The 56,853-nt window shown below is 58.1% G+C and carries 53 protein-coding genes, 2 tRNA genes and 1 pseudogene (2 of these 56 only partly in view); 32 read left to right on the top strand and 24 right to left on the bottom strand.

The features are described 5' to 3' along the window. Positions 1-151, top strand: partial view of a glutamate--ammonia ligase gene (glnA, locus tag ACI77I_RS05605; RefSeq protein ID WP_017138628.1) — the end only. Its footprint begins 1,256 nt before the window's first position; 151 of the gene's 1,407 nt are visible here — the last part of the coding sequence; its start codon lies beyond the left edge, outside the window; the stop codon is at positions 149-151. 71 nt (positions 152-222) lie between these two features. Here the strand turns inward: glnA and ACI77I_RS05600 are convergent, their stop codons facing one another. Beyond that, complete coding sequence (locus ACI77I_RS05600; protein WP_083355706.1) at positions 223-462, bottom strand: DUF6124 family protein; 240 nt, start codon at positions 460-462, stop codon at positions 223-225. Positions 463-847: 385 nt separating this feature from the next. Here ACI77I_RS05600 and ACI77I_RS05595 point away from each other — a divergent pair, with 385 nt between their 5' ends. The 3 genes from ACI77I_RS05595 to ntrC all read left to right on the top strand — a co-directional run bounded on the left by ACI77I_RS05595 (position 848) and on the right by ntrC (position 4,336). Beyond that, positions 848-1,444 (top strand): chorismate mutase, encoded by a 597-nt coding sequence (locus ACI77I_RS05595; RefSeq protein WP_406997112.1) that lies wholly within the window; start codon positions 848-850, stop codon positions 1,442-1,444. Between the two features lie 373 nt (positions 1,445-1,817). Beyond that, a complete protein-coding gene (gene glnL / locus ACI77I_RS05590; RefSeq protein WP_078046461.1) occupies positions 1,818-2,903 on the top strand; it encodes a nitrogen regulation protein NR(II) in 1,086 nt (361 codons plus the stop codon). Next, positions 2,900-4,336 carry a nitrogen regulation protein NR(I) gene (gene ntrC / locus ACI77I_RS05585; protein WP_094952186.1) on the top strand — a complete coding sequence of 479 codons (1,437 nt, stop codon included), beginning with the start codon at positions 2,900-2,902 and terminating at the stop codon, positions 4,334-4,336. Before glnL ends, ntrC begins: the two co-directional genes overlap by 4 nt. A 469-nt stretch (positions 4,337-4,805) precedes the next feature. Here the strand turns inward: ntrC and ACI77I_RS05580 are convergent, their stop codons facing one another. Then, complete coding sequence (locus tag ACI77I_RS05580; RefSeq protein WP_094952185.1) at positions 4,806-5,246, bottom strand: hypothetical protein; 441 nt, start codon at positions 5,244-5,246, stop codon at positions 4,806-4,808. On the opposite strand from ACI77I_RS05580, the gene ACI77I_RS05575 reads away from it, so the two are divergent. Beyond that, positions 5,245-5,700 (top strand): tRNA (cytidine(34)-2'-O)-methyltransferase, encoded by a 456-nt coding sequence (locus ACI77I_RS05575; RefSeq protein ID WP_003171120.1) that lies wholly within the window; start codon positions 5,245-5,247, stop codon positions 5,698-5,700. The two genes, ACI77I_RS05580 and ACI77I_RS05575, sit on opposite strands and share 2 nt — an antisense overlap. 150 nt (positions 5,701-5,850) lie before the next feature. Here ACI77I_RS05575 and secB read toward each other — a convergent pair whose 3' ends face one another. The 3 genes from secB to ACI77I_RS05560 are packed head-to-tail and all read right to left on the bottom strand — an operon-like array spanning position 5,851 to position 7,042. Continuing rightward, complete coding sequence (secB, locus tag ACI77I_RS05570; protein ID WP_083355711.1) at positions 5,851-6,330, bottom strand: protein-export chaperone SecB; 480 nt, start codon at positions 6,328-6,330, stop codon at positions 5,851-5,853. A 42-nt stretch (positions 6,331-6,372) separates the two neighbouring features. Further along, positions 6,373-6,627: a glutaredoxin 3 gene (grxC, locus tag ACI77I_RS05565; protein ID WP_094952184.1), complete on the bottom strand. Its 255-nt coding sequence runs from the start codon at positions 6,625-6,627 to the stop codon at positions 6,373-6,375. A 1-nt stretch (position 6,628) separates the two neighbouring features. Beyond that, positions 6,629-7,042, bottom strand: coding sequence for a rhodanese-like domain-containing protein (locus ACI77I_RS05560; RefSeq protein WP_094952183.1), 414 nt, complete (start codon positions 7,040-7,042; stop codon positions 6,629-6,631). A 151-nt stretch (positions 7,043-7,193) separates the two neighbouring features. Between ACI77I_RS05560 and gpmI the strand changes: the two genes are divergently transcribed. From gpmI to ACI77I_RS05535, 5 genes are all read left to right on the top strand, one after another. Next, entirely contained in the window at positions 7,194-8,720 is a 1,527-nt protein-coding gene (gpmI, locus tag ACI77I_RS05555) for a 2,3-bisphosphoglycerate-independent phosphoglycerate mutase (RefSeq protein ID WP_242153946.1), read from the top strand. Positions 8,721-8,976: 256 nt separating this feature from the next. Next, positions 8,977-10,272, top strand: coding sequence for a murein hydrolase activator EnvC family protein (locus ACI77I_RS05550; protein WP_406997106.1), 1,296 nt, complete (start codon positions 8,977-8,979; stop codon positions 10,270-10,272). 30 nt (positions 10,273-10,302) lie between these two features. Beyond that, on the top strand, positions 10,303-11,631 hold the full coding sequence (locus ACI77I_RS05545) for a S41 family peptidase (protein WP_094952180.1): 1,329 nt from the start codon (positions 10,303-10,305) through the stop codon (positions 11,629-11,631). A gap of 1 nt (position 11,632) precedes the next feature. Further along, the gene (locus ACI77I_RS05540; RefSeq protein WP_094952179.1) at positions 11,633-12,418 is read left to right on the top strand and encodes a divergent polysaccharide deacetylase family protein; all 786 of its coding nucleotides are present in this window, start codon (positions 11,633-11,635) and stop codon (positions 12,416-12,418) included. A gap of 63 nt (positions 12,419-12,481) precedes the next feature. Beyond that, positions 12,482-13,771: a Vps62-related protein gene (locus tag ACI77I_RS05535; protein ID WP_406997105.1), complete on the top strand. Its 1,290-nt coding sequence runs from the start codon at positions 12,482-12,484 to the stop codon at positions 13,769-13,771. On the opposite strand, the gene ACI77I_RS05530 is transcribed toward ACI77I_RS05535, so the two are convergent. The 7 genes from ACI77I_RS05530 to ACI77I_RS05500 form a co-directional block, all read right to left on the bottom strand. Continuing rightward, entirely contained in the window at positions 13,724-14,479 is a 756-nt protein-coding gene (locus tag ACI77I_RS05530) for an ABC transporter substrate-binding protein (protein WP_094952177.1), read from the bottom strand. The genes ACI77I_RS05535 and ACI77I_RS05530 overlap by 48 nt on opposite strands. A 66-nt stretch (positions 14,480-14,545) precedes the next feature. Next, the gene (gene hisF / locus ACI77I_RS05525) at positions 14,546-15,316 is read right to left on the bottom strand and encodes an imidazole glycerol phosphate synthase subunit HisF (RefSeq protein ID WP_003171107.1); all 771 of its coding nucleotides are present in this window, start codon (positions 15,314-15,316) and stop codon (positions 14,546-14,548) included. A 9-nt stretch (positions 15,317-15,325) separates the two neighbouring features. Then, positions 15,326-16,063: a 1-(5-phosphoribosyl)-5-[(5-phosphoribosylamino)methylideneamino]imidazole-4-carboxamide isomerase gene (hisA, locus tag ACI77I_RS05520; RefSeq protein ID WP_003187784.1), complete on the bottom strand. Its 738-nt coding sequence runs from the start codon at positions 16,061-16,063 to the stop codon at positions 15,326-15,328. Between the two features lie 39 nt (positions 16,064-16,102). Beyond that, entirely contained in the window at positions 16,103-16,360 is a 258-nt protein-coding gene (locus ACI77I_RS05515) for a DUF2164 domain-containing protein (RefSeq protein ID WP_094952176.1), read from the bottom strand. Then, positions 16,361-16,999, bottom strand: a complete 639-nt coding sequence (hisH, locus tag ACI77I_RS05510) for an imidazole glycerol phosphate synthase subunit HisH (protein WP_094952175.1) — start codon at positions 16,997-16,999, stop codon at positions 16,361-16,363. Beyond that, on the bottom strand, positions 16,999-17,592 hold the full coding sequence (gene hisB / locus ACI77I_RS05505) for an imidazoleglycerol-phosphate dehydratase HisB (protein WP_003218037.1): 594 nt from the start codon (positions 17,590-17,592) through the stop codon (positions 16,999-17,001). Before hisB ends, hisH begins: the two co-directional genes overlap by 1 nt. A 258-nt stretch (positions 17,593-17,850) precedes the next feature. Continuing rightward, complete coding sequence (locus tag ACI77I_RS05500; protein ID WP_094952174.1) at positions 17,851-19,512, bottom strand: OFA family MFS transporter; 1,662 nt, start codon at positions 19,510-19,512, stop codon at positions 17,851-17,853. A gap of 326 nt (positions 19,513-19,838) precedes the next feature. Here ACI77I_RS05500 and ACI77I_RS05495 point away from each other — a divergent pair, with 326 nt between their 5' ends. From ACI77I_RS05495 to ACI77I_RS05475, 5 genes are all read left to right on the top strand, one after another. Beyond that, positions 19,839-22,055, top strand: a complete 2,217-nt coding sequence (locus tag ACI77I_RS05495; RefSeq protein ID WP_406997104.1) for an AsmA family protein — start codon at positions 19,839-19,841, stop codon at positions 22,053-22,055. Next, complete coding sequence (gene mutY, locus ACI77I_RS05490; RefSeq protein WP_242153942.1) at positions 22,052-23,119, top strand: A/G-specific adenine glycosylase; 1,068 nt, start codon at positions 22,052-22,054, stop codon at positions 23,117-23,119. Before ACI77I_RS05495 ends, mutY begins: the two co-directional genes overlap by 4 nt. Beyond that, the gene (locus ACI77I_RS05485) at positions 23,116-23,388 is read left to right on the top strand and encodes an oxidative damage protection protein (RefSeq protein ID WP_406997103.1); all 273 of its coding nucleotides are present in this window, start codon (positions 23,116-23,118) and stop codon (positions 23,386-23,388) included. The genes mutY and ACI77I_RS05485 overlap by 4 nt, the downstream gene beginning before the upstream one ends. 103 nt (positions 23,389-23,491) lie before the next feature. Continuing rightward, positions 23,492-23,567, top strand: a tRNA-Phe gene (locus tag ACI77I_RS05480). Between the two features lie 136 nt (positions 23,568-23,703). After that, positions 23,704-24,378 (top strand): hypothetical protein, encoded by a 675-nt coding sequence (locus ACI77I_RS05475; protein ID WP_083355727.1) that lies wholly within the window; start codon positions 23,704-23,706, stop codon positions 24,376-24,378. A 30-nt stretch (positions 24,379-24,408) separates the two neighbouring features. Here ACI77I_RS05475 and ACI77I_RS05470 read toward each other — a convergent pair whose 3' ends face one another. Then, a complete protein-coding gene (locus tag ACI77I_RS05470; RefSeq protein ID WP_094953832.1) occupies positions 24,409-26,016 on the bottom strand; it encodes a glycosyltransferase family 39 protein in 1,608 nt (535 codons plus the stop codon). Positions 26,017-26,104: 88 nt separating this feature from the next. Beyond that, positions 26,105-27,070, bottom strand: a complete 966-nt coding sequence (locus tag ACI77I_RS05465; RefSeq protein WP_406997102.1) for an arsenic resistance protein — start codon at positions 27,068-27,070, stop codon at positions 26,105-26,107. 170 nt (positions 27,071-27,240) lie between these two features. Between ACI77I_RS05465 and ACI77I_RS05460 the strand changes: the two genes are divergently transcribed. Both ACI77I_RS05460 and ACI77I_RS05455 read left to right on the top strand, forming a co-directional pair. Then, on the top strand, positions 27,241-28,149 hold the full coding sequence (locus tag ACI77I_RS05460; RefSeq protein WP_406997101.1) for an alpha/beta fold hydrolase: 909 nt from the start codon (positions 27,241-27,243) through the stop codon (positions 28,147-28,149). Positions 28,150-28,219: 70 nt separating this feature from the next. Beyond that, on the top strand, positions 28,220-28,633 hold the full coding sequence (locus ACI77I_RS05455; RefSeq protein ID WP_094953835.1) for a hypothetical protein: 414 nt from the start codon (positions 28,220-28,222) through the stop codon (positions 28,631-28,633). 124 nt (positions 28,634-28,757) lie between these two features. Here the strand turns inward: ACI77I_RS05455 and gabP are convergent, their stop codons facing one another. Then, entirely contained in the window at positions 28,758-30,149 is a 1,392-nt protein-coding gene (gene gabP / locus ACI77I_RS05450) for a GABA permease (RefSeq protein ID WP_094952842.1), read from the bottom strand. Between the two features lie 555 nt (positions 30,150-30,704). Here gabP and ACI77I_RS05445 point away from each other — a divergent pair. The 5 genes from ACI77I_RS05445 (at position 30,705) to ACI77I_RS05425 (ending at position 34,910) form a co-directional block, all read left to right on the top strand. Beyond that, the gene (locus ACI77I_RS05445) at positions 30,705-31,478 is read left to right on the top strand and encodes an ABC transporter ATP-binding protein (protein ID WP_094952841.1); all 774 of its coding nucleotides are present in this window, start codon (positions 30,705-30,707) and stop codon (positions 31,476-31,478) included. Positions 31,479-31,491: 13 nt separating this feature from the next. Then, a complete protein-coding gene (locus tag ACI77I_RS05440) occupies positions 31,492-32,244 on the top strand; it encodes an ABC transporter substrate-binding protein (RefSeq protein WP_064450233.1) in 753 nt (250 codons plus the stop codon). Positions 32,245-32,318: 74 nt separating this feature from the next. Then, positions 32,319-33,014: an ABC transporter permease gene (locus ACI77I_RS05435; protein WP_094952839.1), complete on the top strand. Its 696-nt coding sequence runs from the start codon at positions 32,319-32,321 to the stop codon at positions 33,012-33,014. Positions 33,015-33,052: 38 nt separating this feature from the next. Next, complete coding sequence (locus ACI77I_RS05430) at positions 33,053-33,742, top strand: ABC transporter permease (protein WP_026013808.1); 690 nt, start codon at positions 33,053-33,055, stop codon at positions 33,740-33,742. After that, positions 33,723-34,910: a methyltransferase gene (locus ACI77I_RS05425; RefSeq protein ID WP_406997100.1), complete on the top strand. Its 1,188-nt coding sequence runs from the start codon at positions 33,723-33,725 to the stop codon at positions 34,908-34,910. The genes ACI77I_RS05430 and ACI77I_RS05425 overlap by 20 nt, the downstream gene beginning before the upstream one ends. Before the next feature lie 240 nt (positions 34,911-35,150). On the opposite strand, the gene bcsQ (ACI77I_RS05420) is transcribed toward ACI77I_RS05425, so the two are convergent. Both bcsQ (ACI77I_RS05420) and bcsQ (ACI77I_RS05415) read right to left on the bottom strand, forming a co-directional pair. Continuing rightward, the gene (gene bcsQ / locus ACI77I_RS05420; protein ID WP_406997099.1) at positions 35,151-36,056 is read right to left on the bottom strand and encodes a cellulose biosynthesis protein BcsQ; all 906 of its coding nucleotides are present in this window, start codon (positions 36,054-36,056) and stop codon (positions 35,151-35,153) included. A 168-nt stretch (positions 36,057-36,224) separates the two neighbouring features. Next, the gene (bcsQ, locus tag ACI77I_RS05415) at positions 36,225-37,139 is read right to left on the bottom strand and encodes a cellulose biosynthesis protein BcsQ (protein ID WP_406997098.1); all 915 of its coding nucleotides are present in this window, start codon (positions 37,137-37,139) and stop codon (positions 36,225-36,227) included. Positions 37,140-37,370: 231 nt separating this feature from the next. Between bcsQ (ACI77I_RS05415) and ACI77I_RS05410 the strand changes: the two genes are divergently transcribed. The 5 genes and pseudogenes from ACI77I_RS05410 (at position 37,371) to ACI77I_RS05390 (ending at position 41,399) form a co-directional block, all read left to right on the top strand. Further along, positions 37,371-37,427: a hypothetical protein gene (locus ACI77I_RS05410; RefSeq protein ID WP_083360327.1), complete on the top strand. Its 57-nt coding sequence runs from the start codon at positions 37,371-37,373 to the stop codon at positions 37,425-37,427. Between the two features lie 162 nt (positions 37,428-37,589). Then, positions 37,590-37,665: transfer RNA gene (locus tag ACI77I_RS05405), tRNA-Thr, on the top strand. 172 nt (positions 37,666-37,837) lie between these two features. After that, positions 37,838-39,160, top strand: coding sequence for an integrase arm-type DNA-binding domain-containing protein (locus ACI77I_RS05400; RefSeq protein WP_201021725.1), 1,323 nt, complete (start codon positions 37,838-37,840; stop codon positions 39,158-39,160). A 911-nt stretch (positions 39,161-40,071) separates the two neighbouring features. Continuing rightward, positions 40,072-41,052: pseudogene (locus tag ACI77I_RS05395) on the top strand (integrase domain-containing protein). Beyond that, complete coding sequence (locus tag ACI77I_RS05390; protein ID WP_406997097.1) at positions 41,049-41,399, top strand: hypothetical protein; 351 nt, start codon at positions 41,049-41,051, stop codon at positions 41,397-41,399. The pseudogene ACI77I_RS05395 and the gene ACI77I_RS05390 overlap by 4 nt, the downstream one beginning before the upstream one ends. 159 nt (positions 41,400-41,558) lie before the next feature. Here ACI77I_RS05390 and ACI77I_RS05385 read toward each other — a convergent pair whose 3' ends face one another. Beyond that, a complete protein-coding gene (locus ACI77I_RS05385) occupies positions 41,559-43,751 on the bottom strand; it encodes an ATP-binding cassette domain-containing protein (RefSeq protein ID WP_406997096.1) in 2,193 nt (730 codons plus the stop codon). A gap of 92 nt (positions 43,752-43,843) precedes the next feature. Between ACI77I_RS05385 and ACI77I_RS05380 the strand changes: the two genes are divergently transcribed. From ACI77I_RS05380 to ACI77I_RS05365, 4 genes are all read left to right on the top strand, one after another. Beyond that, on the top strand, positions 43,844-44,047 hold the full coding sequence (locus ACI77I_RS05380; RefSeq protein WP_223530747.1) for a hypothetical protein: 204 nt from the start codon (positions 43,844-43,846) through the stop codon (positions 44,045-44,047). Positions 44,048-44,099: 52 nt separating this feature from the next. Beyond that, complete coding sequence (locus tag ACI77I_RS05375) at positions 44,100-45,212, top strand: ThiF family adenylyltransferase (RefSeq protein ID WP_406997095.1); 1,113 nt, start codon at positions 44,100-44,102, stop codon at positions 45,210-45,212. Further along, positions 45,196-46,290, top strand: a complete 1,095-nt coding sequence (locus tag ACI77I_RS05370) for a ThiF family adenylyltransferase (RefSeq protein WP_406997094.1) — start codon at positions 45,196-45,198, stop codon at positions 46,288-46,290. The genes ACI77I_RS05375 and ACI77I_RS05370 overlap by 17 nt, the downstream gene beginning before the upstream one ends. 1,016 nt (positions 46,291-47,306) lie before the next feature. After that, the gene (locus ACI77I_RS05365; RefSeq protein WP_083355748.1) at positions 47,307-47,591 is read left to right on the top strand and encodes a DUF3077 domain-containing protein; all 285 of its coding nucleotides are present in this window, start codon (positions 47,307-47,309) and stop codon (positions 47,589-47,591) included. A gap of 115 nt (positions 47,592-47,706) precedes the next feature. Here ACI77I_RS05365 and ACI77I_RS05360 read toward each other — a convergent pair whose 3' ends face one another. The 3 genes from ACI77I_RS05360 to ACI77I_RS05350 all read right to left on the bottom strand — a co-directional run bounded on the left by ACI77I_RS05360 (position 47,707) and on the right by ACI77I_RS05350 (position 50,148). Continuing rightward, positions 47,707-48,408 (bottom strand): SDR family NAD(P)-dependent oxidoreductase, encoded by a 702-nt coding sequence (locus tag ACI77I_RS05360; protein ID WP_406997093.1) that lies wholly within the window; start codon positions 48,406-48,408, stop codon positions 47,707-47,709. Positions 48,409-48,422: 14 nt separating this feature from the next. Further along, complete coding sequence (locus tag ACI77I_RS05355; RefSeq protein WP_094950903.1) at positions 48,423-48,626, bottom strand: 4-oxalocrotonate tautomerase family protein; 204 nt, start codon at positions 48,624-48,626, stop codon at positions 48,423-48,425. Positions 48,627-48,831: 205 nt separating this feature from the next. Next, complete coding sequence (locus ACI77I_RS05350; protein ID WP_094950902.1) at positions 48,832-50,148, bottom strand: OprD family porin; 1,317 nt, start codon at positions 50,146-50,148, stop codon at positions 48,832-48,834. Between the two features lie 409 nt (positions 50,149-50,557). On the opposite strand from ACI77I_RS05350, the gene ACI77I_RS05345 reads away from it, so the two are divergent. Beyond that, positions 50,558-52,645 (top strand): TonB-dependent siderophore receptor, encoded by a 2,088-nt coding sequence (locus ACI77I_RS05345; protein ID WP_094950901.1) that lies wholly within the window; start codon positions 50,558-50,560, stop codon positions 52,643-52,645. A 176-nt stretch (positions 52,646-52,821) separates the two neighbouring features. Here ACI77I_RS05345 and ACI77I_RS05340 read toward each other — a convergent pair whose 3' ends face one another. The 3 genes from ACI77I_RS05340 to ACI77I_RS05330 form a co-directional block, all read right to left on the bottom strand. Beyond that, the gene (locus tag ACI77I_RS05340) at positions 52,822-53,037 is read right to left on the bottom strand and encodes a hypothetical protein (RefSeq protein ID WP_094950900.1); all 216 of its coding nucleotides are present in this window, start codon (positions 53,035-53,037) and stop codon (positions 52,822-52,824) included. Between the two features lie 234 nt (positions 53,038-53,271). After that, entirely contained in the window at positions 53,272-54,378 is a 1,107-nt protein-coding gene (aguA, locus tag ACI77I_RS05335) for an agmatine deiminase (protein ID WP_406997092.1), read from the bottom strand. 121 nt (positions 54,379-54,499) lie between these two features. Next, a protein-coding gene (locus ACI77I_RS05330) for an aminotransferase (protein WP_406997091.1) crosses the window boundary here: on the bottom strand, positions 54,500-56,853 show its 3' portion. The gene runs 550 nt beyond the window's last position; 2,354 of the gene's 2,904 nt are visible here — the last part of the coding sequence; its start codon lies off the right edge, out of view — the gene reads right to left on this strand; its stop codon occupies positions 54,500-54,502.

Raw genomic sequence — 56,853 nt, 5'->3', positions numbered from 1 at the left:
AGAGCTGGACAAGGGCCGTGCGTTCCTGACCAAAGGCGGCGTATTCAGCGACGACTTCATCGATGCCTACATCGAGCTGAAAAGCGAAGAAGAAATCAAAGTACGCACCTTCGTACACCCACTGGAATACGAGCTGTACTACAGCTGCTGATCCGGTAGCGCTGCTTAACGTGGCGTGATGAAAAAAGACCTCCTTCGGGAGGTCTTTTTTTTGCCTGGGGTTCAGCGGGCCGGGGCGTGGCGGTCGAGCATCTTGGCAATCATCAAGGTGCCCAAGGCACTGAGCTGGTGAATCGCCAGAACCGTATCGCGGTGTTTGCCTTCCAGCGCCTCGGACAAATCAAGCAACAAGGTGCTGACCGAGGAGAAGGCTTCGAAGCTGTTGACCAGCAGGGACTCGTCGTCGCTACCGGGATCGATGGTGAAGACGGATGGAGGTGGATTTGGGGTTGGTTTGAACATTTTCTACATTCCTCAATGAGGCCGCCTTCGCTTCGCTACTAAACGAAAGGGTGGCGGCTGTGCGCAGGTTAGTAGACCGGTGAATGTAGAAGCCCGGCGCATCCGAGGATGCCCTGCGCACAGCCACCATCAAGCACAGATTTGGGAAATCTGATTGATGGAGAATGCACGACCTACAATTCGAATCCAGGCTACTAAACCTGATCGCTGATGAGCAGCGACCGAGCAACCTTAAAGACGACAAGCCAGCCGTACAAGCCGGCGGATTCTGGCTCACCTGTAGGCAAGCACGCAAGTTAAGGTAGCCTCTGACTGACACCGCCCCCAACCTGTAAACCCAATCAACATGTGGGCGCTGGCTTGCCTGCGATAGCATCAGCTGGGTATACCTGCTGTACCGAGTTGCCCGCATCGCAGGCAAGCCAGCTCCCACAGGAGATCTGCTTTGAAACATCGACTTGTGTTCGCTTTGTTATTTATCAGCGCCAGTGCGAGCGCCGCGCCGCCCACCCTGGAGCCTCTGCTCAACAGCATCGCCGAACGCCTGGAGATCGCCGACCAGGTTGCCCTGAGCAAATGGGACAGCCACAAGCCCGTAGAGGACAAGAAGCGCGAACAGGAAGTGATCGCCAGCGTCGTCGCCCAGGCGCCTACTTACAAACTGGACCCCGCCGCCGCCGAGCAATTTTTCTCGGCGCAGATCGAAGCCAATAAGTTGGTGCAATACACCCATCTATCCGACTGGCAGTTCCAAGGCAAAGCGCCCGACAACCCGCGCCCGGACCTGGTGAAGCAGATTCGTCCGCAGCTGGATCATCTGCAAAAACGCCTGCTCCAGCAGCTTGCGGACTTCACCCCACAGCGCACCGACCCACAGTGCCCGCAATGGGTGACGCAAGCCGTCCATGAGCCACAGAACGAACCAATGCGCCAGCTGGCGATGATCCGCGCCACCGCTGAGCTGTGCATCTACAAAGGTTAAAGACTGCAAACCCAATCAGAACTGTGGGAGCTGGCTTGCCTGCGATAGCGTCGGCACATTCAATATTGCTATCGCAGGCAAGCCAGCTCCCACATTGACCTAGATACTCATGCCAATTCATCGCCAGCCCTCACTTCCTGAACAGGTTTCACAAAAACGCACTATATTGGTGCGATAGCCTGCACGCTTCCCATCTGCCCAGCCCATTTTGGTTCGATTCTTCCCGAACAAGCTGGCAGAACGCCACAGTTTCGCGCCTTAAACCCCTATTTCAGGGGTTTAACGCTTCTTTTCGGAGCCTTGGTTTGGTTTTTGCATTTTCCTTGTATCAGCGTGTGCCTCAAGCCCGCGCCTTGCTCCAAAAGAGGTCCTGATGACCATCAGCGATGCACTGCACCGTTTGTTACTCGACAACCTGACCACCGCGACCATTCTGCTCAATGACGACCTGCGTCTTGAGTACATGAACCCGGCGGCGGAGATGCTCCTGGCCATCAGCGGCCAGCGCAGCCATGGGCAGTTCATCAGCGAATTGTTCACCGAGTCGGCCGAAGCCTTGAGTTCTTTGCGCCAGGCGGTGGAGCAGGCACACCCGTTCACCAAGCGCGAAGCGATGCTCACCGCCCTCACCGGCCAGACGCTGACGGTCGACTACGCCGTGACCCCGATCCTGAGCAACGGCACCACCCTGCTGCTGCTCGAAGTGCACCCACGTGACCGCCTGCTGCGCATCACCAAGGAAGAAGCGCAGCTGTCCAAGCAGGAAACCAGCAAGATGCTGGTGCGCGGCCTGGCCCACGAGATCAAGAACCCGTTGGGCGGGATTCGCGGCGCCGCGCAACTGCTGGCCCGCGAACTGCCGGAGGAGCACCTCAAGGACTACACCAACGTCATCATCGAGGAGGCCGACCGCTTGCGTAACCTGGTGGACCGCATGCTCGGCTCCAACAAGTTGCCATCGCTGGCGATGACCAACGTGCACGAGGTGCTGGAGCGCGTCTGCCAACTGGTCGAGGCCGAAAGCCAAGGCTGCATCACCCTGGTGCGCGACTACGACCCAAGCATTCCCGACGTGTTGATCGACCGCGAACAGATGATCCAGGCGGTGCTCAATATCGTGCGCAACGCCATGCAGGCCATCAGCAGCCAGAACGAGCTGCGCCTGGGCCGCATCAGCCTGCGCACCCGCGCCCTGCGCCAGTTCACCATCGGCCATGTGCGCCATCGCCTGGTGACCAAAGTCGAGATCATCGACAACGGCCCGGGCATTCCTGCGGAACTGCAGGAAACCATTTTCTTTCCCATGGTCAGCGGCCGCCCGGACGGTACCGGGCTGGGCCTGGCCATTACTCAGAACATCATCAGCCAGCACCAGGGCTTGATCGAATGTGAAAGCCATCCCGGCCACACCACGTTCTCGATCTTTCTGCCTCTGGAACAAGGAGCCCCATCGACATGAGCCGTAGTGAAACTGTCTGGATCGTCGATGACGACCGTTCTATCCGCTGGGTCCTCGAGAAAGCCTTGCAACAGGAAGGCATGACCACTCAGAGCTTCGACAGCGCCGACGGCGTGATGAGCCGCCTGGCGCGCCAGCAGCCGGACGTGATCATCTCCGACATCCGCATGCCCGGCGCCAGCGGCCTGGACTTGCTCGCGCGCATCCGTGAGCAGCACCCGCGCCTGCCGGTGATCATCATGACCGCGCACTCGGACCTGGACAGCGCTGTCGCGTCCTATCAAGGCGGCGCCTTTGAATACCTGCCCAAGCCGTTCGACGTGGATGAGGCGGTGGCGCTGGTCAAACGCGCCAACCAGCACGCCCAGGAACAACAGAACCAGCAAGCCCCACCGGCCCTGACCCGCACCCCGGAAATCATCGGCGAAGCGCCGGCGATGCAGGAAGTGTTTCGCGCCATCGGGCGCTTGAGCCACTCCAACATCACCGTGCTGATCAACGGCGAGTCGGGCACCGGTAAAGAGCTGGTGGCGCATGCACTGCACCGCCACAGCCCACGGGCGGCCTCGCCGTTTATCGCGCTGAACATGGCGGCAATTCCCAAGGATTTGATGGAGTCCGAGCTGTTCGGCCATGAGAAAGGCGCCTTCACCGGTGCCGCCAACCTGCGTCGCGGCCGCTTTGAACAGGCCGACGGCGGTACGCTGTTCCTGGATGAGATCGGCGACATGCCGGCCGACACCCAGACCCGCTTGCTGCGCGTATTGGCCGACGGTGAGTTCTATCGCGTTGGCGGGCACACGCCGGTCAAGGTCGACGTGCGCATCATCGCGGCGACCCACCAGAACCTCGAAACCTTGGTGCACGCGGGCAAATTCCGTGAAGACTTGTTCCACCGTCTGAACGTGATCCGTATCCATATCCCACGCATGTCGGACCGTCGCGAAGACATCCCGACCCTGGCCCGCCACTTCCTCAGCCGCGCCGCGCAGGAGCTGGCCGTCGAGCCGAAGCTGCTGAAAAGCGAGACTGAGGAATACCTCAAGAACCTGCCGTGGCCAGGCAACGTGCGCCAGCTGGAGAACACCTGCCGCTGGATCACCGTGATGGCTTCGGGTCGCGAAGTGCATATCAGCGACCTGCCGCCGGAGCTGCTCAGCCTGCCGCAGGACTCAGCCCCTGTGACCAACTGGGAACAGGCGCTGCGCCAATGGGCAGATCAGGCCTTGGCGCGTGGCCAGTCGAACCTGCTCGACAGCGCCGTGCCGGCGTTCGAGCGAATCATGATCGAAACCGCCTTGAAGCACACCGCCGGCCGCCGCCGCGACGCCGCCGTGCTGCTGGGCTGGGGCCGTAATACCCTGACGCGCAAGATCAAGGAGCTGGGGATGAAGGTGGATGGCGGGGATGAAGATGAGGGTGATGAGGGCTGACTGATCGTTCCCACGCTCTGCGTGGGAATGCCTCCCCGGACGCTCCGCGTCCAGGCCTCACTGCAACTTGAGGTCTGTGCACTGGTGACGCGGAGCGTCACACGATGCATTCCCACGCGGAGCGTGGGAACGATCAGATCAGATGCAGTGCACCGCTTCAATGCACCATGAACCGGCATCGGGCATGGATCCAACGCTTGAAACATCAGCCACGCTGAAAAAACCTTGAACAGCAAAAACACCAAAGCCCCGTATTCCGGGGCTTTTCGCTTTATGGCGTGATTTTTTGGCACAAATTACAAACTCTGGCACGCGCCCTGCAATAACCCTTGTACTACCCAGTTTCGGGGACCTTGGTACAGGCAGGCCGAGAATCCCCTCTTTACACCTGGGGTGCTTGATGCGGATCGCGTCGCGCCCCACACCCGTTTCGGGAACCTCGGTACAGGCAGGCCGGGGATTCCCTCTTTTATTGCTCTTGGAGATGGATCTCAAGCCGCCAGCGGCCATCGGCCTTCTCTCCCTTCCATTCCCCGCGCAACGGCCGAGCCGCCACCAGGTTGAGCAGCAAGCCGCTATCGGTCTTGCGGATGCGCCAGTTCACGTCCTTGTCATTGACCTTGAGTTGCCCATTGGCCACCTTGCCCTGCGCGTCGAACAGCAGCGCCACGGTGCCATCCACCTGCTCGCCGTGCAGCTTGGGCTCGCTGTTGAACCACACCACCACGCCGTCCTTTGCCAGCTCTACCTGTTGCAATTCGACCGGCTCCGGGGTGGTCAGGCGGCCAATCATCAGGCCGATCATCAAACCGACAATCACCATTGAGCCCAAGACCCTGGGCAATAGCTTCGGCCTTGGGTCGTCTTCAGGGGTAGAATGCAGCGCATCTTTGCCTTCGGAGCCGTGCATGTTTCACGTCATCCTTTTTCAACCAGAAATTCCGCCGAATACCGGCAACGTTATCAGGCTGTGCGCCAACAGTGGCTGCCACCTGCATTTGATTGAGCCGCTGGGCTTCGACATGGACGACAAGCGCCTGCGCCGGGCCGGGCTGGACTACCACGAGTACGCCACGCTCAAGCGCCACGCCGATCTGGCCAGTTGCCTGGAAAGCCTGGGCCACCCACGGCTGTTCGCGTTTACCACCAAGGGCTCGCGGCCGTTTCATGATGCCAGCTTTGCCGAAGGCGACGCCTTCCTGTTCGGCCCGGAAAGCCGTGGCCTGCCGGCCGAGGTGCTCGACGCCCTGCCCGACGGCCATCGCTTGCGCTTGCCGATGCGCGAGGGTTGCCGCAGCTTGAACCTGTCCAACACCGTGGCCGTCGCGGTCTACGAAGGCTGGCGCCAACTGGGCTTCAAGTAACACATAAAAACAAATGTGGGAGCGGGCTTGTGTGGGAGCCGGGCTTGCCCGCGATGCAGGCACCTCGGTGTGTCAGTCACACCGGGGTGATGCTACCGCAGGCAAGCCAGCTCCCACACAAGCCCGCTCCCACATTTTTACCGCGTCGACTTACTGAACGGTCGACGAACCTTCCTGTTGCATGCGCTGCAGCTCTTGCGCGTACAAGGCATCGAAGTTCACCGGAGCCAGCATCAGCGCAGGGAACGAGCCACGGGTGACCAGGCTGTCCAGGGTCTCACGGGCATACGGGAACAGGATGTTCGGGCAGAACGCGCCCAGGGTGTGGCTCATGGACGCTTCGTCCAGGCCCTGGATCAGGAAGATACCGGCCTGTTGCACTTCAGCGATGAAGGCGACTTCTTCGCCATTCTTGACGGTGACCGACAGGGTCAGCACGACTTCGTGGAAGTCACCTTCCAGTGCCTTTTGACGGGTGTTCAGGTCCAGCGCAACGCTTGGAGTCCATTCCTGACGGAAGATGGCCGGGCTTTTCGGCGCCTCGAACGACAGGTCACGCACGTAGATCCGCTGCAGCGAGAATTGTGGGCCTTGGGTTTCTGCTGCTTCAGTATTCTGTTGGTCAGTCATCACAGATCCTTCTTGATCTTGGGGTCTTTTAGGGTTTAGGAGTCAGACGAGCAGCAGCGCATCGAGTTTACCGGCGCGCTCCAGGGCGAACAGGTCATCGCAACCACCGACATGCTTGTCGCCGATCCAGATCTGCGGCACGGACGTGCGCCCCGCCTTCTGGGTCATTTCGGCGCGCACCTGGGGTTTGCCGTCGACCTTGATCTCTTCGAAGGCAACGCCCTTTTTCTCAAGCAGGGCCTTGGCCCGCATGCAGTAAGGGCACCAATCGCTGGAGTAAACGACAACCTGACTCATGTCACTTCACCAACGGCAGGTTATCGGCCTTCCAACTGCCGATACCGCCGGACAGTTTGGCGGCGGTGAAACCAGCCTTGAGCATCTCGCGGGCGTGGGTCCCGGCGTGCTGGCCTTGGGCGTCGACTAGAATAATGGTCTTGCCTTTGTATTTTTCCAGCTCGACCAGGCGTGCGATGAGCTTGTCCTGTGGAATGTTCAGGGCGCCGACGATATGGCCGGCGGCAAAATCCTTGACCGGGCGAATATCCACGACAACGGCCTCATCCTTGTTGACCAGCGCGGTCAGCTCCGACGTGCTCAGGCTGCGGCCACCGCGGCTCATTTCATGAGCGATCAGCAGCGCCAGCAGGATGACGAAGGCACCCGCGAGCAGGTAGTGGGCAGTGGCAAATGCAATCAGGTGATCAACCATCAAGGAGGTTCCAGGGCGTTAAAATGGCGGTAAGTATACACAGCCGTCAGGGGGGGCCAACCCCCGTAAAGCGGTGACGTGGTCGGAACTTCGCTTTAGACTGCTACTCCCTTTTAGATTGCCTTCCTTTATTACCGCCGCGAGAGGATCTATGACTACTACGCCTAAACCTTTGGTCCTGATAATTCTCGATGGCTTCGGACACAGTGAAAGCCACCACGACAACGCCGTGTACTCGGCCAAGAAGCCGGTACTCGACCGCCTCACCGCCACCGTACCCAACGGTTTGATCTCAGGTTCGGGCATGGATGTAGGCCTGCCGGACGGCCAGATGGGCAACTCGGAAGTCGGCCACATGAACCTCGGCGCCGGACGAGTGGTATACCAAGACTTCACACGCGTGACCAAATCGATCCGCGACGGCGAGTTCTTCGAGAACCCGACCATTTGCGCGGCGGTGGATAAAGCAGTCGCAGCCGGCAAGGCCGTGCACTTCATGGGCCTGTTGTCCGACGGCGGCGTGCACAGCCACCAGGACCACCTGGTCGCCATGGCCGAGCTGGCGTTCAAGCGCGGCGCCGACAAGATCTACCTGCACGCCTTCCTCGACGGCCGCGACACCCCGCCAAAAAGCGCGCAGTCGTCCATCGAGCTGCTCGACGCCACCTTCGCCGCCCTCGGCAAGGGCCGCATCGCCAGCCTGGTCGGCCGTTACTTCGCCATGGACCGTGACAACCGCTGGGACCGCGTGGCCCAGGCCTACAACCTGATCGTCGACGGCCAGGCCGAATTCAACGCCGCCACCGCACAGGAAGGCCTGGAAGCCGCCTATGCGCGTGGCGAGAGCGATGAATTCGTCAAAGCCACTACCCTCGGCGAGCCGGTGAAAGTCGAAGACGGCGACGCCGTGGTGTTCATGAACTTCCGCGCCGACCGTGCCCGTGAGCTGAGCCACGTGTTCGTCGATACCGGTTTCAAAGATTTTGAGCGCGCACGCCAACCGAAAGTCGAGTTCGTGATGCTCACCCAATACGCCGCCAACATTCCGGCTCCCTCGGCGTTTGCCCCGGGCAGCCTGGAAAACGTGTTGGGCGACTACCTGGCGAAAAACGGCAAGACCCAGTTGCGCATCGCCGAAACCGAAAAATACGCCCACGTGACCTTCTTCTTCTCCGGCGGGCGTGAAGAACCGTTCCCGGGCGAAGAACGCATCCTGATCCCGTCGCCAAAAGTCGCCACCTACGACCTGCAGCCGGAAATGAGCGCACCCGAAGTCACCGACAAGATCGTCGATGCCATCGACAATCAGCGTTACGACGTGATCGTGGTCAACTACGCCAACGGCGACATGGTGGGCCACAGCGGTAACCTGGAAGCGGCCGTAAAAGCCGTGGAATGCCTGGACCTGTGCGTCGGCCGCATCGTCGACGCCCTGGAGAAAGTCGGCGGCGAAGCGCTGATCACCGCCGACCACGGCAACTGCGAGCAGATGTCCGACGAATCCACCGGGCAAGCCCACACCGCCCACACCACCGAGCCGGTGCCGTTCATCTATGTCGGCAAGCGCGACCTGAAAGTGCGTGAAGGCGGCGTGCTGGCGGATGTGGCGCCGACCATGCTGAAGCTGATGGGGTTGGAGAAGCCGAAAGAGATGACCGGGACTTCGATTCTGGTTTGACCCTGAGAAGCACCGCAAGCCCCTGTGGGAGCTGGCTTGCCTGCGATAGCATCAACTCGGTATCTCTGAAGCACCGAGGTGTCCGCATCGCAGGCAAGCCAGCACCCACAGGGTTGGAAGGTGCTTTTGAGGATATCTTTTTGCCACACCAACGCCACTCGGCACCTATCTTGCCCGCAAGCCCCAATTGGGCGTTTTTTTTGCGGCGCTTGGCGGGCATACTAGGCTGTCCCTTTCCCTGGTGTCGCCCGCCTCTATGCTTCGCGCCTTGATTACCCTCGCTCTTGTCTGCCTGCTCCAACCGGCGTTTGCCGATGAGCGCGCACAAACCCAACAACAGTTGGACGCTACGCGTCAGGACATTACTGAGCTGAAAAAACTGCTCGGCAAGCTCCAGGAAGAAAAATCCGGGGTGCAGAAAGACCTGCGCGGCACGGAAACCGAGATGGGCAAGCTCGAGAAGCAGGTCCAGGAGCTGCAAAAAGAATTAAAGAAGAGCGAGTCGGAACTGGAGCGACTCGACGCTGAGAAAAAAAAACTCCAGAGCGCACGCGTTGAACAGCAACGCCTGATCGCGATCCAGGCCCGCGCCGCCTACCAGAGCGGCCGCCAGGAATACCTCAAGCTGCTGCTTAACCAGCAGAACCCAGAAAAATTCGCGCGCACCCTCACCTATTACGACTACCTGAGCAAGGCACGCCTGGCGCAACTTAAGGGTTTTAACGAAACCCTGCGCCAACTGGCCAATGTCGAACAGGAAATTGCCGACCAGCAATCCCAGCTGCTCGACCAGAAAAGCGCCCTCGACACCCAGCGCGACCAACTGGACAAGGTACGTAAGGAGCGCCAGCTGGCACTGGCCAAGCTCAATAACGATGTAAAAGCCCGCGACGCCAAGCTCCAAGCACGCGAGCAGGACCAGGCCGACCTCGGCAAAGTGCTCAAAACCATCGAAGAAACCCTGGCCCGCCAGGCACGTGAGGCTGAAGAAGCGCGCCAGAAAGCGCTGATCGCCCAGCAGGAAGCGGAAAAAAAGCGCCAGCGTGAGGCCGAACTGGCAGCGACCACCGACGCACCGGCGCCCCGTAAACCGCCGCGCGCAGCCCCTGGGCCAGTGGTTTCCAGCGCCGGCGAGAACTTCGGCGGCCCTTTTGCATCAGCGCGCGGCAAACTTCCATGGCCCGTTGATGGTCGACTACTGGCACGCTTCGGTGAAACCCGTGGCGATGACACCCGCGCCAAGTGGGATGGCGTCATGATCAGCGCCGGCGCCGGCAGCCAGGTGCATGCCGTGCATGGTGGCCGTGTGGTGTTTGCCGATTGGCTGCGGGGCGCGGGTTTGTTGGTGATTCTTGACCACGGCAATGGCTATTTGAGCCTTTACGGCCACAATCAGACTTTACTCAAGTCGGCAGGTGATGTTGTAAAAGCCGGTGAATCCATCTCCACTGTCGGTAACAGTGGTGGGCAGGACACGCCAGCGCTGTACTTCGCTATTCGTCAGCAGGGCCGCCCGAGCGACCCTGCACAATGGTGCCGTTCCCAAGGATAGGGCCGCATCTACATTAGGAGTTCGTTCGACATGCTGCATTTGTCCCGCCTCACTTCGCTGGCCCTGACGATCGCCCTGGTGATCGGCGCGCCTCTGGCTTTTGCCGACCAGGCCGCTGGAGCTGCACCCGCCGCTACGACCGCGACCACGGCAGCGACCACCAAGGCCCCGCTGCCGCTGGACGAGCTGCGTACCTTTGCCGAGGTCATGGACCGGATCAAGGCAGCCTATGTCGAACCCGTAGACGATAAAACCCTGCTGGAAAATGCCATCAAGGGCATGCTCAGCAACCTCGACCCGCACTCTGCCTACCTGGGCCCGGAAGATTTCGCTGAGCTGCAGGAAAGCACCAGCGGCGAATTCGGCGGCCTGGGCATCGAAGTCGGCTCCGAAGACGGCCAGATCAAAGTAGTCTCGCCGATCGACGACACCCCAGCATCCAAGGCCGGTATCCAGGCCGGCGACTTGATCGTGAAGATCAACGGCCAGCCGACCCGTGGCCAGTCCATGACCGAAGCCGTCGACAAGATGCGCGGCAAGCTCGGCCAAAAAATCACCCTGACCTTGGTGCGCGACGGCGGCAACCCGTTTGACGTAACCCTGGCCCGCGCGACCATCACGGTCAAGAGCGTGAAGAGCCAGCTGCTGGAGTCGGGCTACGGTTACATCCGTATCACCCAGTTCCAGGTCAAGACCGGCGACGAAGTGGCCAAGGCCCTGGCCAAGCTGCGCAAAGACAACGGCAAGAAACTCAACGGCATCGTGCTCGACCTGCGTAACAACCCGGGCGGCGTGTTGCAGTCGGCGGTGGAAGTGGTCGACCACTTCATCACCAAAGGCCTGATCGTCTACACCAAGGGCCGTATCGCTAACTCCGAACTGCGCTTCTCAGCGACCGGCAATGACCTCAGTGAAAACGTGCCATTGGCTGTGCTGATCAACGGCGGCAGCGCCTCGGCCTCCGAAATCGTCGCCGGCGCCTTGCAAGACCAGAAACGCGGCGTACTGATGGGCACCACCAGTTTCGGCAAAGGCTCGGTGCAAACCGTGTTGCCGCTCAACAACGAGCGCGCGCTGAAGATCACCACGGCGCTGTACTACACGCCGAACGGTCGCTCGATCCAGGCCCAAGGCATCGTGCCGGACATCGAAGTACGTAAAGCCAAGATCACCAACGAGATCGACAGCGAGTACTACAAAGAGGCCGACCTGCAAGGCCACCTGGGCAATGGCAACGGCGGCGCCGACCAGCCGACCGGCAGCGCCACCAAAGCCAAGCCGATGCCGCAGGACGATGATTATCAACTGGCCCAGGCGCTGAGCCTGCTTAAAGGCCTGAGCATTACGCGCAGCCGTTGATATGCGTTTTGCCCTGATCATCGCTGTGCTGTGCAGCCTGGCAGGCGTCGCCCACGCGACGCCTGCGGGCGAGCCGCATAAAGCCTACCTGACCCTTATCATCGACGACCTGGGGCAAAACCTGCCCCGGGATCGTCGCGTGCTGGCCCTGCCTGGGCCGGTGACCATGGCGATCATGCCGGACACGCCCCACGCCGCCGAATTCGCCCGCGAAGCGCACAAGGCCGGCAAGATCGTGATCCTGCACATGCCCATGGACCCGGCTACCGGCCCGTTCGCCTGGCACCCCGACTTGCCTATCGAAGAACTCGGCAAACGCCTGGAGGCCGCCTTCAAGGCCGTGCCCTACACCGCCGGCATCAATAACCACATGGGCAGCCGCATGACCGCCCAACCGGCCGCCATGGCGTGGCTGATGGCCGAGCTGCAACGACGCAACAAGTTCTTTGTCGACAGCCGCACCAGTGCACAGACCGTCGCCGCCGCCGAGGCGCAGAAGATTGGCTTGGCGCATGTCTCGCGGGATGTATTCCTCGATGACGAGCGCACCGAAGCGGCGATCACCACGCAGCTGCAAACCGCAATCAAACTGGCGCACAAACAAGGTTCAGCCGTAATGATCGGCCACCCTTACCCGCAAACCCTGGCGGTATTGGAGCGCGAGTTGCCCAAGCTCAAGGCCCAGGGCATCGACTGGATTGATATCAAGTTGATGATCAGCGTACGTGGCAATCAGGCCATGGCCGGGCATGGGAAAAACGGCATTTATCTTCCGTTGCGTAGATAAATACAGCTCGGCAATGCGCTCGCTCTTCGATAGTTGATACTCCTATCAACTGGAGAGCCTCCAATGAAGCCTCTGCAATTCAACGACCTGCTCATCAACTTTACCAGCGAGTTTCTTCCGCTCTGGAGCGATAAGGGATCAGGCGCGCATAAAGACGTCGGCCTTTGGCGGCCCAGCACAACATCCGATGAACTAAGCCCGTTTTTCTCCTTGGGCGATGTTGCGGTTGGTCACCATGACAATATCAACCGGAGCAAGATCGTCCCGGTCGTCAGCGACGTGAATAAGGTCAACGGCACGGCCCTGCGCGCGCCGCTCGATTACCAATTGGTGTGGCACGATAAAGGAACCGGGGCCTTAGGCAATTTATCCATCTGGCGCCCACTGCCACCGCAAGGCTATGTCGCGATGGGGCTGGTGTGCGGTGTGGCCTATGACAAACCTTCGACCAGTGCCATGCGCTGCGTACGCGAAGATCTGGTGCAAACAGCCCAAGTGGGCGATCTGATCTGGGACGACAAAGGCAGTGGTGCTACCCAAAACCTGAACACTTGGTCGATTACTCCGCCCGATGCATCAGCCGGCGAAATTTACTTGGCCCCTGGCACCTTTATCGGCAGTGAAAGCGCTACCAAGCCAAGCCTCCTGGCCTATTCGCTGCGCCTGGCGCTCACCGCGCAATCCAGCGAAGCACCGCCACTCCCCGTTCTCAGCGGGTATGAGAACCCGATGCTGGAGGAGACCACCCCCATAATTAAGGTGTGCGAACTGCCGTGGTTCTGCGTAAAAGATCCGGAATTAACCGCTATTGAGCAGCTGCAGACCTCACCCACTTATCGGTTGGAACGTACTGATCGTCACGTTTTCGTCGGCTTTGAGCACAACACCGAAGCGACCAGTCGCCCCTCTACGTGGAAAGCCACGAAGGGCGAAATCGGAGAAAATACCAGGGTGCTGGCAACTGGCACCGGCGTCGAACTAAGCAAGCAATGGCCCGCAAACACTCGCGCATTCGCGCTGAGTTTCTCGGCGCAGCTGGACCGTGAATTCACGCATACGCAGCACTCGGCGAAAGGTTGGAGCAACGCCTCAGCGCTGGAAATCATCACTTATGCGCCGCCGAAGATAGCCGTTGCGGGCTCCATCCTGAACAGTGAATACCGCCTGCTACGCCTGGATGGCAGCCAGGTATCAGACACTGTGAGCTACAACAGCGGCGAGCACGTGTACATGAGCCAGTACCCTAGCGTGGAGCCACTGCCTGAGAAAGCGCCTGGAGTAGAACCCCTTGAAGCACAGCCCACACTAGAGATAGCGGGCTATGATCTGTTCGAGGACACCCTCGCCCCGTAACTGATCGAGTGCCGCTTGGAGTTTGGTCACCACGTCATCCGGCACGTCTTTGTTCAGCGCGAGGTAGAGCTGGGCGCTGTTGAAGCGCAACACGGTCTTGAGCCCCGTTACGCCGACCTGGCGCGCCAGGTAACGCCCGGCAGGATCGCCGGTGGCCCACAGGTCGATCTGGCCATCCATGAGCTTTTGCGCGTTGTCTTGGTCGCGCAGCACCACCAACGGGTTGAGGCCCTGTTTTTCCAGGGTCTGGGCAATGGCGTCGCCCTTGTAGGCACCAATCTTGTAACGACGGGCATGCTCAAGGTCCGACAGCTCTATCTTGCTGTCGGCCTTGGCCAACAACACCCAATCATCAGGGCCGATAGGGCCGACCCATTTGAACAAAGCTTCGCGATCCGGCAGGCGCGCCATCACGAATACGCCGTAACCAGGTTTTTCCAGGGCGAGTTTGTAGATTCGCTCCCAAGGAAACCGCAGGGTCAGGTTGTAGGAAATGCCGGCACGCTTGAAAGTCTCGCGCACGATGTCCACGGCGATGCCTTCGATGTTCTCGTCCTTGGCGAAATTTTTGCCGTTTTTCGCCATGTTGTAAGGCGGAAAGTTTTCCGTCAGCAACACCAGGGCGGCGTCAGACGGTTCTTCGGCGTGGGCAGCACCGGCCATAAGCACGGAGGTACTGGCGAGGGCGAGCAACAAGGTCTTGAACATGAAGGCTACCGGAATCCATGGCAAGCGCAAAGAGTGCCGCGCGCCTGCCATGGTGTCCAGTAGCGTTTAGCGAACGACGATACCGCGCGCCGCCATGTAGGCCTTGGCCTCGGGAACGGTGTATTCGCCAAAGTGGAAAATACTCGCCGCCAGCACGGCGCTGGCGTGGCCTTCGATCACGCCGTCGGCCAGGTGCTGCAGGTTGCCGACGCCGCCGGAGGCAATCACCGGAATGCCCAGCGCATCGCTGATGGCGCGGGTGACGCCGAGGTCGAAGCCGTTTTTCATGCCGTCCTGGTCCATGCTGGTCAGCAGGATTTCACCGGCGCCCAGGCCTTCCATCTTCATCGCCCACTCCACCGCGTCCAGCCCGGTGGGCTTGCGGCCGCCGTGAGTGAAGATCTCCCAGCGCGGTGTTTCACCCGGGCCGGAGACTTTTTTGGCGTCGATGGCGACCACGATGCATTGCGAGCCGAAGTGCTGCGCGGCTTCGCCGACAAACTCCGGGTTGAATACCGCCGCGGTATTGATCGAGACCTTGTCCGCGCCGGCATTGAGCAGGTTGCGGATGTCTTGCACGGTACGCACGCCGCCGCCTACGGTCAGCGGGATAAACACCTGGCTGGCCATGCGTTCCACGGTATGCAGCGTGGTGTCGCGGCCGTCGACGCTGGCGGTGATGTCGAGAAAGGTAATCTCGTCGGCACCTTGCTCATCGTAGCGACGCGCGATTTCCACCGGGTCGCCGGCGTCACGGATGTTCTCGAACTTGACGCCCTTGACCACGCGACCGTTGTCGACGTCCAGGCAAGGGATGATGCGTTTGGCCAGCGCCATGGTCAGTCCTCAGCCGTTGTAGGCGTCGCAGTAAGCCTGGGCTTCGGCGACGTCCAAGGTACCTTCGTAGATCGCGCGGCCAGTGATGGCGCCGATGATGCCAGGCGCCTTGGCGTCCAGCAGCGACTTGATGTCGCCCAGGTTGTGGATACCACCGGAAGCGATCACCGGGATCTTGGTAGCCGCAGCCAAAGCCGCGGTGAACGGTACGTTGCAGCCCTGCATCATGCCGTCTTTGGCGATGTCGGTATAAACGATGGCGGACACACCGTCAGCTTCGAACTGCTTGGCCAGGTCGATCACCTGCACGGTGCTGATTTCAGCCCAGCCGTCGGTGGCGACAAAACCGTCTTTGGCGTCCAGGCCCACGATCACCTTGCCCGGGAACGCGCGGCAGGCTTCAGCAACGAAGGCTGGGTCTTTAACGGCTTTAGTGCCGATGATTACGTAGCTCACGCCGGCTTTGACGTAGTGCTCGATGGTTTCCAAGGAGCGAATACCGCCGCCGATCTGGATCGGCAGGTTCGGGTAGCGCTTGGCGATGGCGGTAACCACCTCACCATTCACCGGCTGGCCTTCGAAGGCGCCGTTCAAGTCCACCAGATGCAGACGACGGCAGCCACCTTCTACCCATTTGGCAGCCATGCTCACCGGGTCGTCGGAGAACACGGTGGAATCTTCCATGCGGCCTTGGCGCAGGCGTACACAAGCGCCGTCCTTGAGATCGATAGCGGGGATAATCAGCATCTGGCAAACCTTATTCGATATTCAGCAATGCTTGGGAAATCAGGGTTTCTCAAGCGACCACAAGTCGCTTTCGATGCTTTCGAACCTTTCTTTAAGGAGCGTCTGCGTGTCGAAAATCGCCCTGTTGTAATAATGCGGCGCCACTTCGGTGGTGAACAACTCAAGAAGCTCGGCGACCTCGAACGAGCCCAGCTTGAGCTCGAAGCGGTCTTCCATGAAGCGCTTGATCGTGAGGGTAGCCTCACCCTCCTGTTCGGGCGTGAGGTTCAAGACCGGCACTTTCGGCTTCTTGGCCATTTACCAGCGACCATCCCACGCGGCGAAGTTCTGCAACAATTGCAGGCCATGGGTATGGCTCTTCTCCGGGTGGAATTGCACGGCAAAACGCGAACCTTCGGCCAGCGCTGCGGCAAAATCCACGCCGTAGTGCCCGCCACCCACCACCTGGCGCGGGTTACCGGCGGCGATGTAGTAGCTGTGCACGAAGTAGAAACGCGCCATGTCTGGCACTTCGTGCCACAACGGGTGATCCACGGCCTGGCGAACTTCGTTCCAGCCCATATGCGGGACTTTCAGGTGTTCGCCGTCTTCGTGCAGGCCTTTACCGAAGAACTTCACCTGGCCTGGGAACAGGCCGATGCAGTCGACGCCGTCGTTCTCTTCACTGCTGTCGAGCAAAGCTTGCATGCCCACACAGATGCCGAGGAACGGCCGGTCCTGGCTGACTTCACGCACCAGGCTGTCAAAGCCCAGGCGGCGGATCTCAGCCATGCAATCGCGAATCGCGCCCACACCGGGAAATACGACCCGGTCGGCTTCGCGAATCACATTGGCATCGCTGGTGATCAGCACCTTGCCAGCGCCTACGTGTTCGAGGGCCTTGGCCACCGAGTGCAGGTTACCCATGCCGTAATCGATAACCGCGACCGTCTGCATTACAGAACGCCCTTGGTCGAAGGCATTTGCCCGGCCATGCGGTCATCCAGCTCTACCGCCATGCGCAGCGCGCGGCCGAAAGCCTTGAACACGGTTTCGATCTGGTGGTGGGTGTTGGTGCCGCGCAGGTTGTCGATGTGCAGGCTGACAAGTGCGTGGTTGACGAAGCCCTGGAAAAATTCCTGGAACAGGTCGACATCGAAACCGCCCACGGTGGCGCGGGTGTAGGGCACATGCATCTGCAGGCCTGGGCGGCCGGAGAAGTCGATGACTACGCGCGACAGCGCTTCGTCCAGCGGAACATAGGCGTGGCCGTAGCGACGGATGCCTTTTTTGTCACCGATGGCTTTGGCAAATGCCTGGCCCAACGTGATACCGACGTCTTCCACCGTGTGGTGGTCGTCGATATGCAGGTCGCCCTTGCTGACGATATCCAGGTCGATCAGCCCATGGCGGGCGATCTGGTCCAGCATGTGCTCAAGAAAAGGTACACCGATATCAAATCGGGCCTTTCCGGTGCCATCCAGGTTGATCGAGGCTTTGATCTGGGTTTCCAGAGTGTCGCGCTCGACGGACGCCTTACGTTCGGCCATCACCAACTCCGCAAAATCATTGGGCGAAAAAGGCAGCCATTATAGGGGCGCGGGCGCTAAACAGAAACATCGAAGGGGATAAGACTGATGGAGTGTCGGCGATAGACATGTGTGTACAAGCAGGCGCTCCAGAATGGTGCGCCGACCCGATATCTTCAGATGGGTGAAGATCAAGTGTGGGAGCTGGCTCCCACACAAGCCAGCTCCCACATGAGCCCGGCTCCCACAGAAACCGTGCCCACAAGGGGTTACGCGGTTTTAGTGGAACAATACCGCCGTCTTCTGCAGGGTCACCCACACACCCCACGCCAACGGAATACCCACCACCAGCCAGGCGGCAATCGCCAATGGCACCGTGCCGGAAGCCGCTTTCCATTCCAGCGAGGTGGAAGCATCCGCCCCTTTGTCATGGCCCAGCGCCTGTTCGGCAGCCAGTTCGGCGTCGGTCATGAAGTACTTGTCAGCCACCGGGCGTACCAGCAGGTTGCAGATGAAGCCCAGCACCAGCAGGCCGGCGAGGATGTACAAGGTGATGTCGTAGGCCGCCGCGCGTTCAACGCCGATGCTCAGCTGATACTCACGCAGGTAGTTCACCAGCACCGGGCCCAACACGCCCGCCGCTGCCCATGCGGTCAACAGGCGACCGTGGATCGCGCCAACCATCTGGGTGCCGAACAGGTCGGCCAGGTAAGCCGGGACAGTCGCGAAACCACCGCCGTACATCGACAGGATGATGCAGAACGCCGCCACAAACAGCGCTACGTTGCCCAGATGCCCCAGGTTCGGGATCAGCGCGTACAGGGCAAAACCCAGCGCGAAGAACACAAAGTAGGTGTTTTTACGCCCCAGGTAGTCGGAGAACGACGCCCAGAAGAACCGGCCACCGATGTTGAACAGGCTCAACAAACCGGTGAAGCCCGCGGCGATGGCGGCTATAGACGCAAGCTGCCCAGCATCCAGTTGGCCGAACGGCACATCAACACCCAGCAACTTGCCACCAAACACTTCCTGCAGCAGCGGCGAAGCCATGCCGAGGATGCCGATACCGGCAGACACGTTCAGGCACAGCACCAGCCACACCAGGCGGAATTGCGGGGTTTTCCACGCCACGTTCACGTGCACGTGACGGTGAGTGATCATCGCATTACTGGCTTTTTTCGCCGGCGCGGTCCAGCCCTCAGGCTTCCAGCCGGTCGGCGGAACGCGGTACGACAATGCGCCACCGATCATGAACACGAAGTAGATCGCGGCCATGACCACGAAGCTCTGCCACACGCCCACGCTGGTTGGCGAAGCGAAGTGGCCCATCAGCGCTGCGGCCAACGGTGCACCGACCATCGCGCCGCCGCCGAAGCCCATGATCGCCATGCCGGTGGCCATGCCGCGCTTGTCCGGGAACCACTTGATCAGGGTCGACACGGGCGAGATATAGCCCAGGCCCAGGCCGATGCCGCCAATGACCCCGGAGCCGATCCACATCAGCCAGATCTGGTGGGTATAGATGCCCAACGCCGAAATCAAAAGGCCGCCGCACCAGCACAAGGCCGATACAACGCCGGCTTTACGTGGCCCAGCGTGTTCCAGCCAGCCGCCCCAGATCGCTGCCGAGCAGCCCAGGAAGATAAAGAACAGGGTGTAGATCCAGCCCAGCATGGAGATGGGCCAGTCGCATTGCGACGAGAAGACTTGTGCGATGAAGCTCATGTCCGGCGCGCAGGCAACCGGTGCGGTGATACCCAGCGCTTTGGACAGTGGCAACCAAAACACCGAGAACCCGTAGGCCATGCCGATGCACAGGTGGATGGCCAGGGCGGCCGGTGGAACCAGCCATCGGTTGAACCCCGGCTTGGCGATAATGCGTTCCTTGGACAGGAACGCAGGCTGTGCGGCAGTACTGCCAGCCGCAGTGCTTGTGCTCATTGGTGTTTCCCCCAGTTATTAGTATGTGTCCGTCAGGCGCTCTCTCCCTCGACCTTGCACGCAAAGCGTTGGCCGTTGTTGTTGAGTAAAGCTCCATTTGAGCGCGACGCTGTGTCGCAGACGACAGACGAACCCGCGCAGATTAGCACCAGTGGATGACAGAAAAACCAAACTGACATCACCTTTTTCACGCAACCTGATCTGCCCGACAGCAAAATCCGATTTTGCTGCGTCTAGATACAATGTAACGATGCATGAACTGACGCAGGCCGTCGGGCGTTATACTCTGCGGCTAAATTTTGAAATCGACATACAAGGACTCGCCCATGAAAGCGTTCGGCAAAATCCTGGGTCTGGTACTTCTCGGGCTGTTGCTGATCATTGTGGCCCTGGGCTTTGCCCTGACCCACCTCTTCGATCCCAACGATTACAAAGACGAGATTCGCCAGATTGCCCGCGACAAGGCCCACATCGAGCTGACGCTCAATGGCGATATCGGTTGGAGCCTGTTCCCCTGGCTGGGCCTTGAGTTGCACGAAGCCAGCGTCGCGACCCTGACCAACCCGACCCAACCGTTCGCCGACCTGCAGATGATCGGCCTGTCGGTGCGCGTCCTGCCGCTGCTGCGCCGCGAAGTGCAGATGAGCGATGTGCGTGTCGAGGGCCTGAACCTGCGCCTGACCCGTGACAAACAAGGCCACGGCAACTGGGAGGACATCGGCAAGAACGTGGCCGAGACAACGGCCAATGCGCCGGTGCCTGCGCCAGTGGAAACGCCAGCCGAGCCCGAACCGGAAAAGCCGCCAAAACCGATCCGCCTGGACATCGACAGCCTGACCATCAACAACGCCCGCGTTGAATACAACGATGAGCAGACCGGCAAACAGTACAGCGCCGAAAGCATTCAGTTGAGCGCCGGCGCCGTGCACGAAGGCGCGAGCATTCCGCTCAAACTCACCGCATTCCTGGGCAGCAACCAGCCGCTGATGCGCGTCAAGACCGAGCTGAACGGCAACCTGCGCATTCAACGCGCGCTCCAGCGTTACCAATTCGAAGACATGAAACTCAGCGGCGAAGCCACCGGCGAGCCACTGCAAGGCAAAACCGTAACCTTCTCGACCCAAGGCCAGTTGCTGGTGGACCTGGCGGCTAACATCGCCGAATGGACCAACCTGAAACTTTCCGCCAACCAGCTGCGCGCCTTGGGCGAACTTAAGGTCAACGACCTGAACAAAACCCCGCAACTGAGCGGTGCCCTGTCCATTGCCCAGTTTGACCTGGCCAAGTTCCTCGACAGCGTGGGGCACCCGCTGCCGGCCATGGCCGCGGGCAGCCTGAGTAAAGTCGAGCTGGTCAGCCGCCTTAAAGGCACGCCCACCAGCATGGCGCTGGAAGACTTGAACCTGAAACTCGACAGCAGCACCTTTACCGGCCGCATCGCTGTGGACGACTTCGCCAAGCAATCGCTGCGTGTGCAACTCAAAGGCGACAGCTTCAACGCCGACAACTACCTGCCGGCCAAATCCGAAACCGCCAAAGGTGCAGCCGCCGCACGCCAGGCCGAAGTACAGAACAGCGAAGCCGGCGCCATGGCTGCCGGTGGCACCACACCCCTGCCGGACGCACCGACCAAAGGCGCGTGGAGCACCGACAAGCTGCTGCCATTGACCCGCCTGCGCACCTTGGATATCGACGCCGACCTGGCCTTTGGCGAACTGACCCTGAGCAAACTGCCGATCCAGAACGCCGCGCTCAAAGCGTCCGGCATCGATGGCCAGCTCAAGCTCGAGACCCTCAGCGGCGGCCTCTACAACGGCACCTTCCAGGCCAACGGCACACTCGATGTGCGCCAGGACATCCCGGTGCTGGCGTTGCAGACCCGCATCAAGCAGGTACCGGCTGAACGCATCCTGCAAGCCCAGGGGCAAACCTCGCCGGTGAAAGGCCAGATCACCCTCGACAGCAACCTCAACGGCCGTGGTAACAGCCAGAAGGCGCTGATCGACAGCCTGAACGGCACCGCCAGCTTTGTGATCAATAACGGCGCGCTGCTCAACGCCAACATTGAACAACAACTGTGCACCGGCATCGCCCTGCTCAACCGCAAGACCTTGAGCACCACGCCACAAGGCAAAGACACGCCGTTCCAGGAACTGCGCGGCAACCTGACCTTGCGTAACGGTGTGGCCAGCAACCCTGACCTGAAAGTGCGCATCCCGGGCCTGACGGTCAACGGCAACGGTGACGTCGACCTGCGCGTGCTGGGCATGGACTACCGCGTCGGCATCATCGTCGAAGGCGACAAGCGCGACGTGCCGGACCCGGCCTGCCAGGTCGGCTCCAACTTCCAGGGCATCGAAGTGCCGCTGCGCTGCCGTGGCCCGCTGGAACTGGGCGCCAAGGCCTGTCGCCTGGACAAGGACGGCTTGACTCAGGTCGCAGTCAAGGCCGCTGGCAACAGGCTCAGCGAGAAGCTCGAAGAGAAACTCGACAAGGTCAACCCGCAGTTGAAAGACGCCCTTAAAGGCCTGTTCAAACGATGAGAAACGAGCAGTTTTCACAGGCAGTGCTGGACTGGTACGACCGCCACGGTCGCCATGACCTGCCCTGGCAACAAGGCATCACGCCTTACCGGGTGTGGGTCTCGGAGATCATGCTGCAACAGACCCAGGTCAGCACGGTGCTCAATTACTTCGACCGTTTCATGGCCTCACTGCCGACGGTCGAAGCCCTGGCCGCCGCGCCGGAAGACGAAGTGCTGCACCTGTGGACCGGCCTGGGTTACTACACCCGCGCACGCAACCTGCAGAAGACCGCCAAGATCGTCGTCGCCGAATACGGCGGCGAGTTTCCCAAGGACGTCGAAAAGCTCACTGAACTGCCCGGCATTGGTTTGTCTACCGCCGGTGCTATCGCCAGCCTGAGCATGGGCCTGCGCGCGCCGATCCTCGACGGCAACGTGAAACGCGTACTGGCGCGTTTTACCGCGCAAGAGGGCTACCCAGGCGAGCCCAAGGTCGCCAAGCAGCTTTGGGCGACCGCAGAGCGCTTTACGCCACACGATCGCGTCAACGCCTACACCCAGGCGATGATGGACATGGGCGCCACGCTCTGCACCCGCAGCAAACCGAGCTGCCTGCTGTGCCCGCTGGAAAAAGGCTGCGAAGCCCATATGCTCGGCCTGGAGACCCGCTACCCGATCCCCAAGCCGCGCAAGACCATCCCGCAAAAGCGCACGCTGATGCCGATGCTGGCCAATGCCGAGGGCGCGATTCTGCTTTACCGTCGCCCTTCCACGGGCCTGTGGGGCGGTTTGTGGAGCTTGCCGGAGCTGGACGACCTCCAAGACCTGGAACACTTGGCCAACCAGCACGCGCTCGAGCTGGGCACGCCGCATGAACTGCCGGGGCTGATCCACACCTTCAGCCATTTCCAGCTGGCTATCGAACCCTGGCTGGTCCAGGTCGAGGAATCCGCCCATCACGTGGCCGAGGCCGACTGGCTCTGGTATAACCTCGCCACCCCGCCGCGCCTGGGCCTTGCCGCCCCGGTGAAAAAACTGCTGAAGCGCGCGGCCGAAGTATTGAACGCAGGAGTTCCGTCATGACCCGCACCATCATGTGCCGCAAGTACCACAAAGAATTGCCCGGCCTCGAACGCCCTCCGTACCCAGGTGCCAAGGGCCAGGACATTTTCGAGCACATCTCTGCACAGGCCTGGGGCGACTGGCTGAAACACCAGATCCTGCTGATCAACGAAAAACGCCTGAACATGATGAACGCCGAAGACCGTAAATACCTGTCAGGCGAGATGGACAAGTTCTTTTCCGGCGAGGATTACGCCAAAGCCGACGGTTACGTGCCGCCTGCTCAATAATTGATCAAAAACCGGGGTCGGCACGTAAGCGACGGTAATAATTAAATATTTTTTGAAAACTTGCTTGACGACCCCCTGAAAAACCCGTTTAATGCGCCCCGTTGCCCAGATAGCTCAGTCGGTAGAGCAGGGGATTGAAAATCCCCGTGTCGGCGGTTCGATTCCGTCTCTGGGCACCACTAATACCGAAAAACCCCAAGCGAAGATAATTCCTTGGGGTTTTTTATTGCCTGCGATTTAATGGCCGAGGCTTATTTATCGCCCGGCTCAATCGTTTAGCGGGTACTAAATTTTTTACTGCAAGGTAGTTATTGGATGACCCGGTACTTGTTCTGCACGCTATTACTGCTGACAGCGCTGCTCAGTGGATGCGCCACGCAAATGGACGTAGCGATCAACGCAACACCCGACCCGGACTATCACTTTGATCGACAGGCAACGGTGCTGGTAACGACCTCCGTTGGCGGCAGCGCAGAAAGCACGCTTAACGCCCGCTACTACCTGCGCGATATGGTCAGCGCCATGAAGGACCAGGGTTTTCAAAAAGTGTTTACCGACACCACCCTGCCCAAGAACCACGCACCGATCAAAATGACCATCCTCCTCGATGTCGACAGCCACCAGGTGACCTACCGCTACACCGCCACCGAATATGGCCAGGTGCCAACCAGCACCACCACTCAGTGCAAGAAGAACAAGAAAAAAGAAGACCAACTGACCTGCACCAGCAAACCGAACACCACCTACGGCCCGGTGGGCACCTCAGAGCGAACCGGCTACACCACGCTCACCACCTTCACGGCCACGGCACGCGATGAAGTCAGCAGGCGTGCGGTGTACCTGTTGCGGGCGACGTCCTACAACGAAGACTGCCAGGCTGCCAAGGTCGAGGCCTTTCTGGTGGAACAGGGGCTGCAGAACCTGAATTTCCATGACCGCGTGCAACGCAACTACACCGTCACGATGCCTGAGGGGTACCGCTGCAAATAGCCAGCGGCTCATCCCCTCTCCTTTGCCCGCTTATTTGAGTAAAAACACCATCAGCGGGTTGTCGTTCAGCCGGCCCTCGAAAACGGGGGCCTGCGACGCCATCGGTGTGCCCTTCAACAGCGCAGTCTCCTTGCGCGACACAACAACCCAGGACGGCCTTGGCAACGTCGCCAACTTTTCAAGCTCATAGCCCGCGACGAACAGCGGCTGCTCATCGTGATCCAGGTTCATCATGTAGCGCACCGCCCAGGTGTCGCGACCCAAATTGACGAACACCAAAGGCCCAGGCTCGGACACACGCAGCGCCTCGACCTGGCTGACAAACTTGTGGGTATCGAATTGCAGGTCCTTAGCCGGATCGATCACCACCACCAACAGCAACCACTGCGCCGCCAGGGCAATCAGGCTGAGCCACACCAAGCGCACGGCACGGTGCCAGGCAATCAACGCCGCCACTTGCAGAACCACCAGCCCACCGATCAACAGCGGCAACGGCACGTCCGGCCAATAGCCGCGCTTGTGCCAGGACTGGCGACACACAAACAGCACCACCACGCACAACGCCGGCAGCGCGGCGACGAGCCCTTCATAGCAGCGACGCACGCCGACCAGCCAGTTTTGCGCCTGGAGCAGCCCATAGGCGGCCACAGCGGCAAACATCGGCACCATCGGCAGAATGTAATAGGCGCGTTTGAAGTGCGGCACCGACAGCCCGAGCAAAATCATCAAGCCGCAGGCCCCCAGGCGCACGACCAGCTGGACGTCATCATTCACCCAACGTTCAGACCAGCGATGGCGCAGCGCAATCATCGTGGCCAGGGCCAACGGCACGACGGGGAAGTAGCGGTACAAACTCAGCTTGAAGTAAAAATAGAACGGCTCGCCGGACTCATCCAGGCGCCCGCCGACCTGCATCTTGAACACCTCATCGGCAAAGGCATCGCCCCCGCTGATCCGCGCCAACTTCATCAGTACCCACCAGCACGCCACCAGCAACGCCAGCCCAACGAAGCCGTGGATCAACACCTGCTTGACCCGCTGCCCCGGCCGACCGAGCGCCCAATACACGCAGACCACACCACAGACCTCGATCAGCCCCAGTGGCCCGCGAATCGCAAAGGCCAGGGCAAACAACGGGAATACGGCAAGCTGCCTCACTCGCGAGCCTAGACGCTCGCCGCTGTGCAGCAGGTAGAAACTGCCTACGCATAACAGCGCGATCATCAGGTCCAAGCAGACCGAGCGCGACTTATCGAGCAATTGGGTGGTGAGCAGCGTGAGCAGCACCGTCAGCAACGCCCAAGGCCGGCTGGACGGCGCCAGCAGGCGATAGACCACGGCAATCATGCCCGCCGAAGCAAGCGCGGTCGGCAGCACATTGGCCAGGTGATTCGGTGCACCGAACAAACGCGCGAACACAAAGCTGAAGAAGGTCGCAGTACCGGGGTAATCCGCGTACGGCTGGCCGTAGGTGGTAGGGAAAAGACTCGCGCCATGGCGAAACATTTCCTGCATGAACAGCGCCCAACGCCCATCAAAGCCCTGGGGCTGCTCATCCCAGATGCCCCACGTGAACAACAACAAAGCAATCAGGAAAATGCCCAGGGACTCCAGGCGAAAACGGCTGCGGTGATCCATCGAATGTCCTTTCAGGTAGGCTGCGCCGACTCTATGGTGCCGACTCAGCCCCTGAATAGCGCCTGAACAAACCCGAACATTTATGGATTTAGCGACCGACGCGCCACACCAGCGCCGGAATCAGCCGGATGTAGACAAGCTCGCCCACCAGTTCAAGCAGGGTTTGCAGGATGACCACCGTGGCCGCCAGCCCGCGCACGTCTTCGGGCAACGCCAACGCCAGGGGCAGCACCACCAAGGAGTTACGGGTCGACGCACTGAACGTGACCGCGCGCGCCGTCACCGCCGGCAACGCAAACAACCGTGCAGCCAACGCGCCCATCAGCGGCGCCAGCAATAGAAAGCCCACATACACCGGGATTACCGGTAATAACAAGCCGATATCGCGCACCACCGAGGTGATCTGCGAGGCGATCACCACAAACAACACCAATGCCATCGCCGGTACCGGTAACCAGGCCCAGGCGTTGTTCCACGCGTTTATCACGCTTGAGCGCCGCGCCAGGGATGTCGTCAGCACCGCCAGGATCATCGGCAGCACAATCAACCACAGGAACGCCTCGACAAACGGCCCCACTGCCACCACCACGGCGGATTGCGCGCCCAGCATGAAACCCAAGTAAACCGGCAACAGCACCAGTTGCAGCAACAACAGCACCGGCGTCGCCGCCAGCATCAGCCGCGAATCGCCCTTGCCGATATGGGTAAACACCACCACGTAATCGATACACGGCGTGAGCAATACCAGCAACGCCCCTACCAGCAGCGCCGGACGCTCCACCAGGCCACGGGTCAACGCCCACACCAGCAACGGCACCAGAATGAAATTGGCCAGCAGTAGCGCCGAGATGAAGCGCTTATTGCCCAAGCCTTGGCGCAGGTCCAGAAACGGAATTTGCAGGAACATCGCATACATCAGCACCGCAATGGCGGGCGTGACCAATACACCGAGGCCGTGGGCCGACAACGGCGCGAGCACACCAAATGCGGCCGCCAGGAGGACGGCGACGAAGTAGATGGGGATTTGGTGGTGTTCGAGGGTGTCGCGGGTCATGGGCCGACTCTGGCAGATCAATAGATCGCAAGCCTAAGCACCCAGAGAGCTAAGGTCGAGCATCACGATATTTCTTACGCCCATGCCGCCCTAAATTTGTTAATTTCGGTTTCTTATAAAAGCGCGCGGCCCTACAGCCCACACCAAAAGCGCAAGGATCAAGCCGACCTATGAACCTGCCCACCCGACCCGCCCCAGAAGCATTCCGCGAGCCCGCGCCGGATAACTACGCTGTTGGCGGCTTCACTTGGCGCCATGTCAGAACCGACCCGACACGCCCAGTCGTCATCATCAACGCCGCCACCTCCGTACGCTGCCGCCACTACTCACGCTTCGCCGACTACCTGTTTGCCAACGGCTTAGACGTGATCACCTACGACTACCGTGGCATCGGCGAATCCCGCAGCGGCTCACTGCGCGGCTTCAAGGCGTCGTGGTCGGATTGGGGCGTGCTGGATTTCGAGGCGATGTTGCAGCGCGCGCAACGGGAGTTTCCGGGGCAGCCGATTGATGTGGTCGGTCACAGTTTCGGCGGTTGCGCAGCAGGGCTGGGCGCGTCAGGTGCGGTGATTCGCCGAATCGTCACGGTCGGCGCGCAGTTTGCGTACTGGCGCGATTATGAAGCGAGCAGGCGCTGGCGAATGTTCGGCAAATGGCACGTGGTGATGCCGCTGGTGACCGCGCTGTGCGGTTACTTCCCGGGCAAGCGCCTGGGCTGGCTGGAGGATACGCCGGCTGGCGTGGTGCGCGACTGGGGCACGCCGACGCCCAGGTATGAAACCCGCCCCAGTGGGCGTGCCTTGGGTGAGTTGCCCTTTGCCCGCGTAAAGGCTCAGATGCTGGCCATCAGCATCACCGACGACCCGTTTGGCACGGTGGCGGCTATTGAGCGGTTGCTGAGCTATTTTGAAGGCAGCGCGCGTACTCATCTGCGCATTGCCCCCGAGGATATCGGTGAAAAAGCCGTCGGGCATTTCGCATTTTTCCGCAGTGAGTATCAGGATCGGTTGTGGCCGATTGCACTGGCTTGGCTGCAACGAGGCGAGTTGGCACAAGGCACCCCCGGCCAGCGCGTTTAGAAACCCTTGGGATTTCCCCCAACCTGCGCTTCAATACCCCACCCAGATCCTGAACAAAGGACGTGAGCCCATGGCCTCGCCGAACAAGCAGCAAAAACGTGCCCACCGGGCAAAAGCCAAGGCCAAGCAAAATCGTACCCAGCGCGCCGTTGCGACCAAGCCGGATGCGTTCTCCGGCGATGACAGCCGCATTGACCTTGAGTCAGTGGATTTGACCGAGTTGTTTGTAGAGATGCGTGCAGCGGGCGAGACCAGCCAGCAGGCGCTGTGTGCGGTGTTCCTGGCGCACCCACTGCTGGCGTTGGTGCTGGAGCAGGAAGGCGAAGAGGAAGCTACCGACTTTATCCTAGCGGCACTGATCGAGTATCGGCAGTGGGCGACGGATTCCGATGATGAGGCGGCGGCGTTGGCGTGGATCGAGTCGGAGGAGTTTCAGGCGGATTACGTGGCGGCGTCCCAAGCACTCGCCAACTCAGCAGACTGACACAAACCAAATGTGGGAGCCGGGCTTGCCCGCGATAGCGGTGTGTCAGCCGATGAAGATATCGACTGTCAGTCCGTCATCGCGGGCACGCCCGCTCCCACATTAAAAACCGCATTTCATTACATCAATTGAGTACCGCAGCGCCTACCTTCTGCGCCTTGCGACGGCTCGCCACAAACAACCCCGCCAGCACTACCAGCAAGCTCAGGATACCGGTCGCGATGATCTCGACCCGGTGCGCTTCCTGGAACAGCATGATGGTCAGCGTACCGACGATGAACACCATCACCGCATAGGTCAGGCCAGGGAACAGCCACATCTTGAAGACAATCTTCTCGCCCGCCGCCGTACGCTTCTGACGCATGCGCAATTGCGACACGGCAATCACCAGGTACACCAGCAACGCGATCGCGCCGGAGCTGGCCAGCAAGAACTCGAACACCGCCGCCGGGGCCACGTAGTTGGCGAATACCGCCAGGAACGCCGCGCCAGTGGACAGCAGCACTGCACAATAAGGCGTGCCGCTTTTGTTGGTGCGCTTGGCCATGGCCGGTGCGTCACCGCGACGGCCGAGGGAGAACAGCATGCGCGAGGCGGTGTACAGCGCCGAGTTCAGGCAACTGGTCACGGCAACCAGAACCACCAGGTCGACGATCAGCTTGGCATTCGGGATGCCCATGCGTTCCAGCACGGTCTGGTAGGAACCTACGGCCGCCAGGGTCGGATCGTTCCATGGCACCAGGGACACAACGATGAAGATCGACAGCAGGTAGAACAAACCAATTCGCCAGATCACCGAGTTGGTGGCCTTGGTGATTTGCTGGCCTGGGTTTTTGGATTCAGCGGCAGCGATGGTGACAATCTCGGTGCCCATGAAGGAGAACATGGTGGTCAGGATGGCGGCCAGTACTGCGCCCATGCCGTTGGGCATGAAGCCTTGGGTGTCGAACAGGTGCGACACGCCGCTGACCTGGCTGGTCGGCAGGAAGCCGAAAATGGCGGCCAGGCCGAGGATCACAAAGGCCACAATCGCCACGACTTTGATCAGCGCAAACCAAAACTCGAATTCACCGTAGTTCTTCACGCTGAACAGGTTGGTCGCCGTCAGCAACAAAGTGATGATCAAGGTAAACGCCCAGATGGCCACGTCGGGGAACCAGGCGTGGAGGATGGTCGCAGCGGCGTTGGCTTCCAGCGGAATCACCAACACCCAGAACCACCAGTACAACCAGCCGATGGTGAAACCGGCCCAGTGACCGATCGCGCGGTCGGCGTAGGTAGAGAACGAACCGGTGTCGGGCGATGCTACCGCCATCTCGGCGAGCATGCGCATCACCAACACCACCAGCGTACCCGCAGCGGCGTAAGCCAGCAGCACTGCAGGGCCAGCGGCAGCAATCGCGTGGCCGGAGCCAACAAACAAACCGGCACCGATGACGCCGGCAATCGACAGCATGGTGACGTGCCGCGGTTTGAGCCCCTGTTCGAGGTCATTGGAGCTTTGCGTACTACTCATTGACACACCTTTACGAGGAATTGCGAAAACGGTCCACCCGGCGCGCGATCTTTTTCGTGAAAAGAAACCAACGGGGCGTTCTTTATTTTTTACGCAAGATTTGCGCCAAAATGTTACAGAGCCGCAATTGACGCGGCCTGTAGGACAATTGATCAGCCCTCGCAAGTCGTTGAGAACAATGGCATTCCGCTATAGCGTTACCGTGCGACCCACATTCCAGCCGCATGCGCGCACCAAAAACACACACAAAAAGTGCGTGACGCCCCACAAAAGGGCTGATGTGCACCGTTTGCCCGGTTAACCCTTCCAACACCCGCCCAAAGCTGGCACCATCGCGCCCTTTTTTACGCGAAGCCTGTGGATTTATCGGGTTCAAACGTCTGTTAGGTTGTTGATAGCGCGACACGCTGCTGCGCTGATGCGACACCCTGACGCAGACCACCTGTTAACCGTCCGCAGCGCTGTTGGCTGCCATCTGAGCGCTATGCTAGCTTGGCGCCTCGCCAGGAAGGCGGCCCAACAGCAAGAACGCACTGAACACAATGAGGACCGCACATGGCCGAGGCCGCGCCCGCGCTTGAAATCCGCAACTTGCATAAACGCTATGGTGAGCTGGAGGTGCTTAAAGGTATCTCGCTGACCGCTCGCGACGGTGACGTGATCTCGATCCTGGGCTCCTCCGGTTCCGGCAAGTCCACCTTCCTGCGCTGCATCAACCTGCTCGAAAACCCGCACCAGGGGCAGATCTTCGTTGCCGGTGAAGAGCTCAAGCTCAAGGCCATGAAAAACGGCGAGCTGATGGCCGCCGACGGCAAACAGATCAACCGCCTGCGCAGTGAAATCGGTTTTGTGTTTCAAAACTTTAACCTGTGGCCGCACATGAGCATCCTCGATAACATCATCGAGGCGCCGCGCCGTGTGCTTGGCCAGAGCAAGGCCGAGGCGATAGAAGTGGCCGAAGCCCTGCTGGCCAAGGTCGGCATCGGCGACAAGCGCCACGCTTACCCTGCGCAACTGTCTGGCGGCCAGCAACAACGGGCCGCCATTGCGCGCACCCTGGCGATGCAACCCAAGGTCATCCTGTTCGACGAGCCGACATCGGCGCTTGACCCGGAAATGGTCCAGGAAGTACTTAATGTGATCCGCGCGCTGGCCGAAGAAGGCCGCACCATGCTGCTGGTCACCCATGAAATGGGCTTTGCCCGTCAGGTTTCCAGTGAAGTGGTGTTCCTGCACCAGGGCCTGGTCGAAGAGCAAGGATCGCCACAGCAGGTGTTTGAAAACCCGCTTTCGGCGCGCTGCAAACAATTCATGTCCAGCAACCGCTAACGGAGCAACATGCATGCAGAACTATAAAAAATTCCTTCTGGCCGCGGCCGTTTCGATGGCGTTCAGCGCCACGGCCATGGCAGAAACCTTGAAAATGGGGATCGAAGCGGCCTACCCGCCCTTCAACAATAAAGACGCCAGCGGCAACGTCGTCGGCTTCGACAAAGACATCGGCGACGCCCTGTGCGCGAAGATGAAAGTCGAGAAGTGCGAAGTGTATGTGTCTGACTGGGACGGCATCATCCCGGCCCTGAACGCCAAGAAGTTCGACTTCCTGGTGTCCTCGCTGTCCATCACCGATGAACGCAAGCAGGCTGTCGACTTCACCGACCCGTACTACTCCAACAAGCTGCAATTCATCGCGCCTAAAGCCACTGCGGACTTCAAGACTGACGCGGCCTACCTGAAGGGCAAGATCATCGGCGCCCAGCGCGCGACGCTGGCCGGTACTTATCTGGAAGACAAGCTGCCGGACACCGAGGCCAAGCTCTACGACACCCAGGAAAACGCCTACCTCGACCTGACGTCCGGCCGCTTGGACGGCATCCTCGCCGACAAATACGTGCAGTACGAATGGCTCAAGAGCAAAGACGGTTCGGCCTATGAATTCAAAGGCGACCCGGTTGTAGAAAGCGACAAGATCGGTATCGCCGTACGCAAAGGCGACCCACTGCGCGAACGCCTGAACAAAGCCCTGGCAGAGATCAAGGCAGACGGCACCTACAAGAAGATCAACGACAAGTACTTCCCGTTCAGCATCGAATGATCTGAACGGCCTGACCGGCGCGCTGCTTTGAGCGCGCCGGCTTTCAGCAATGCCTGCCGCGATATGAAAACACCATGAATTTCGATCTCTACGGATTCGGCCCGGCGCTCGCCGCCGGCGCGCTGATGACCGTCAAACTGGCGCTCACGGCCCTGTGCCTGGGGCTGGTGCTGGGCCTTGCCGGCGCCCTCGGCAAGACCTCCCCGTACAAGCCGCTGCAATGGCTTGGCGGCGCATACTCGACCATCGTTCGTGGCATTCCCGAACTGTTGTGGGTACTGCTGATTTATTTCGGCACGGTCAATTTGATGCGTGCCCTGGGGGAGTTTTTCGGTAACCCCGACCTTTCGCTCAGTGCCTTTGCCGCCGGGGTTATCGCCCTGGGCCTGTGCTTTGGCGCCTACGCCACCGAAGTGTTTCGTGGCGCGATCCTCGCCATTCCCAAGGGCCACCGCGAAGCCGGTGTGGCGTTGGGGCTGTCAAAGTTTCGGATTTTCACCCGCTTGATCATGCCGCAGATGTGGCGCATCGCCCTGCCGGGCCTGGGCAACCTGTTTATGATCTTGATGAAAGATACCGCACTGGTGTCGGTGATCGGGCTGGAAGAAATCATGCGCCATGCGCAGATCGGCGTGACCGTGACCAAACAGCCGTTCACCTTCTTTATGGTCGCCGCCTTCATGTACCTGGGCCTTACCGTGCTGGCCATGACCGGCATGTACTTCCTGGAAAAACGCGCCGCCCGCGGCTTTGCGAGGAGCACCCAATGAGCGGTGACTACAGCTGGCTGTCGCACTTCGACCTTGGCCTGAACTGGGCAGTGATCATCAAATGGCTGCCCAAACTGGCCCAGGGCGCGACCCTGACCCTGGAACTGGTGGCCATCGCCGTGATCGCCGGTTTGCTGCTGGCGATCCCACTGGGCATTGCCCGCTCCTCGCGCCGTTGGTACGTGAGCGCCCTGCCCTACGCCTACATTTTCTTCTTCCGTGGTACGCCGCTGCTGGTGCAGTTGTTCCTGGTCTATTACGGCCTGGCGCAGTTCGATGCTGTGCGTGAGAGCTTCATGTGGCCGTACCTGCGCGACCCGTTCTGGTGTGCCACCGCCACCATGACCCTGCACACCGCCGCCTACATCGCCGAGATCCTGCGCGGCGCGATCCAGGCCATCCCGCCGGGTGAAATCGAAGCGGCGCGCGCGCTGGGCATGTCCAAGCCCAAGACGCTGTTCTACATCATCCTGCCGCGTGCCTCGCGCATCGGCCTGCCGGCGTACAGCAACGAAGTGATCCTGATGCTCAAGGCCAGCGCCCTGGCCAGTACCGTGACCTTGCTGGAACTGACCGGCATGGCGCGGACCATCATCGCGCGCACCTACCTGCCGGTGGAGATCTTCTTCGCCGCAGGGCTGTTCTATCTGCTGATGGCTTACATCCTGGTACGCGGCTTCAAACTGCTCGAACGCTGGCTGCGCGTCGATGCTTGCCAAGGACGTTGAAGCACGCTTTGCGGCGCTGGATGCGTTTTTAATCGAGCACCAAGGGCTGTGGCGACCACGGCCCTTTACCCATCTGCATTTACCCTGGGAAACCCAGCACCCCGAGCTGGCCCAATGGCTGCGCCAACGCTCGTTGGCCGATGCCGACAGCTGCCACAACCACCCTCATGACCTGCCGGCGCCCGCGCCTTTTCCACAGCTGGCCGAACAGGCGCTGCAGCTCAGTGCTGTGGATAAGTTACCGACACAGGCGCTGCAACCCGCTCGCCATCGACTGAATGTCGACGTGCCGGGCCGCAAGTGGCAACAGATCGAAGCCTTCGGCGCCGCGCTGCATTTCGCGCAAACGCCCACGCACTGGCTGGACTGGTGCGCCGGCAAAGGCCACCTCGGCCGCCGCCTGCTGCAACCCGGCCAGCAGCTGACGTGCCTCGAATACGACCCGGCCCTTATCGCCTCGGGCCAGGCCTTGAGCGACCATCACGGCCTGCCCGCTACCCATCGCCTGCAAGACGTGATGGCGCCTGTGTCGATCAGCGCCGACCACACCCCCGTCGCCCTGCATGCCTGCGGCGACCTGCACGTGCGCCTGCTGCAATTGGCCAGCGCGGCTGGCTGCAAACAACTGGCGCTGGCGCCCTGCTGTTACAACCGCATCAATGCCGACCGCTATCAAGCCGTGTCTGGCGCGGGGCGCGCGTCGAAACTTAAGCTGTCGATTGATGACCTCGGCCTGCCGCTGAGCGAAACGGTCACCGCTGGCAACCGTGTACGCCAGCAACGGGACTCGTCCATGGCCCGGCGCCTGGGGTTCGATCAGCTACAACGGCAACTGCGCGGTTGCGACGAGTACCTGCCCACACCGTCCCTGCCCGCCAATTGGCTGGATAAACCCTTCGCTGACTATTGCCGAGCGCTGGCGAGCCTCAAAGGTTTATCCACAGGTGAACAGGATTGGGCGGCGCTGGAGGCGCACGGCTGGCGGCGCCTGGCCCACGTGCGAAACCTGGAGTTGGTGCGCGGTCTGTTTCGGCGCCCACTGGAGATGTGGCTGGTGCTGGATCGGGCACTTTTTCTGAAGGAACAGGGCTACAAGGTCAAGATAGGCAACTTCTGCGAAACGACGTTGACCCCGCGCAACTTGATGGTGCTGGCCGAGCGCGATTAGAGGGCAAAAATCTTACACGCACCCTGTGGATAACTCTGTTGATGAAATCTTTACAGAGGCTGTAGTTATCAGCGCTACAGGGCAAAAGGTGCCCTGGTCATTTTTTGTTCATAAAATAAAATGCACACAAAACAGACAGTTGCAGCGCATTGAGAACAGCGCCACAAAATGGCTGTTTGGGGGCAGGTTCAACCAACCGATTGTGCATAAGCATCTGGCGTTAAGCGTATAAACCGCACTTTAGGCGCGTCTTTTCGGCGCCTTCAGCACCCGACAAATCTCGCCGATATCGTCACTCGCCAAGCGTTTCGCCACGTTGTCCAGCGGGTCGGCGGCGAACGCCAGTGCCTCGTTGATTGCCATATCGCGATGCACCTCCAACGGCGCCGTGCCAAGGCGCTGTTTGAACGCCTCAACCATGTCCAGGCTGAAAGGGTTGCCCTCATCCACCTGATTGACCACCACCTGCACAGTCGGTGGGTTGTCGCCCTCAAGGTGCGGGGCGAGCAGCACATCCAGATGATCCAAGGTGCCAAGGCAGGCGGCATCGGCTTGCACAATCACCAACACCACATCGGCGACGTTCAGCGCCTGATGGAAGTAGACGTTATTGCCGGCGGGGGTATCGATGATCACCGTCTGCCGCTCGCTCAGCCCCAAAGACGCAAGGCGCTGCGCCAACCAGGTGGGCTCGTGCTTGAGCCAACGCTCGAGGTTTTCCTGCTGCTGAATGTCGATATCGCCAAAGGTAATAACCTGGCAACCGGCAAAGCCGAGCTGCTGCAAAGGGCTCCACTGCCCGTGCTCCAGGCTGGTGCGGCCGATACCGGGCAACGCGGCACTGACGCCAAAGTGATGGTGCAAGGCGTTCTGCGGGTCCAGGTCCAGCGCCACAACGGATTCGCCATAACGCTGCAAACCGCTGCTCAAGGCCGTGGCCAGGGTGCTGCGGCCGACGCCGCCATTCATCGACACCAACGCCACCACTTTGGGGCGCAGCGCTGTGATATCGGTCAATTGGGAGTGGGCAGGGTGGGTTTCATTAGCAGGCACGCTGCCAAAAAAGTGCATGCGCGCATTAATGCCTTCGGCATCATGGGTGACGTTCTTGCCGAACAACGCCAGAAGTTCTTCGCTAAGGCTCATAGCCAGCTCCTCACGACGCAGCTTAAAGACGTGAAGGTCGGCAAGCAGGCACTTACCGCAGGTCTTATTATGGGCGTCTTAGTGAGGCATTCTGTGACAGGCGCAGGAAAGTGTCATTATTTTGATGTTTTGACTGGTTGTTTTTTAGACAGGCGGTAAACAGTCAAATTAATGGCCTTGGTGCAGTCGCCCCTTCAAGGCCCGGCATAAAGCATTTATATCCTGGCCGCCAACACTGTTAAGCGACGGGTCGAGCGGGTCGCGCCCGTAGGCCTGGGCCTCGATGAAAGCAGGGTCGCGGTGCACCGCACCCAGCACCGCATCGCCCAGGCGCAGCTTGAACACCCCGGCCATGTCCTGGCTGAAGGCGTGGCCAGCGTCCACTTGGTTGATCACGTAAAACCGTTGCAGTGGAGATTCGCTGGCGAGGTAAGGCGCGAGCACTTCGTCCATCTTCGCCAAGCGGCGAAACGAAGCCGCGTCCGGCTGGACCACCACCAACACCGCATCCGCCACCGACAGCGCCTGGCTGAGGTACACCGAATTACCCGCAGGCACATCGATAACCACCGTGTCCTGCCCATTCAACCCGAGCCCGGCCAAACGCTTGCGCAGAAACTCGAGGTCCTGCCCCAGCCAGCGATTCAAACTTTGCTGCTGCACCGGGTCGGTCTCGCCAAAGGCCACCACACGGCACCCGGCAAACCCGCGCTTAGGCAAGGCCTCCCAGGTCTGGTTGAGCAGGCTGACAGCCCCGAGACCCGGCAAATCAAACCCCGGGCACAAGTGATCACGCAGCGCGTTTTGCGGGTCCAGGTCCAACGCCAACGCCGGATGCCCCTGACGCTGCAAACCACTGGCAAGCGCCGCCGCCAACGTGCTGCGCCCCACACCGCCCGTGGCAGAAACCACCACCACGACCGTCGGCGCCGAAGCATCCGAATACACCTCGCCATGCGGGCCTTCAACCACCTCAGGCGGGCGAAGAGATTGCGCAACGCCTTGGTTCAGTTGCTCGAGCAAACGCTCCAAAGGCTCAGCCAGCACGGTGCTTGGTGTTGAACTGTGATCTGCACGCCCCACTGACTGCTCCCCGGCTTAAACCGCTGAATTATTGTGGCGCGCATTGTGTGATATCAAACTGATGCTGTCAGTATTTGGATGTTTGTAACGAAATGCTTTCAGATGAGTGGCATGACGCCACGCAATACACAACCCGACAAAACCCGCACACAGCCCAGCTACCTCCGAGGCATTCAATGAGCCCAACCCACCGTTGATGCCCCAGAGGACACCCGCACGGGCTGCGGCGTAGTGAATGCGCGGATGACGTATCTGGACTCCAAGGGCCAGGCGCAGATGCTGAAATAGCTGAAATTCACCGACGATTGCTGCGACGGGAATTGAGCTGATTTGCAGGCCCTGAAGCGACGAAAAAGCGTGGATCGCAAAAAAACCTTCACTTCTGCAAAAATAGTCAGAATTCAGGGGTTTACAGAAGCTTGCCAATCGCTATAATCGTCGCCCTAACACGCCGGTATAGCTCAGTTGGTAGAGCAACTGACTTGTAATCAGTAGGTCCCGGGTTCGACTCCTGGTGCCGGCACCATACAAGGTTCCAGAGAAGGCTTTCAAAATCTCTGGATCCCCCGAAAAACCCGCCTTCTGGCGGGTTTTTTCGTTTTGGCGTTCCATCGGTTTCCGTCAGAAACTGGTGGATTCCAACCGTTTTAAGGGTAGAGTTTGGGATACAGGTCACTTCGATAAAAGGGAGTACCCTTATGTCGCGCACCACAGCTCCGCTCTCCGACGCAGCTTGCCGCTTAGCAAAACCTACAGACCGCGCCTACAAGCTTTTCGACGGCGACGGCCTCTACCTTCTAGTCCAACCCAATGGCCGCAAAGGCTGGCGGCTCCGTTACGTCAAACCTGACGGACGGGAAGGACTGACCTCGTTCGGCAACTATCCCGTCATTGGCCTCGCCGACGCGCGCCGCAAGCGCTTGGAGGTCAAGCGAATGCTGGCGGATGGCATTGATCCCATAGAGACCAAGCACCAAGCCAAGGCGGAAGCTGTGATCAAAGGCAGAACCTTTGAAAGCGTTGCGCTGGACTGGCACACAGAAATGTCGGCCAAGTGGGCACCAGGCCACTCCAAGACTGTGATGAGCCGCCTCAAAACCCACGTGTTCCCGCTGATCGGCGCACGCGCCATTGTTGATCTCGACACCCATGACCTTATGCAGCCCTTGGAAGCGATCAAGAAGCGCGGAACGATCGACGTTGCTTTAAGGGTACAAAACTACCTGCAGAGCATCATGCGCGAGGCAAAGCGCCTCCGGCTTATCACCATAAACCCTGCTTACGACCTCGAAGGCTCGATCAAAGCCCCGCGGGTGGTACATCGCCCCGCTCTACCATTATCGCGACTGCCGGAACTGCAGGAGCGGATCGACACCTATAAAGGCCGCGCACTTACCCGTCTGACGGTGATGCTGTCGCTGCATGTGTTTGTACGATCCAGCGAGCTGCGTTTCGCACGCTGGAGCGAGTTCGACCTCAAGCGCGGCACCTGGGAGATACCGGACACTCGACCCGCGTTGGAGGGAGTACCCTTTTCCACAAGGGGTACGAAGATGGCAGGGGATATCCATTTAGTACCCTTATCGCCGCAAGCAGTGGCGCTACTCGAAAAAATCCATGCACTCACAGGCAAATTCGCATTGGTCTTCGCAGGTGATGCCAAACCCTGGAAACCCATGTCCGAAAATACCGTGAACAACGCGCTACGGACGATGGGATACGACACCAAAACCGATATCTGCGGGCATGGGTTTCGTTCGATGGCCTGCAGCGCACTGATCGAGTCAGGACTGTGGTCCGAGACCGCCATTGAAAGGCAGATGAGCCACAAGGAACGCAACAACGTCCGCGCCGCTTACATCCACAAGGCAGAGTTCATCGAGGAACGCAGGCTGATCATGAACTGGTGGAGCCGGTACCTGGAGGCCAACCGGCAGGAGCATGTCACTCCACACGAGTTCGCCAACCAGACCGGAGCGAACGTCACTCGCCTAAAAGCGAAACGTGGCGCAACCGAGTAAGCGCTCGGTCTTCATATCTCAGTGATCCGCTTGTCCACGCGGGTCCATCCAAACAGGGCTGCAAAGCCGCCCTGCTTGGATGGACCTCACTTAAAAAATCTAAAGCCCACGCGACTGTCTGTGGAAAACCACGGATTTCCACCGGTGGATAATTTCATCCACAGCCGCAGAACTCCCGAAAATTGGAGTCTTGACCCGAATTATCCACAGGCGTAGAAAAGATCGGGCAAAGCGCTGTCGTTGACAGCAACCCAGGTAGCCAGAACCTTTAAGGCTACGCCACACCGTGGTGGTTCCCCCAAAGTGCGATTAGCGTCCGGCGGCTCGCACGGTCACAGCGATGTGATGGATGCCTACTTTTACCAGTGTGCCCGTTGCGGCAACTCATCTCCGTTCATAGCTGCCCTGCAGCAACCTATCCGCTTGGCCATTTCCTTGCGCCAACCTGCGCCCGTCTCTTTCTTCCGGAAAGAGACGGGCGCTCCTACCGCTGCTGCAGCCCAACTCGTACAAGGCATTGCGGCATTTCCCCTCGTGACAATCGGCGTGACAAACACCGAAGTCACCAACAACAGCGACGCAGATGATGGTGCCGCAGCCCAAGGAATGGACTGCACCTGACTGACAGTCAGGCATGCCCCGGTCATCGCATAGCTGCCTTCACCCAACTCAGGATCTCGCGGCGTCGGTCTCGTCAGCCAGCGCAGCCTCCACCCGCCCACTTCTTTGGAAGTGTTCAGGAGGCCAGATCATGAGATGCCCAAGCTCCCGGTCGTCAAGAGCCGCCAGTCCCGCGTTAGTGGACAACCCTCACAGGTCGCAGGGGCCTTGATCCCTGATAACACTCAACATCCTAGGCGGGATGACGTGGGGAAAAGCTTCAACGTTTTGACTTCGAGAGGAGTTCGATCATGGGATTGGTGGGTAAACGAGATGGGCGCAATTTTGGCTATGGCCGGCAGCTGAGTTATGCCGGGCCGCAGGCATTGCGACATCTATTTGGCGGAGGGCATTACGGCACAGTCAAGGCGCACAGTGATCGCTGGCAGGCGTTTGTGCGGTGGTGTCGGTCGGAGGATGGGCCGGGCTTTAACGATGCGCGGCAGATTGATCGGCAGACCTTGTTGGACTATGCCGGACATCTGCGTCAGCAAGTTGAACTAGCCGCTATCTGCATCGCCACTGCGCAAAACCGATTGTCCAGCGTGAACCGAACCATGGCCGCGCTTCGCGGTGATCAGTATGTGAAAGTGCCGAGTCCTAGCAAGGCACTGGGGATGCGCCGCACCAGTGTTCGTCGCTCGGTGCCGCAAGGCCAGGACCGCGAACACGTGAAACGGATCGTAGAGGTGCTCTGCGAACAAAAAATGCCGCGTGCCGCGGCCATCGTTCAGTTAGCGAGAGCCACCGGCATGCGCCTACGTTAGACCATTTTGGCCGATCTTCCGCGCCTGAGGTGTGAGGCCGAAAAATTCGGCAAAATCAACATCCAGGATGGCACCAAAGGGGGCCGCTCGGGAGCCTCAGCCCCTCGATGGATAACGATGGATGAGCACATCCACGACGCACTGGCATTCGCCCTCCAAGTCTCGCCAGAGGGTAGCCGCAACCTGCTTGCACCGAATGAACGCCACCTCGATTTCCAACAGGGAATCGTTCGCCCCGCACGGGAGATCCTCCATCAGCACAACCTCAAAGGCTTCCACGAACTGCGTGCGGCCTATGCGTGCGAACGCTATGAGCAAATCACCCATCATTCCTCGCCCATCAACGGTGGCCGTTGCTACCAACTCAACCAGCTCCTCGATCAGCAGGCCCGAGACCAAATCAGCTATGAACTGGGGCATGGCCGTATCGACGTGGTATCGGCCTACATCGGTGGTCCAACATGAGCAACAAGCCATTCGATATGGAACTGTTCTTGGCGGGAGTTCTGACCGGGTCGCATGCCACACGTGAGCGTCACCTACGTCAAGCAAAGGCCATTCAAGCGGCGATTTCTAAACGCTGGTACCGAGATAATCCATGGGCTTGGCAGCGAAAACATCTTGACTGGTTTCTAAATCAGCACCTGAACCAGCGCACTGAGTCGACGCGTTTTTACTATCTACTGACCGTGCATTTACTCACTATTCGCTTAGACAAATCCTGGCATTTCAAAAAAGCTTCGCGAAGGTCGGCATTTATAGAGGACGCTGCATTAACTACTCTACACAAAGTAAAGACAGGGAAGGAATGACCCAAAACAGTCAGCGAGCATCTTCGGGAACAGAGCATTCATGTAGAGCCGGGAAATAAAAAAAAACAAGGGCAAATCGCGCAAACCTCCCATTGCTTCACAATTGAGAGGTTTAGCTTTCGAACAATCTGTCACAGGTTTACGCTAACAAATCAATCCTTATACTGCTCTACTCCTGCTGAATGGCAACCCAGAATATACAAGTTCCCCTCCCGCTGGCCCAGCGCCCGGGCCAAACTCTAAAATATAATTGCATCGATCAAGTATTTCAGGCTTATGGTCTATCACCAAAATAGCCTTAAAATAAGCAGCGCAATCTCCAATATGAGTTATGGCTTTAACTGCAGAAGCACTATCCAGCCCAGCGCCAGGCTCATCTATTATCAGTATTTTGTCTTTACTTGGAGATATTAATGCTTGCAGCAACTTAATACGGCGAGATTCGCCCCCTGACAAACTTCCGATTTTCCGGTTTAGACTCAAGTGGGACACCCCAAGAGCCTCAGCGATTTTTACTACAGAGCTGAGCTTTTTGCTTTGCACAACCAGATCATTAGGTAGAGAGTGAAGGGGTGAACCATAAAACTCCTTCACGTTCATGTTAAACACCTTAATAAGGTCAACAACTTCTGAAAATAATGAACCCTCACAGAGAGAACAGGTTATCTTAATCGTTCTCTCAAAAGTCCTAGCAAAGTCTACGACCCCTGTTCCACCACAGACATTACAGCAACCTAGCTTACCTGGTTGAGGCAGGAATAGTTCCTTAGCCATATCAGTGTTTTTTGAGTAAATAGTCGCGATACTTGCGCTCAAATCTAGAGCTGTAGATATAGTAGACCTAACGTTTCCACGCATTTGCTTTTGCGAAACGTAGTGAGCTTCGGGAAATACTTCACTAATAGCGGCGGCATAAGAGGACTTACCCGAACCAGAAACACCGCATATTCCGGTAATAGCATTTCTTGGAATAGACGCCAGGACATTTGAAACATTGTTCTTGCTGACTTTGGGGAGAGGAAAAAAGTCCGCGGGTTTATACTCTTTATCTCTTTCAAGTACAGAATGCTCAGAAACCACATAAGGTACAATATAGCCACCCTCATTTCCCGGCGCTGGACCTATGCAAATTACTTGGTCTGCCGATTGGATAAAGTAATGATTATGCTCAATCATTACAATTGTATTCCCGTTAGCGCATATTTTTTTCATCTTCTCAATCAAAAGATCATGAGCATTTGTAGATATTTGCGACGAAATTTCGTCCAAAACAAACATAACCCCCGAAATTGAAGTATTACATATTTGACCAAACCTAAGTTTTTGTAACTCTCCACCAGACAGGGTGGGGACCTGTCTTACCAAAGAAAGATACCCCAAACCAAGTTCAACGAGTGTTTCCAACTGGGTAACTAATGCCTTTAATGCCGAGGGTTGGCTTTTGCCTGAGTTTTTCAGCCGCGTAACCACCTCAGAAACTGGAGACTTTAAAAATTCAAAAAGGGAAATTCCAGATACTTTGCTTTTCTTATAGAAACTCAAGTTCAAACCAGTTGCGTCACAATGGGAGCACGGAGATGGTTTTGAAAACTTCCTAAAAGCATCATATAGTGATGCTTTTTCGCTCTGCGAGAACTCCACCAAGCTCTTTATTGGACCTATATAACGTTCTTCTCTAGATCTCCTCTTCCCACTAAAGGCAAAGCTTATTTTAAATTTCTTAGCTGACTCGCCATTTAGGACCTTATTTTTTTGCTGCACTGAAAGCTCAGAGATCGATTTTTTCAGATCAATTCCTTCATCCTCACAAAAAGCTTGAAGCAGAGCTGTATGCTTAGATAGATTTGCCCCAGACCAACATTTGAAAGGGTTTTTTTCCAAAGGTTTAAATTCATCAACAATGAGACTTTCGGACAACGATAGTGACTCTCTACTTCCTTCGCAATGCGGACATTCATTTCCTGGCTTATTTAAACGAAGAGATGAATGGTCGATTAGTGTGTCGTCGTTCGGAAGGATGGAGTAGAGATAACTAGGAATATCTAGGTAGGAATAAATAGTCGATTTTGGGTTTGAGTTAAAATTGTTTTGCGTTAGCGCTATCGCTGGCAATGAGCCATGAAATGAATCCACGCTATAAGTAGCATAATCATATGCCCCAAACTCCAGCTGATTAAATTGCTGTTTGCAGATTGAAAACAGTGTGCCGTATGCCAGAGAAGACTTCCCACCACCACTTATCCCCGTTATGGCGGTCAATGAATTTAACTTAATTCTAATATTTAGACATTTTAGGTTGTTTGTTTTGGCACCAACAACTGTGAAGAAACTTCCTTCTGATCTTCCCTGCATCAGTAACTCCGTTCGTGAAAGTCGTGAGTGACATGAGAATGCCATTATGGTATCGTTTTCGCTCTGTGTCCATAACGTAAACGGAGTTAGCAATGGTCAAAATGAAGGTTAGTTTAAAGTTTTCCGAAGTAGGCGAACATCCTGAAGCCGGTACCAAGTACACTACGACTTGTTCAGGAAGTAGAAGCGATTGCTGCACTCGAGTTTGCACCCGTCAAGATATTGGATCTGATGACGGCAGTTTAGATTCTTGGGATGAGTATCTCGAAGCCAATGCCGGTGTTTTGCAATATTGATTTTGGAGCGGTGCCAAGAATTTGGCACCTATTCCTCTCGGTAGGATGAAGAATGGAAGCTTTCACATATGATCCTGTCTTAAAAATAAAAGACAGTGTGGATGTATATATGTCCACAGGTGAGCCTCACGTCTGCACGATTCAGTTTTACCATATCAATACTAGGCAAAAACTTTCCATTCGGATTGACCCTACATTTAGTGAAGTACTATCGGCCCTAGATGGAGTAAAACCCCTCTCGAAGCATTTAGCCGACTTTGGATTCGAACTAGATCTCGACGAACTAAAGTCGATATTTGACTATTTAATCGTTAACGGTGTATTAGAACATCCTTTGAGTACAGCCCCTGACTCTCGACACTCACGACAGATAAATTTTTTGTCTGATTGGATATTTGGGTTGCCCGCAGATAAGGCTCATCAACGAATCGTTGACAGCCACTGTGTTGTTTTTGGTGTGGGGGCAGTTGGGGCTTCTATTGTAATTAATCTCGCAAGAGCTGGAGTTTCAAATTTTACGCTTGTAGATAACAAAACCCTCACTCAACAGTCTTCCGAACGGCATCCATATTTTTCAATTAATGAGATCGGAGAACCGAAGGTTCATGCACTTAGGCGTTACATCGAAAAAATAAACTCCGATGTAAGCGTCAAGTGCATCCAGGAAAAACTCCTACCTTTAACAGACCTATCCAGTTTGGTGGATAGTGCCACTGTCGTAATTAACACAGCCGACGAACCATATATAGGTCATACTTCGGTCAAACTCGGTCGCTATTTGTGGGCTAAGAATATCCCTCTTTATGTTGCCGGTGGGTTTGATGCTCACCTCATGAGTACAGGAGATTTTTTTATTCCTGGAGAGTCTATCTGCGTTGATTGCTGTAGCAATTTTTTCAGCGTTGCCTTAGCTGACTGGAAACCATCTTACAAAGTACATAAAACCAACCCCACAAAAACACATGTTATCGGTGGTAGCGGCGGAACTTACAGTATGTCTCTGTTTTCTGCATCATACGCTTGTGTACAGCTGCTGAACTATATTGCAGGCGGTGAGGCATATAAATCTAGGCTATCTCAGCGTGGAGAGTTCATGATCGGAAAAAGTGAAGTGGAGTGGGTGGAAATTTCAGCTAAGGAAGGTTGCGATGTCTGTAGAAAATAAAGTATTTAGGTTAAGAAGTTGCATTGCAATTGTACACCGTGGGCAGATTGTTGAATTTTTTGATAGTAATCTAAGGGTCGGATTTTCAATCGAGCAGAGTTACCCTGAAATTATTGGATTACTACACCGATTTGATGGCTCGCTGACAGTTAGTTCAATCAGTGCTTTGTATCCAGAAATTTTTATTCACGAGTTATGTGCACTAGCCCTATTTCTTCAAGAGAAATACGCTCTAATTGAAGTGAATGATCCGTATTCTCAGTCTGACGTAGACTCACGCCCTCGACTGATCAATACTTTAGAAAGTTATTTTCATTCCACATCGGAAGTTAAAAAGGCCATCTCGCAAGGATCAAAGACAAGTGTACTTATCATCGGACTTGGTGCTGTAGGATCCTGGGTTTTGCATTGCTTGATAAAAGCTGGAGTCCAGAATATTACTGTAATGGATGATGACGTCGTCGAGGTATCTAACCTCCATAGACAAGATTTGTTCTTTGAGGCTGACATCGGAAAGCCTAAAGCTACCACAGCTCGCGACAACATCAGGCATTCATATGGTATTGGAATAAAGGCCATCTGTAAAAAAATGGAATCTGTCGAAGATTTAGGATCATTACCTGACACCCAAAATTTAATTATAAATTGCGCAGACTTTCCGAGCGTTGACAAAACATCCAGGATAGTTTCCGACTTCTGTTTAAAAAATAAAACTCCACACATCATTGGTGGCGGTTATAATTTACATTTAACGTTGATTGGACAGGTAGTTATTCCAGGATTAACCGCTTGCTTCCACTGTTTCGATCAAGTGCTGACTCCAACAAACGCTGCGGATCTATTCGGCGTAAAAAAACTAAATAGAAAAACTCGTAAAATTGGAAGTATAGGTCCCGTATGTGGTGTTTCGGCATCGATTACCGCAACTGAGGCAATTAAAGTTATTTTTGGTGCACCATTACAATTTTTGGCGGTAGTCAATAAACGTGTTGAGTTCAACTTGAGCAACTTCGATTTTGGTGCATTTGCTGTGAGTAGAAATACCGTTTGTAAATATTGTTCCAACGACACAGTCTGATAATCTCAAGAGCCCATCTCAAACACACACTAACCTTATACTTTCTATCTTGTAAAATAGGACTGACATTATAACTACCATATTTATTCGATAAATACGAAACCAACAAGCACTTTCCCAAATGACATTATCGCCTTTAAATATTTTAATGTGATTGCCGGGGCTGGGATAAAACTAAGAAACTTATTATTCACGCAAAAGAACTCAAGACTAAGCGACAACCTTATATATGGTACCGACCGCGAACGCCTGCCGAGCACACAGATCAACTAACAAACACACATAGCTCAAGCAGGCAAAAGGGCATTATTTCCGGTCCGGCTTAGCTTTTAATATTTACCTTTTTACTCTATAACGCCATCAATATCTACAAATAACTTCCACACTTTTAATGCACCACAACTAAGTTTAACCCATCAAAAAAATATTATATAAATCAGATATCTGCAACCATTACACCCCACACTCCCACTGAACAATACGCTCCGCTGAAGATCTGGAAAGCCTAATAAAATGCGGGTGACGATTAGGATAGCTTTAGGGATATAAAGTTCTATAGTCAATAATAAAAACAATATAAATCAAATAGTTAATTTATTATTCGACTCTTGGTGCGCACCATATAAGACAAAGCCCTCACAGCAATGTGAGGGCTTTGTTGTTTCTGGGGTTTGGGTGTACGTCATGCGTTGAAATAGACGGGTTATAGCCCCGGAAGCCACCTCCTCCGCTGGCACTTCTATCTTTATGCAAAATTATGGCTGGCCAATAATTATGGCGTATCCATAAAACAAATAATTTCCTCAGCAGCCTATCCATCCCGCTCGGATAGGCTAAAAAACAACCAATCCATTTTCCCGATTGCTCCCCTCTCCCCACCACGCTAACCTCCGCTCCGTCACTGCCAATGCAGCGACCGGGCCTGAGAACCCGATTTTGATGCAGGCGCCCAAAGCGCCACGTATTCGTTGAAACAACAAACGTGGTAGCTCTCACTCGATATGGGAGTCTCACCAATGACCGTTACAAATCCCTCCGCGTTAACCACCCTCGGCGTCACCCCTTTCTCCTTCCACTGCGATCAACCTCTATTCCGAGTTAACAGCGGCGTCCCTCTGCATGAAGCCTTGCACCACGTTTCCGATTTGCTCCACGTCGCCAAACTGCTAGCAGAAGATGCGGCGATGACGAAGGAGACGGACCGTTATGCTTGGGCATCGCATTATTTGCAGGAGATGGTAAAGGCGGTGATTGATGATGTGGTGAAGGTGTTGGAGTCGCCCTGCAATGCTGAGCAATAAGATGTGAATGGGGTGGCCGGGCGGGCGCTATCGCGGGCAAGCCCGGCTCCCACAGGTGATTTACACGGGTAGTTGATAGAGCGCCCCGGCGTGAGCAGGCCGGGGTGTTTTTTTGTCAGTGCCCGGCGCTTTGGCCGCCGTCCACGTGCAGGATCTCGCCGGTGACGAACCCGGCGTTTTCCAGGTAGATGATCGCCTGGGCAATGTCACTCGCTTCGCCCATGTGCCCGACCGGATGCAGGCTGCCCAACGCCGCGTGGGTTTCTTCGTCGTGCATGGGCGTTTTGATAATCCCGGGGCTCACTGCGTTCACGCGAATGCCGCGTTTGGCGTATTCAATTGCCAGGGATTTGGTCGCGGCGTTCAGGCCGCCTTTGGTCAACGAGGCCAGCACTGACGGCACGCCGTCAATCGCGTGGTCGACCAGGCTGGTGGTGATGTTGACGATGTGCCCGGCGCCTTGTTTGAGCATTTCGGTGATCGCCAGTTGGGTGATGTAGAAGAAGCCGTTGAGGTTCACGGCCAGCACGTTTGCGTAGTCTTCGTGGGTGTAGTTGGTGAAGGGTTTGGCAACAAAGATGCCGGCGTTGTTGATCAGGCTGTCGATGCGGCCAAAGCGCGCCACGCCTTCACGGATCACGCGCTCGGCGGTGGCTGGGTCGGCGATGTCGCCGGCCACGGTGTGGATGTTCGGGTCGGTGTAAGGCTGGATCGAGCGCGAGGTGGCGACCACGCGGTAATCGAGGGCGCGGTAGGCGTGGACCACGGCGGCGCCGATGCCTTGGGAGGCGCCGGTGATAATGACGACTTTGCTCATGACAATGCTCCGGTTCAGGCTTGGGATTTGCGGTATTGGGTGGTGGTGAGACCGGCGTAGCCCCAGTTATCGGTGTCGACTTCTTCGATCACGATGTGGGTCAGGTCGGGGCGTTTGTTGAGGACGCGTTCGAGGGTTTCGGTGAATTCGGCGATGACCTGGGCTTTTTGCTCCGGGGTAACGCCGTCACGGGTGATGCGCAGGCTGACAAAGGGCATGGCAGTGGCTCCAGTGGCCGGCCATCGGGGTGATGGGCGGGCAAGTGGGGCTAATTTAGGCATGCGCCTGAAGGGGATAAAGGTGGCGCGAAGTACTTCATTAGTACTGCGATGTAACAAGTCAGAGGCCGGCTGGCGCGCATAAAAAAACCCCGAACCAGTCGGGGTTTTTTATCGCCTGGAATCAGGCGCGACGCCGAATCAATTAGAAAACGTTGATTGGGTAGTCGGCGAACAGACGGATTTCGTTACCGCCTACGTTGTACTCGCTGGCGTTGCTGGAGACGCGCAACCAGGAGGCACGAGCGCGCAGGCTCAGGTCTTTGGCTGGGCCGCTCTGAACGACGTATTTGAACTGGTTGAAGATTTCACGCTCGGTGCCACGGCCGCGGTTGGTACCGTCGTCAATGTTGGTGCCGCGCACGTAGGCGATGTTGTAGGTCAGGCCAGGCACGCCGAAGGCGCTGAAGTCCAGGCCGTAACCTGCTTGCCAGGAGCGCTCGTCCTTACCGTTGAAGTCGGACCAGTAGGAGTTGGCCAGCAGGATGGTGTTGCCGCCGTCGCCGATGCCGCCAGCGTTGCGGTAGCCGCCGTACAGGTAGCCGGTGTCGCCGGTGCTGCGCTGGTGAGCGACGGTGAAGCTGTGCGGGCCAACAGCCCAGGTAGCGCCCAGGCTCCAGATTTTGTTGTCGCGGGCGTCTGCATCACCTTGGTTTTCCAGGGCGAAGCTGCGGTCCAGCTTGGTTTTGTAGCCGTTGAAGTCAAAGGTCAACGATTGCTTCTCTGGCAGGGCCAGCACGTAGTTGACGTTGACGTATTGCTTCTTCAGCACGTCTTGCATGTCGGAGGCATACAGAGCAGCCGACAGGCTTTCGGTGAATTTGTAGCTACCACCGATGTAGTCGATGCTTTTCAGGCGACCGCTGTCGGTGCCTTCGGCGCTCTTGCGCGCTTCTTTGGTGAAGTGACCGGCGTCCAGTTGCAGACCGGCGATCTCTTTGGAAACGATCGAAGTACCGGTGTAGGTTTCGGACAACAGACGCGAGCTGTCGTACTGCAGCACAGGCACAGCCGGGAACTGATCACCGTACTTCAGTACAGTGTTGGAAACCCGGAATTTGACGGCTGCGCCGCCCTTGGCCAAATCGTCGGCAGGTGCGCCGTTGCGAGTGGTGCCATCCGCGCGCTTGGTGCTTGCGCCTTCTTTGAAGAAGTCGATACCGCCAGCGCCGGCACTGCCTCTGCCACCGTCCAGGCGAATAGCGTATTGACCGATCACGTCCACACCCACACCGACGGTGCCTTGGGTGAAGCCGGATTCAAACTTGCCGATGAAGCCTTGGCCCCATTCGGCTTTGTCTTGCTTGGGGTTTTTGTAGTCACGGCTGATGTAGGCATTACGTGCTGCGATATTCAGGTGGCTGTCTTCAACAAAACCCTTGGATTGCTCCTGGTCGTTAGCCATTGCCTGAGTGGCGCTCAAAATCCCCAGAGCGATCAAACCCATCCGTTGCTTCAACATTTCTTATATTCCTTATTACTGGTTGAGTACGCGCTGTGACACCAGGCCCCGTGTTGCTTTTCTGGTGTCAACTTTCTCCAGGAAAAAGAAGGCCCGCGGACGACTGAACTGCCGCAGGCCTTTTTTATTGGATGAGTTATGGCTGTTAGCCACAGGCGTTGGGCGCAATCGTATGCGCGCGTTGAACTATGTGTCAATTTCGTGAATCGTCTGTATTTATTCAAAAAAAGTCTAAAGACGGCTCTAAACTGCTGATACAAAACGCTGAAAAATCCTCTTACACCTCTCAGAAACACATCAAGTAACAATATTTAGCGTCTACATGTTTGGGAATAGATAACGCACGCAAATGCAAAGCATTAACATTCGCGCGTTTTTTACTTCCCGAACTTTTTGGATGCCTGCCCCCATGCCTGCCTCTCGCCTGACGCCCATCACCCTTGGGCTTTCTGTTCTGCTGTCTGCCGGTTTTGCCGGCGCGACCACGGTCTTACCCGCCACTTCAATCAGCACCGAAGCTGACGAAGACGACCCACGCGTCAAAGAGACCAACACCGCCACCCGCACGGCCACGTCGGTGCGTTATGTGCCCCAGGCCATCGACTCGGTCAAAACCGAAAGCCTGCGCTCTTACGGCACAAACGACCTGGGCCAGGCACTCAGCGGGATTCCCAACGTCAGCAGCGGCGCCGACACGCGCTTCGACAGCCTGCGCATCCGTGGTTTTGACGCGAGCAATGACTTCTACCTGGACGGCATTCGCGACGACAGCCAGTACGTGCGCGACCTGCACAACATCGAGCGCATCGAAGTGCTCAAAGGCCCGGCAGCCGTGCTGTACGGGCGAGGCGGCCAGGGCGGCATCGTCAACCGCGTAAGCAAATTGCCCACGGCGGGGCAAAAATCCAGTATCGAAGCCCAAGGCGGCAGCAACGACCTGCGCAGCCTGTATGCCGACCTCAGCACCGACCCCACCGACACTATCAGCCTGCGCCTGAACATGGGCAACCAGGACAACAACAGCTTCCGTGATGGCGTCAGCGGCAACCGCCAGCTGTTCGCGCCGTCGATGAGCTGGCAGCTGACGCCCGACCTGAATTGGTTGGTGCAATACGAATACAGCCGCTACAACCGCACACCAGACCGTGGCATCCCCGGGGTCAACGGTCGCCCGGCGGACGTGAGCCGCAGCAGCACTTACTTTGACAGCCGCGACTACATCGACGACAAATCCCAGTCCCTGCGCTCCAAGCTTGCCTATGAACTCAACGCCAACTGGCAACTGCGCCACACCCTCGGCGTGTTCAAGCTCGACAGCGATTTCGACAACACCTACCAGACCGGCTACGACCCCAAAGCCAACCAGGTCACGCGCCAGCGTTGGCAGCAGGACCTGACCACCCGCAACGTGTTCAACAACCTTGAGCTGGAAGGTGGGTTTGACACCTTCGGCCTGGAGCACCGCCTGCTCACCGGTATAGAGCTGGGCAGCCAGCGTCGCGATCCGAAGCTCTACAGCGCCACCGCCGTCAACCGGGGCGGCCAGGCCGTACCGAGCCTGGACCTCAACCAGCCCAACCGCCACCTGAGCCACACTGGGCGGATGAGCCTTTCAAGTAACAACCACACCGAAGTCGAAAGCCGTGCCGTGTACGTGCAGGACCAACTGCGCCTCAACGATCAATGGCAACTGCTGGCAGGCCTGCGTTACGACCACTTTGAAGTGGACACCACCAGCAAGGTGCTCAACACCCAGCAGGACGTCGACAGCCGCAGCACCAGCCCGCGCGTAGGCCTGGTGTGGACGCCGCTGGAACAGCACTCGTTTTATGCCTCGTGGAGCAAGACCTTCTCCCCGGCAGGCGGCGGCCTGATTGGCATCACGCCGAATGCCGCCGGCAGCGTCAACGACCTGAGCCCCGAGCTGACCAAGCAAAAGGAAATCGGCGTAAAAAGCGACTGGCTCGACGACCGCCTGAGCACCACCCTCGCCGTGTACGAGCTTGAACTCTACAACCGCCGCACCAGCGACCCGCTGGACCGCACCATCACCCTGCTCAGCGGCCTGCAACGCTCACGCGGCGTGGAGCTGACCGCCACCGGCAAGATTGTGGATAACTGGTATGTGCGCGGTGGCGTCGGCCTGCAGGACGCCAAGGTCGAGAAAGACAACAACGGCTTTGCAGGCAAGCGTGTCAGCGATGTGGCCAAGCGTAATGCCAGCCTGTTTATCACCTGGAAACCAGAAATGGGTTGGTATGCAGAAACTGGTTTGACCTTGGTAGGCGACCGTTATGCCGACAGCCTCAACACTGTGGTGTTGCCGGGTTATGGCCGCTGGGATGCGTTGGCGGGGTTCCGCCAGAAGGAATGGGACGTGCGCGCGGCGCTGAACAATATCGCTGACAAAAACTACTACGCCTCGGCGACGAGTGCGGCGCAGATTCAGCCGGGTGAGCCGCGTAGCTTGGTGGTCACAGGCACCTACAGTTTCTAACGCCGATCACGCTCTAATGTGGGAGCAAGCTTGTGGTGAAGAGCGGGCTTGTTGTTGAAAGCGGGCTTGCTCGCGAAAGCGGTGGGTCAGTCAACATCCATGTTTGCTGGGCCGACGTCTTCGCGAGCAAGTCGAATCGTCGCACCGCCGCTCCCACAATTGATCGTGGTGCTTTTTCAGTTTTGCATCAACTCACACAACGCATGCACTTCATCCTCACTGAACAACCCCACCGGGTAACGTTCACTCATCACGCTGCGCAAGTCAGGCTGTTGCCTTGCCTGTCGCGAGCCGTTTGCCTTCAACCAAAGCGCCAGCGCCTGGATCGCCTCACCGTTGACCCGCGTGGGGTGGAATGGGCGCGTGTGGATCAGGTTGATATCGGCATTCATTTCAGCGCTCTCTCCTACTGCTTGAGCGGCTAACTTACTCAAGGTTTATGACAGAACTGTGCAGTCACGACCTTGGGTTACTGTGCCAACACCGATACAAGAGCTATGCCAATGTCCTGTATTTATAGACATTCGAACACAAAAAAGCCCGCGGCCTTGCTGGGCCGCGGGCTTGCTGTGAGCGCTATAAACAGGTAGCGCCGGGGTTTCGCTCAAGCGCTGTTACAACTGCACTCAGTTTTTGTGCGGCGCCGGCTGTTGTTGGGTCAGGCAGTGGATATTGCCGCCGCCCAGTAACAGTTCGCGGCCCGGCACCATCACTACTTCGTGCTGCGGGAACAGGTTCTGCAGGATTTCCTTGGCCTGGCTGTCCATAGGGTCGTCGAAACTCGGCGCGATGATGCCGCCGTTGACGATCAGGAAATTCACGTAGGAGCCGGCCAAGCGCACGCTCGGGTTACGTTCCTGGCTGCCATCCACCGGGTCCACACCGGCGCACTCTTCTTCGGTGGCGTACAACGGGCCGGGGATCGGCATTTTATGCACGGTGAACGCGCGTCCCTGGGCGTCGGTGCTGCTTTGCAGCACGTTCATGGCCGCGTGGCAGCGCGAGTAGTTCGGGTCTTGCGGGTCATCGGTCCAGGCCAGCAGCACTTCGCCCGGGCGTACGTAGCAGCAGAAGTTATCCACATGGCCGTCGGTTTCGTCGTTGAACAGGCCGTCCGGCAGCCAGATGATCTTATCCACAGCCAGGTTGGCGCTGAGCACCGCTTCGATGGCCGCGCGATCCAGGTGCGGGTTGCGATTGCGGTTCAACAGGCATTCTTCGGTGGTGATCAGCGTGCCTTCGCCGTCGACGTGGATCGAACCGCCTTCCAGCACAAAACCCTCAGTGCGGTAACGCGGCGCGCGCTCGATCTCGAGGATTTTGCCACCCACCTGCGAGTCACGGTTCCACGGCGAGTACAGGCCGCCGTCAAAGCCGCCCCAGGCGTTGAAATCCCAGTTCACACCGCGCACTTCGCCGCTGTTGTTGATCACGAAGGTTGGGCCGGTGTCGCGCACCCAGGCGTCGTCGTTGGACATTTCCACCACACGGATATTGGGCACGTCCAAACGCGCACGCGCGTTTTCGTACTGCCCGGCGGACACACCGACCGTCACCGGCTCGAACCGCGCAATGGCCTTGGCCACGGCCGCGTGGGCCGCCTGCGCCGGCTTGCCGCCCAGGCGCCAGTTGTCGGGGCGCTCAGGCCAGATCATCCACGTTTGGGTCTGTGGCGCCCATTCGGCGGGCATGTAGAAGCCATCGGCGCGAGGTGTGCTGTGCAGGGTGGTCATGGCGTTCAGGACTCCGAATGGGATGAAGGCCGATTTTATAACGGATAAAAATCGGCCTTAAAAGCGATTGAATATAATAGCTGGCAAACATGACGGTTAATAGCCGATAACAATCGGCTATCTAGCGTAGCTCCTCCAGCACCTTCGACAGCATGTCGACAAAGAAATCCACACTGCGTTTAGAGGTGACCATTGGCGGTTTGATCTTCAAGATGTTGAGGTAGTCGCCGGTCGGCTGCATGAAAATCCCCAGTTCCCGCAAGCGATCACACAGCAGCGCGGTTTCTTCTGTGGCGGGTTCCAGGGTATCGCGGTCGCGCACCAACTCCAGGCCCAAATAGAAGCCGGAACCATGAACCGCCCCCACCAGCGGGTGGCGATCAATCAGTGCTTGCAGCCGAGCTTTGAAATGCCCACCAACTACTTGGGCGTTTTCCCACAGCTTTTCTTCCTCCATCACATCCAGCACGGCCATGCCGATGCGACAGCTGACCGGGCTGCCGCCCGACGAGGAGAAGAAATACCCCTCGGCCTCCAGCGCTTCGGCGATTTCGCGCCGGGTAATCACCGCGCCCAGCGGCTGGCCGTTGCCCATGCCCTTGGCCATGGTGATGATGTCCGGCACCACGCCCTGCTCCTCAAAGCCCCAGAAGAAATGGCCCATGCGGCCGTAACCCACCTGCACTTCATCGGCGATGCACACGCCGCCCTGGGCGCGCACCAACCCGTACACCTGCTGCAAATAGCCCGGCGGCAGGGAGATGCCACCGGCGTTGCCGTACACCGGCTCGCAAATGAAACCCGCCAACTGGCGTTTGCTCTCGGCGATTTTCGCCAGGTTGTGTTCCACACTTCGCACGTAGTCAGGCGCACTGTCCTGCCCACGGAACTCGCCGCGATAGGTATTCGGTGCCGTCACCGGGTGCACCCAGTCCGGGCGGCTGCTCAGTGCCTGCGGGTTGTCGGCAATCGAGGTGGACACCGCATCCGACGCCACCGACCAGCCGTGGTAAGCCTCCAGCACGCTGAGCATGTCGCGCCCGCCGCTGTAGGCCCAGGCCAGGCGAATCGCCAGGTCATTGGCCTCGGTGCCGCTGTTGACCAGGAAGACCCGGTCCATGCCTTCCGGCGCCAACGCCAGCAAACGCTCGGAGAACTCTGCAATTGCTGCGTAGTGAAAGCGCGAGTTGGTGTTGAGCAGCGACCATTGCCGCGCCGCCACCGCCGCCATGCGTGGGTGGCCATGGCCCAGCACCGCCACGTTGTTGAGCATGTCCAGGTAGGAACGGCCCTGCATGTCGATCAGGTGGTTGCGCCAGCCGCGCTCGATGCGTGGCGGGTCGACGTAATAGTGTTTTTGCGAACGGGCGAAGCTGGCGTCACGGCGCGCCAGCAAGGCCTCGGCGTCCAACTCGGGTTCCGCATCACAGGCCAGCCCCAGCAGCGTGGCGGGCGATGGGCAGAGGGCCTGCCAGGCCTGCGCCTGAGACGGCGTGCAGAACAACGGCGGCTCAAGGTCGGCGCGGCATAACTGCACGGTGAGCGGCGCGTGGACCTCACCGAGGAGTTGGCCTTTCACCAGCACCGCGCCCGGTTTCAACGCGGTGGTTACACCCCATAAACGCAGGCTCAACTGGGCGTCATGCACGCACAGCAAACCGTCGGCGCCCTGGCGCAGCGTCCCGCCAAACGGCGCGTCCAATACTGTGCCATGGGGCAGGTGCAATTCCACGTGAAGCGGGAACGTTTGCGGCTCGATGGCACTGTCGGCACAGGTCCGCGACAGCCGGTATTGCCCATAGCGGCTGGCCGCCAACCCATGCACTGCCGCCGCTTCATCCAGCAACCGCCGGTCTATGCCGGGCAACGCCCAATTGCCGGCCTCGAAATGCGGGCTGAGTACGCCCAAGTCGATCAGCGCAAATTCACGCCCCACCAGGCCCGGCAGCAAAGGTGCGAAGTCTTGGTCGGCCATCGGCGGCAATGCTTCACCGACACACCCCAGAACCGCCGCTTCCATCAGCTCAAACGGCACCGAGGTCGCCACATGGAAGATTTCCCACTCGTGCTCGGCGTTTTTCAGTAAGTAGGTGTTATCCGGGTCCAGGCGTTGCTGCTGTTCGCTGCTGAGCACCAGCACCGCCGCGCGCGCCACGATCAACGGCCACAGCGCTTGCAGCTCCTGGCGCCGCAACGGTGTCACCGCGTGACACGCCTGGATCGCCGGCAGGATGGCAAACGGGTCACCGTCAGCGTGGTGCAACAGGGCTGCGCAGGTCACCGACAAGTCGGCAATGCGCCAGGTGTGCACCAAGTCGCCGAAATCAATCACGCCCTGAACCTGCCAGTGCCGCTGGGCGTCGCGCTGCCAGACCACATTGTCATCGGTAATGTCCATGTGCACGGCTTGCCACGGCAGGTGCTCGGCCAACGGCCGAATGCGCGCCTCTACGTGCTCGCCCACCCGCTCGATAG

The sequence above is a fragment of the Pseudomonas sp. D47 genome, from assembly GCF_045447305.1.
Taxonomy (GTDB): domain Bacteria; phylum Pseudomonadota; class Gammaproteobacteria; order Pseudomonadales; family Pseudomonadaceae; genus Aquipseudomonas.
The sequence above is the reverse complement of the archived record's forward strand: the minus strand, read 5'-3'. Positions and strand labels throughout refer to the sequence as shown.

Coding starts and splice junctions, on each gene's coding strand:
- ACI77I_RS05600 (WP_083355706.1), bottom strand. CDS start 462: ATGTTCAAACCAACCCCAAATCCACCTCCATCCGTCTTCACCATCGAT.
- glnL (WP_078046461.1), top strand. CDS start 1,818: ATGACCATCAGCGATGCACTGCACCGTTTGTTACTCGACAACCTGACC.
- ntrC (WP_094952186.1), top strand. CDS start 2,900: ATGAGCCGTAGTGAAACTGTCTGGATCGTCGATGACGACCGTTCTATC.
- ACI77I_RS05575 (WP_003171120.1), top strand. CDS start 5,245: ATGTTTCACGTCATCCTTTTTCAACCAGAAATTCCGCCGAATACCGGC.
- ACI77I_RS05580 (WP_094952185.1), bottom strand. CDS start 5,246: ATGCACGGCTCCGAAGGCAAAGATGCGCTGCATTCTACCCCTGAAGAC.
- secB (WP_083355711.1), bottom strand. CDS start 6,330: ATGACTGACCAACAGAATACTGAAGCAGCAGAAACCCAAGGCCCACAA.
- grxC (WP_094952184.1), bottom strand. CDS start 6,627: ATGAGTCAGGTTGTCGTTTACTCCAGCGATTGGTGCCCTTACTGCATG.
- ACI77I_RS05560 (WP_094952183.1), bottom strand. CDS start 7,042: ATGGTTGATCACCTGATTGCATTTGCCACTGCCCACTACCTGCTCGCG.
- gpmI (WP_242153946.1), top strand. CDS start 7,194: ATGACTACTACGCCTAAACCTTTGGTCCTGATAATTCTCGATGGCTTC.
- ACI77I_RS05550 (WP_406997106.1), top strand. CDS start 8,977: ATGCTTCGCGCCTTGATTACCCTCGCTCTTGTCTGCCTGCTCCAACCG.
- ACI77I_RS05545 (WP_094952180.1), top strand. CDS start 10,303: ATGCTGCATTTGTCCCGCCTCACTTCGCTGGCCCTGACGATCGCCCTG.
- ACI77I_RS05540 (WP_094952179.1), top strand. CDS start 11,633: ATGCGTTTTGCCCTGATCATCGCTGTGCTGTGCAGCCTGGCAGGCGTC.
- ACI77I_RS05535 (WP_406997105.1), top strand. CDS start 12,482: ATGAAGCCTCTGCAATTCAACGACCTGCTCATCAACTTTACCAGCGAG.
- ACI77I_RS05530 (WP_094952177.1), bottom strand. CDS start 14,479: ATGTTCAAGACCTTGTTGCTCGCCCTCGCCAGTACCTCCGTGCTTATG.
- hisF (WP_003171107.1), bottom strand. CDS start 15,316: ATGGCGCTGGCCAAACGCATCATCCCTTGCCTGGACGTCGACAACGGT.
- hisA (WP_003187784.1), bottom strand. CDS start 16,063: ATGCTGATTATCCCCGCTATCGATCTCAAGGACGGCGCTTGTGTACGC.
- ACI77I_RS05515 (WP_094952176.1), bottom strand. CDS start 16,360: ATGGCCAAGAAGCCGAAAGTGCCGGTCTTGAACCTCACGCCCGAACAG.
- hisH (WP_094952175.1), bottom strand. CDS start 16,999: ATGCAGACGGTCGCGGTTATCGATTACGGCATGGGTAACCTGCACTCG.
- hisB (WP_003218037.1), bottom strand. CDS start 17,592: ATGGCCGAACGTAAGGCGTCCGTCGAGCGCGACACTCTGGAAACCCAG.
- ACI77I_RS05500 (WP_094952174.1), bottom strand. CDS start 19,512: ATGAGCACAAGCACTGCGGCTGGCAGTACTGCCGCACAGCCTGCGTTC.
- ACI77I_RS05495 (WP_406997104.1), top strand. CDS start 19,839: ATGAAAGCGTTCGGCAAAATCCTGGGTCTGGTACTTCTCGGGCTGTTG.
- mutY (WP_242153942.1), top strand. CDS start 22,052: ATGAGAAACGAGCAGTTTTCACAGGCAGTGCTGGACTGGTACGACCGC.
- ACI77I_RS05485 (WP_406997103.1), top strand. CDS start 23,116: ATGACCCGCACCATCATGTGCCGCAAGTACCACAAAGAATTGCCCGGC.
- ACI77I_RS05475 (WP_083355727.1), top strand. CDS start 23,704: ATGACCCGGTACTTGTTCTGCACGCTATTACTGCTGACAGCGCTGCTC.
- ACI77I_RS05470 (WP_094953832.1), bottom strand. CDS start 26,016: ATGGATCACCGCAGCCGTTTTCGCCTGGAGTCCCTGGGCATTTTCCTG.
- ACI77I_RS05465 (WP_406997102.1), bottom strand. CDS start 27,070: ATGACCCGCGACACCCTCGAACACCACCAAATCCCCATCTACTTCGTC.
- ACI77I_RS05460 (WP_406997101.1), top strand. CDS start 27,241: ATGAACCTGCCCACCCGACCCGCCCCAGAAGCATTCCGCGAGCCCGCG.
- ACI77I_RS05455 (WP_094953835.1), top strand. CDS start 28,220: ATGGCCTCGCCGAACAAGCAGCAAAAACGTGCCCACCGGGCAAAAGCC.
- gabP (WP_094952842.1), bottom strand. CDS start 30,149: ATGAGTAGTACGCAAAGCTCCAATGACCTCGAACAGGGGCTCAAACCG.
- ACI77I_RS05445 (WP_094952841.1), top strand. CDS start 30,705: ATGGCCGAGGCCGCGCCCGCGCTTGAAATCCGCAACTTGCATAAACGC.
- ACI77I_RS05440 (WP_064450233.1), top strand. CDS start 31,492: ATGCAGAACTATAAAAAATTCCTTCTGGCCGCGGCCGTTTCGATGGCG.
- ACI77I_RS05435 (WP_094952839.1), top strand. CDS start 32,319: ATGAATTTCGATCTCTACGGATTCGGCCCGGCGCTCGCCGCCGGCGCG.
- ACI77I_RS05425 (WP_406997100.1), top strand. CDS start 33,723: ATGCTTGCCAAGGACGTTGAAGCACGCTTTGCGGCGCTGGATGCGTTT.
- bcsQ (WP_406997099.1), bottom strand. CDS start 36,056: ATGAGCCTTAGCGAAGAACTTCTGGCGTTGTTCGGCAAGAACGTCACC.
- ACI77I_RS05400 (WP_201021725.1), top strand. CDS start 37,838: ATGTCGCGCACCACAGCTCCGCTCTCCGACGCAGCTTGCCGCTTAGCA.
- ACI77I_RS05390 (WP_406997097.1), top strand. CDS start 41,049: ATGAGCAACAAGCCATTCGATATGGAACTGTTCTTGGCGGGAGTTCTG.
- ACI77I_RS05385 (WP_406997096.1), bottom strand. CDS start 43,751: ATGCAGGGAAGATCAGAAGGAAGTTTCTTCACAGTTGTTGGTGCCAAA.
- ACI77I_RS05380 (WP_223530747.1), top strand. CDS start 43,844: ATGGTCAAAATGAAGGTTAGTTTAAAGTTTTCCGAAGTAGGCGAACAT.
- ACI77I_RS05375 (WP_406997095.1), top strand. CDS start 44,100: ATGGAAGCTTTCACATATGATCCTGTCTTAAAAATAAAAGACAGTGTG.
- ACI77I_RS05370 (WP_406997094.1), top strand. CDS start 45,196: ATGTCTGTAGAAAATAAAGTATTTAGGTTAAGAAGTTGCATTGCAATT.
- ACI77I_RS05365 (WP_083355748.1), top strand. CDS start 47,307: ATGACCGTTACAAATCCCTCCGCGTTAACCACCCTCGGCGTCACCCCT.
- ACI77I_RS05360 (WP_406997093.1), bottom strand. CDS start 48,408: ATGAGCAAAGTCGTCATTATCACCGGCGCCTCCCAAGGCATCGGCGCC.
- ACI77I_RS05355 (WP_094950903.1), bottom strand. CDS start 48,626: ATGCCCTTTGTCAGCCTGCGCATCACCCGTGACGGCGTTACCCCGGAG.
- ACI77I_RS05350 (WP_094950902.1), bottom strand. CDS start 50,148: ATGTTGAAGCAACGGATGGGTTTGATCGCTCTGGGGATTTTGAGCGCC.
- ACI77I_RS05345 (WP_094950901.1), top strand. CDS start 50,558: ATGCCTGCCTCTCGCCTGACGCCCATCACCCTTGGGCTTTCTGTTCTG.
- ACI77I_RS05340 (WP_094950900.1), bottom strand. CDS start 53,037: ATGAATGCCGATATCAACCTGATCCACACGCGCCCATTCCACCCCACG.
- aguA (WP_406997092.1), bottom strand. CDS start 54,378: ATGACCACCCTGCACAGCACACCTCGCGCCGATGGCTTCTACATGCCC.